This window comes from Gordonia terrae (assembly GCF_051789125.1).
Lineage (GTDB): Bacteria > Actinomycetota > Actinomycetes > Mycobacteriales > Mycobacteriaceae > Gordonia > Gordonia terrae_A.
In genome coordinates, this window is the sequence record NZ_CP196526.1 from 5035978 (window position 1) to 5092334 (window position 56357).

Below are 56357 nucleotides of genomic sequence, written 5' to 3' on the forward strand. Positions count from 1 at the left end.
CGGGAATCGCCGAGGCCGGTCGACTCGTACGGCTCCCCGAGGGCGGTGATCAGGAGCAGGCGATGATGGACTTCCTGCGCGCGTTCCTTCCGGTCAACCGTCGGCTCCGCGAGCTGTGCACCGCATGGCAGTGCCGTCCCGACGGCTCGGCCAACGACCACTCGGACGCTCAGTACGACGCCCGGATCCGGGACCAGCTCGAGGACATCCACACCGAGGTCTCCAAGCTCCTGCGCCGTTCGGGCAAGATCGCTCCTGAACTGCTCGATCACCGCGACCGTCTCCGCGTCGCGCTCGAACGCTTCGACGACGGAGACACCTCGTCGCTCACCTCACCGCTGACCGACGGCTATCACACGGTCTGGATGTGGCTGCACCAGCACGTGCTGATGTTGCTCGGTCTCACCCGCGCACAGGACGAGGCGCTCGAAGAGGAGCTCGTCGCGGGCGCAGCCGGATGACCCTCTCCGACAGCGCGGTACACACGCTCACCCGGATCGCGGTACCGCACGGTCAGGGTCGGGCACGTGGTCTCGGCGCGGCGGACCTCGGCGTCCACGGCGTCGAGATGGACAACCTGGTCGGTCTCGGTCTGCCGGTCGTGCCCGGCCTGACGATCCCGGTCGGGGCGGGCGAAGAGCTCGCCAACCGCGAGACAGCCGGGGTTGCCATCGATCTGCTGGAGAAGCTGGCGGTTCGCGGAATCTGGCCTGCCGTACGCACCGAGCGGCGCCCGATGCTGATGCACCTGCGGTGCAGTGCGGCGGTACCGGTGTCGGCACTTCCGCCGGCCATCTCGGTGATCGGCCTGTCCCCGCGCAATGTCGACGCCCTGGTCGACGTGATCGGCCGCGACCGCGACATCTACGACTCATGGGCCGAGACGCTTCGCTTCATCGCGGAGAACGCCCTCGGTGTCGACCCCGACGACCTCGACGACGTGGTCGACGACCACTCCGACAGCCGCGCACGCGTTCCGGCACTGCTCGATCTCATCGTGGATGCGACCGGGGCTGCCTTCCCGACCGATCCGGCCGAACAACTCGGGCTCGCTGCCAGGGCGATGCTCGCCCGGTGGGCGTCGCCGCGTGGGCAACGGGCACGCAAGGCGTTGTCGCTGCCCGCCGACCTCGGCATCGCCTTGCATCTTCGCGCACTGCGTCTCGGTTCGTGGAACGAGTCGGGGTACGGGTCGGCGGTGAGCCGCGACCTCGAGACCGGCGGGTACGCCCCGAGCGGGGTCTTCCACCTCGGCGTGCGCCGCACCGACCCCGACCCCGGCCCCGGTGAGCCGCTGGGCGCGATGCCCGGCGGCACGGCCATCCTCGACCAGATCTTCGCCACGCTCGAACCCCAACTGCGGGGCGTCGCGCAAGTCGAGTTCGAGGTTCGCGACCGCCAGCTCGCACTGCTCAGCGCCGGCGCGGTCGAACACCCCGGACCACGGGCGGTCACCACTCTCGCCGTCGACCTCGTCAACGATCACGCCATCGGCCGTCGCGAGGCCGTCGCCATGCTCGACCCGGATCTGATGCAGGACCTCCTCCATCCGCAGATCAAACTGACCGGTGGCGAACAGCTCGTGGCGCGGGGGCTGCCCGCCTCGCCGGGCGCGGCGACCGGTGAGATCGCGCTCAGCGCCGACACCGCGCTGCAGTGGGCGGCGCAGGGCCGCAACGTGATCCTGGTGGCGTCCGAGACCAGCCCGGCCGACGTTCCCGCGCTCCTCGCGGCCACCGCGGTCCTGACCTCGAACGGCGGACTGGCGTCGCATGCTGCCGTCGTCGCGCGAGGCGCCGGGCGTCCGGCGGTCTGCGGCGCCACCGAACTGCGGATCGATCGCGCCGCCGGGACGGTGACGAACGGTGACCTGACACTGTCCGAGGGTGAGGTGGTGTCGGTCAACGGCCGGACCGGTCACGTCTACCGGGGTGCGGTCACGATCCGCCCGGCCGAACCCTCGGCCGAACTCGACCGCCTGCTGGGGTGGGCCGACGACATCCGCCGCCTCGGCGTGCGTGCCAACGCCGACAACGCCGAGGATGCGGCGACCGCGTTCCGCCTGGGTGCCGAGGGAATCGGATTGTGCCGCACCGAACACCAATTCCTGGGTGACCAGCTCCCACTCGTCCAACGACTCGTGCTCGCCGAGTCCGACGCCGAGGAACTCGACGCCATCGCCGCGCTGACGGCCGCGCAGCAGGCCGACTTCACCGAGCTGCTGCGCGTCGTCGGGGACCGGCCCATCACCGTCCGGTTGCTCGACGCGCCACTCCACGAGTTCCTACCCATCGACGGCCGATACCGCGACGAGGCGCAGGCGCGCCGTGCCGCCGACGCACACGAGGCGAATCCGATGCTCGGTCTCCGCGGCGTGCGGTTCGCGATGGTTCAGAAACGCCTGTACCCCGCTCAGGCCGAGGCGCTGTTCCGCGCCTGGGTCACCGTGCAGGCCGAAGGGCTCGCGCCGCAGCTGGAGGTGATGATTCCGCTCGTGTCTCTGCCCGGCGAGCTGTCGCGTGCGATCGCACAGGTCCACGAGGCGGCGGCCGCGGTGGCCGCCGATACCGGTGTGGCGGTGCCCTACAAGGTGGGCAGCATGGTCGAGACGCCGCGCGCGGCGCTTCTCGCCGGTTCGCTCGCCGAGGACGCGGACTTCCTGTCGTTCGGCACCAACGACCTCACCCAGCTCACCTACGGCTTCTCGCGCGATGATGTCGAGAAGTCCATGCTGACACACTATCTCGAGCACGGCCTGCTCTCCGACAGTCCGTTCGCGGTCCTCGATCCCGACGGGGTCGGCGCGCTCGTGTCTCGAGCGGTGTTGCTCGCCCGCAGCACCAAACCCGAGATCAAACTCGGGGTGTGCGGTGAGCATGGCGGCGACCCGTCGTCGATCGACTTCTTGAATTCGGTTGGTCTGCACTACGTGTCGTGCTCGCCTCGACGGGTCCCGGTGGCCCGTCTGGCCGCCGCCCGTGCGGTCCTGACCGCCGACTGAGAGGATCGCCATGACAACCGAACTCGACGACCTGCGCATGGCGGTCCGCGACGCCGTCGATTCCCTGGGGGGCGCGTCGGTCTGTCGCGACCTGGCGCCGGACGGCCCGGGCTGGGATGGTCGCTCGTGGTCGCTGCTCGCCGAGCAGATCGGCGTCGCGGCTCTCGGGCTGCCCGAGGAATGCGGCGGCCTCGGCGGGCTCGCCGAACTCCTGGTCGTGGCAGAGGAATTGGGTGCCGGCGTCCTTCCCGTCCCCTTTCTGTCCACGGTGCTGGCCGCACAGGTACTCATCCGCTCCGGTGGTGCCGGCGACGCACTGGCACAGGTCGCCGAAGGTGCACCGGCCGCCTTCCTCGGCCTGGATCGGCACGGTTGGTTCGATGCCGACGACATCGCGTTCGCCGTCGATGCGGGCTCCGGAACCGGCGAGGAGACGATCAGTGGTGTCGCCGCCTCGGCGCTGGGTGCTGCGGGGGCATCATGGTTCGTCCTGGCCGCACGTACCGACACGGGCGCTGGGTTGTTCCTCTGCGACGCCACTCATCCCGGCGTCTCGACCACCCCGCTGCCGACCCTCGACCTGTCCCGAGCACACGCCGCGGTGACCCTGTCCGGTGTGCCTACGCGCCGCCTCCCCGTACCCGGTCCGCCGGAATCGGTGATCCTGCCCGCTCTCGACGTCACGTGCCTCGTCCTGGCCGCCGAGCAACTCGGCGGAGCTCAGCGCACCCTCGACCGGACGGTCGACTACGTCAAGGAGCGCAGGCAGTTCGACCGCGCGATCGGCAGTTTCCAGGCCGTGAAACACACGCTCGCGGACCTGCTGGTGCTGGTCGAGTCGTCCCGGTCGGCTGTCACACGCGCCCTCGACTCCGCCGATCTCGCCGAGGCCGCATCCCTGGCCCGCGCCTGGTGTGGCGACAGCTACCGGACGGTCACCGCCGAGGCTCTACAACTGCACGGCGGCATCGGCTTCACCTGGGAACACGACTCACATCTGTACTTTCGCCGGGCGCGGGCCGACGCACAGCTGTTCGGCACCAGCGCTTTCCACCGGGAACGGATTGCCCTGACGCTGGGTTGGTGAGCCGAGACGCCTGGGTGCGACGAGCCTCCGAAGGGCCGGCGACCCACGCCTCACCCTCAGCGCTTGTCGCGAGCCGAGAACGGGCGATCCTTGTCGGCGCGGGGCTCCGGCGGCAGACCGAGGACCCGTTCGCCGATGATGTTGCGCTGGATCTGGTCGGTGCCGCCCGCGAGTCGGTACCCGGGGCTGCCGAGAAGGTGTTCGGTCCACGCGAACCGGCTCGGATCGGTCGCCACCGCGATGTCGTTGCCGAGGAGATCCCCAGCGATCTCACCGATCTTCACGAGAACATCCGACGCCATCAACTTGCCGACGGAGGCCGCAGGACCCGGCGATCTCCCTGCCGCGGCGGCACGCGCCACCCGATCGGCGGTGGCCTTCCGCAATTCGGCCCGGATGTAGACGTCAGCGAGCTGCTGACGGACGACCGGATCCTCGGCCGCCCCGACCCGCCGTGCCAGTTCGACCAGCTCGTCGACCGAACCGCCCTTCTTCCGCGTGACCGATCCCGACGCGGTCCGCTCGAAAGACAGTGTCGCACCGGCGATCTTCCAGCCATGGCCGACGTCACCGAGACGGGCGGAGTCCGGGACACGGACGTCATTCAAGAAGACCTCGTTGAACGACGCCCCGCCACTCATCTGGCGGATCGGCCGGATCTCGACACCCGGGGCATCCAGCGGGATCAGGAATGCGGTGATGCCCTTGTGTTTCGGCAGGTCGGGGTCCGTCCGGGCGAGCAGCATGCCCAGATCTGCGAAGCGGGCTCCCGACGACCAGACCTTCTGCCCGTCGATGCGCCAACCGTCGTCCTCGCGGACGGCACGGCAGGACAGGGAGGCCAGGTCGGAGCCGGCGCCCGGCTCGCTGAACAGCTGACACGCGAGGAGGTCGGTGCGCAGCAGTGGTCGCGCGTACGCCTCGCGCTGCTCGGCGGTGCCGAACATCGCGACGGCGGGGCCGACCAGTCCGGTCGTGACACTGATCAGTTCGGTGGACGGAGGCACATCGAACTCGAGTTCGGCGCGGGCGACCTCTGACGCATACGACGCGGGCAGGCCCCTCCCGCCATGCTCGACGGCGAGTGTCAGTGCGCCGTAACCGGCGTCGAAACGTTTGCGGCGGTATTTCCTCGCTGCGTCGAGGAGTTGACGTTCCTCGTCGTCGGACAGGTTGCGGAACACCGCGAGATCGACGGGCCCCGACGGGGCCGCCGACTTGGGTGCCGCAACGCCGGAGAGCCATTCGCGAACCTCGGCGCGGAACGTCGCGAGATCCGGCCCGCTCGGGTCCGTGGTCGACAGTGCGGGTGCCGACATCGGCAGCCTCCTCAAACAGTCAGAACCGTGCACGCCGACAGTCCCGGCGCGCCATAGACATGTGTGAAACCGACCCGTGGTGCACCTGGCACCTGCTTGCCCTCGGCACGACCCTGGAGTTGGCGGACGACCTCGTGCACCTGACGCAGGCCGGAAGCGCCGATCGGTTCTCCGTTGGCGAGACAACCGCCATCAGTGTTCACCGGTGTGGTTCCATCGACATCGGTTGCCCCGGAGCGGATCATCTCGGCCTGTTCGCCGTGGCCGCACAACCCGGTCTCGGCGAGGTGGATGATCTCCGATCCGCTGTCGGTGTCCTGCACCTGGGCGACGTCGACGTCGGAAGGGGTCACCCCCGCCTTCGCGAATGCGGCCGCTGCTGCGTCGATGCTGGGGCTGTGCACCGGGTCGGAGGTCAGCCATGGCGAGAACACCTCGAACGAGCCTAAGCGTCGGGTCCGTACTTCCGCGGCTGCGAGTCGGACCGGTGTGTCAGACAGGTCGGCCGCGCGGTCGCCCGAGGCGAGGATCAAGGCGACGCCACCCTCCCCGGGCGAGCAGAACATGTACTGGGTCAGCGGGCTGTTCACCGGCGTCGCCGCGAGAATCTCGCGCTCGGTCAACGGTTTCCGACGCCACGCCATCGGGTGCGCGGCGCCGTTGGAGAATGCCCGCTCGGCAACCGCGCCGAGCAACGACTCGTCGAGCCCATGGACGTGGAAATACCTGCGCGTCTTCATCGCGAAGTACTGGGTGGTGACCATCATGCCGGACCTGGCATACCAGGGTCCGAGACCGTACGCCGCCGGGTCGGAACCGAAGGCGCCCCGTTCGTGCTTGTCGAATCCGACCACGGCCACGACATCGGCGCGTCCGGACGTGATCATGTCGGCTGCTGTTGCGAGCGCGACACCACCTGTGGCGCAGCCGTTCTTGACGGTGACGAAAGGGATGCCCGTGAGTCCGAGGCGCGCGACGAGCGAGTCCGGCTTTCCCGAGACATTGCTACCGCCGACGGCCGCGTCGACCGACGACCAGTCGAGGCCGGCGTCGGCGAGGGCCGCCCGTAACGCGAGCTCACCCATGTCCATCCCGGTGACCTCACCGTGTCGGCCGAATGCATGCATCCCGGCACCGACGATGTGGACGTCTGCACTCCTCATGCCGCGACCTTCTCGAATGCGAAGGTGGTGCAGTCACCGAGGTCGAGCAGTCGTAGTCCGACCTCGTCGCCGATCTGGACCGGTGACGTGACCCGGGCCTCCACCACGACAGGTCCCAGGTCGACATACGCCACGACGAAGGGCTCGAAGCCCGAGTCGGGAACGCGGAACGGAGGCTTGGGCGCGAACGACTGCTCGGTCCAGGTCCACACCGTTCCACGCCGCGGTAGGGACACCCGCGACACCGCCGTGCCGGCACAGCCCGGACACCGTGACACGGCCGGGAACGCGACGACCGCACAGCTCGCACAGTCCGACCCGGCGAGTACCGGCGGATCGAGCTGCGCGAACAGCGTGTCGTCGACCACGGTGGACGTCACCGTCACGCCCCCGCGAGGAGGGTGAGCGGACGGCCGAGGATCTCACCGACCGTGCGCAGGTACTCCGCGGCGGGAGCACCGTCGACGGCCCGGTGATCGAAGGTGAGACTCAGCGTGAGCACCTGGGTGCGCACCGGAGTGTCTCCGTCCCAACGGAAGCCGTCCTTCACGCGGCCCACGCCGAGTATCGCGACGTTGCCCGGGTTGATGACCGGGGTGAAGAAGTCCACTCCGTAGGCGCCGAGGGTGCTGACGGAGAAGGTGGCGCCTTCGAGGTCGTCGAGCCCGAGTCTGCCGTTGCGAGCGGCGTCGGCCAGTTCGGCGGTGCTGCCTGCGATCTCACCGACCGACAGCTGATCGGCGTCGCGGACGACCGGCACCACGAGGCCCCCGTCGACCGCGACGGCGACGCCGACGTCGACTCGTTCGGCCAGGACGATCTGGTCGTCGACGATCCCGGCGTTGAGCATCGGGTGCTGCCGGAGTGCGAGGGCGGCGGCGCGGATGATGAAGTCGTTGAGACTCGGCGCTCGACGGTCCGCCGCAGCCGATTCCTGCTTGAGTGCGGCGCGCACCGCGACGAGGTCGGTGACATCGACTTCGTAACCGTGCGTGAGCTGCGCCATGGACTGGAGGCTGTCCATCATGTTCCGGGCGATGGCACCCCGCATGCCGCGCAGCGGGATCACATCGCCGGGTCGCGGGCCGACCGGCGCCGGAGCCGCAGCAGGCGCGGATGTGGTTGCGGCGGAGCGGGACCCACCCGCGGCGGCAAGTTCCACGTCGGCGCGCGTCACCCGACCCCCGATCCCGCTGCCGCTCAGGGTCGCGAGATCCACCCCGAGCTCGGCTGCGAGCTTGCGGACGACCGGACCCACGAATGCCGCAGCACTGCCCGGCGCCCCGCCCTCCGGTGTCACGGACGAGGACGCTGCCGGAGAATCGGCCGGACCGGAGTGTTCGGCCCGCGGGCGCGCGAGGAAGTCCTCGACATCCTCGGACACGATCCGACCACCGGGCCCTGTTCCGGCGAGGCGGCGCAGATCGACCCCTGCCTCGGCCGCGACGCGGCGGGCGTTCGGCGAGGCCTTGAGCCGGGCACCGTTCGTGCCTGCGACCTCGACCACCGTGGCGGCCGCCGCCGGCGAGGTGTTTCCCGGCGTGGCCTCCGCCGAGTGAGACGGATCGGAATCGGGTCCGGCAGGTGCCGAACCACCGTCGGGAGCGGACTCACCGTCGGCGAGAAGCCAGCCGACCACGGACCCGACCGGCAGCACCGCACCGTTCTCGGCGTTGGTGGCCAGCAACCCTTCGGCCTCCGCCTCGACGTCGACGTCGACCTTGTCGGTCTCGACCCGGAACAGGGTGTCGCCCAGCGAAACCCGCTGTCCGGGTTGGGCGACCCACTCCCCGATGACACCTTCCTGCATGGTGAGCCCGAGTTTGGGCAGCACGATCTGGAAGGCCACGATCAGTTCCTTTCCAAGAGTCGATGGGCACCGGCGACGATGCGGTCCGCGTCGGGCACGTAGGCCTTCTCGAGCGGCGTGCTGAACGGGACGGGCGTGAACGGCGCACCGATCCGCAGCACGGGGGCATCGAGGTGGTCGAACGCCTCCTCCTGGATCTGCGCCGCGACCTCGGCGCCGATGCCGCCGAACGTGACCGCCTCGTGGACGACGAGGATGCGGTTGGTCTTGCGTGCCGATTCGACGATCGTCGCGGTGTCGAGCGGCTGCACCGACCGCGGGTCGATGACCTCGGCGGAGATGCCTTTCTCGGCCAGCGCGTCGGCCGCCTTGAGCGCCTCGGCGACCATCCGGCCGAACGCGACGATCGTCACGTCGTCACCGGTACGCGCGATGGCCGCCTCCCCGATCGGGATCTCGTAGACCTCCTCGGGCACCTCGCCGCGCGAGCCGAGCAGCACCTTGTTCAGCATGAAGACCACAGGGTTGTCGTCGCGCACCGCGGAGACGATGAGCCCCTTCGCGTCTCGTGCGTTCGAGGGCATGACGACCTTGAGTCCAGGAGTGTGGGCCAGCCAGCTCTCCAGGCTCTGGGAGTGCTGCGCCCCCGCGCTCACCCCGGCGCCGTAGGCGACGGCGATGACCATCGGCACCTTGACCTCGCCGCCGTACATGAACTTCATCTTCGCTGCCTGGTTCACGACCTGGTCGAGGGCGACGGCGAGGAAGTCCATGAACATGATGTCGACGATCGGGCGCAGGCCACGAGCCGCCGCGCCGACACCGAGACCGATCAGACCCATCTCGGCGATGGGGGTGTCGACCATTCGGCGCTTGCCGAACTCGGCGAGCAGCCCGTCGTACATGTGGAAGACGCCGCCGTAGGCGGCCACGTCCTCACCGATCACGAAGACGTCGTCGTCTTCGCGCATCACCTGCGCGACGCCTTCGTTGAAGGCCTTCACATAGGTGGTCGACCGCACGGCCGGCGCCGCGCTGTCGGTGATGTTCTCTGTTGCAGTGGACATGTTCTCGGCTTCTCCGGGTCAGACGCTGTAGACGTTGAGCGCGATGTCGGCGGTGTCGGGGTACGGGCTGTTCTCGGCGAAGGCGACGGATTCGGCGATGTCGGCGTCGATCTCGGCCCAGATCTGGGCGAACTCGGCCTCGGTGGCGACACCTTCGGCGACAGCTCGGGCCTCGAGCAGCTTGATCGCGTCGCGCTCCTTCCAGGCCTCGACCTCTTCCTGTGTCCGGTAGGTCTTGCGTAGGCCCTTGACGCCCTGGTGGTCGTAGTAGCGGTAGGTCTTCGCCTCGACCAGGGAGGGCCCGCCGCCGGCGCGGGCACGTTCGACGGCCCGCCCGACCGCGGCGCGCACCTCGATGGCGTCCATCCCGTCGCAGATCTCACTGGGCATCCCGTAGGCGGCGGCGCGGTCGGCCACGTTCTCCAGTTTCATGTGGTCGCGCAGTGCGGTGAACTCGGCGTAACCGTTGTTCTCACAGACGAACACGACGGGAAGTTCGAGGATCCCGGCCATGTTGGCCGCCTCGTGGAAGGCGCCGATGTTGCTCGCTCCGTCACCGAAGAACGGGATGGCCACCGAGTCCTCGCCGCGGTACTTCGCCGCGAACGCCGCTCCCACAGCGATGGGGATGCCGCCGCCGACGATCCCGTTGGCGCCGAGCATGCCGATCGAGAGATCGTTGATGTGCATCGAGCCGCCGCGCCCCTTGCAGTAGCCGTCGACGCGGCCGAACAGCTCGGCGAACATCTGCCGGAACTGGGCGCCCTTCGCGACGGCGTGGCCGTGGCCGCGGTGTGTCGAGGAGATCTGGTCGTCGTCGCGCAGGTTGCTCATCGCGCCGGCCGCGACCGCCTCCTGTCCCACGTAGAGGTGCAGGAAGCCGGGCAGCCGGCCGCCCTCCATCAACCGGCCCGCCTCGGTCTCGAACTGGCGGATGCGCACCATCCGCCTGTGCAGGTCGAGAACGACCTCGCGGTCCGGCAGCGGTTCTGCGGTCGGGGTCGCCTGTCCGGCGGGAGCAACCGGCTCGACGCCGGTCTCTGTGGTGGTCACCATGACACCTCTCTGGGATGACTGTGCAGGTGGCGGCGCTCGGAACCCCGCCGAAACCGCAGAGTTAGTTGATCTCTTCTGCAGTATGTGTCACCACTGTAGACGATTGTAAGTAGAATCACTATCAAGTTAGTGACCGAAAGTTCGCCGGTTCGGATGGTTACTTGACTTGCTCTCCAGTTAACCTGACGATGGGTGCGCAGACAACCCGCGCGAAGGAGTGGTGCCCGATGCTCGACCGAATCCGTGATCGAGCAGAGGCCGATCCCGAAAGCCTGGCGCTCGTCGACGATTCTGTCTCCCTCACTTGGCAATACGCTGCCGAAGTGCTCGAACGGCTCGGCGCCGCGCTACGCCGGATCGCCCCCGGTCCCGACGATCGGATCGCGGTCATCGGTGAGAATCGTGTCGAGACGCTCCTCACGCACGTGGCCGCCATAGGTGCTGGGATCGGTACCGTCGCGGTGTCCCGGCAACTGACGGCGGGTGAGATGGCCGACCAGTTTGTCGACGCCGGATGTGTCGCCGTCGTGACGGGTCCCGCAGGGTGCGACGCCGCAGCGGCGGCGGCCGGCACTGCGTCGGTGCGGGCGCTCATCACCCACGATCGTGTGCGAACACCCCCGCTCGAGGGCCGTGTGGAGCATCTGACGTGGGACAGCCTGCTCGCGGTCGAGCCGAGCCCGCCGAACGACCTCTCCGAGCGGCCGTCGCGACCGCCGCTCGTCTACACCTCCGGTACCACCGGACGAGCCCGGGGGACCGAGGTCCGCTGGCTCCCCGGCCCCGCGCAGGATGCCGCCGCATTCCAGGCGGCGGTGGCGGCGCGGAGCGGTTACCCGTCCGGCGCTCACCTGGTCGTCGGTCCGCTGCAGCACAACGGCCCACTCACCTCCATCCGGCACCTCCTCTCCGGCGAGCCCGTCGTCATCCTCGGCCGCTTCGACGCCGAACGGGTCCTGCATCTCGTCGACGCCCACTCGGTCACCTCGACCCTGATGGTGCCGACCCACTTCCAGCGACTGCTCGCGTTGCCGTCACAGACCCGAGCTCGCTACGACGTGTCCGGTCTCCGATATGTCGCCCACACCGGATCGGCCTGCCCGGCAGATGTGAAGCGGGCGATGATCGACTGGTTCGGCCCGGTTCTGGTCGAGTCGTACGGCGGCAGTGAGATCGGCACCGTGTGCAAGATCGACTCGAAAGAGTGGCTCGCCCACCCGAGCTCGGTGGGCCGCGTCGTCGAGCCGTTCGAGGTGGTGGTGATCGGATCGGACGGTGCAGTCCTCGGTCCCGGCGAGACCGGCATCCTTGGATTTCGCACTCCCCCGGGTCGCGAGGTCGTCTACCACGGCGACCCGGAGAAGACCGCCAAGGCCTATGTCCTTCCCGGCGTCGCAACACTCGGCGATGTGGGCCACGTCGACGAGGACGGATTCGTGTTCATCACCGACCGGGTGGCCGACATGGTCGTCTCCGGTGGGGTGAACCTCTACCCGGCCGAGAGCGAACGGGTGCTCCGCGGGCATCCCGACGTCGCCGAGGTCGCCGTCATCGGCGTCCCCGACGCCGACCTCGGCGAGGCGCTCCTGGCTCTGATCGTGCCGACCGCGGGCACCGAGCCGGACGTCGAGGCGATCCGCGTCTTCGCCAAGGAGTCGATGGCGTCCTACAAGTGCCCGAAAGACTATGTCGTCGTATACGAATTGGCGCGCAACGCCATGGGCAAGCTCGACAAGAAGGCACTCCGCCGCCCGTACTGGGACTCCGAGCGCACCATCGCCGGCTGACCGTTCACCGAAAGGCACACACATGATCGAGATCCTGTTCGTTCGTCACGGGCAACCGGTCTCCGGCATCCGCAACCCCGACCTCGCACCCGCCGGGATCGGCGATGCCCGGCGGTTGGCCACCTGGCTACGCGGCGAGGAGATCGTCCTCGTCGTCGCGAGCCCGTACACCCGCGCGTTGCAGACCGCTCAGGTCATCGCGGCCGAGCTGTCCCGCGACGTGGATCTCGTACTCGACGACCTGCGCGAATGGGACGACGACATCGCTGCCGAGGACTACACCGCGATCGAGGACATGGCGGCGGACGATCCACGATTGCTCGCGGTCGGTTCGGGCCGCTACGAGGAGTACGTCCCCTCCCTCGACCTCGACGGGTTCCGCAGACGAGCCCGGTCGGCGCTCGAGCAACTGTTCGCCCTCCGGCCGAGCGGACGGATCGTCGCCGTCGCACACGGCGGGATCATCAACGCAACTCTCGCCGACGTGCTGGAGATGCCGAAGACGTTCTGGCACAACCCCGCCTACACGAGTGTCGCCCGCGTGCGACGGCTCGACTCCGGGGTGATCGTCGTCGACTCGGTCAACGACACGGCCCACCTACGCGGTGTGCCGTTCGCGGCCGAGCCGGGCCACCTCGCAGATTCCGCGTTCGACGCCGAGCCCGTGCGATGAGCACGACGACCTCGGGCACGAACGCCCCACACACGGTGGTCCCGGACACGATCGCCGCGGCGAGCAAGATCATCCTCGTCCGCCACGGCCTCCCCGGCGGTCCGGCCGGTCCCGATCCCGGCCTCGGCGCCGAGGGCGTCGCGCAGGCCCGCCGACTCGGCACCTGGTTGCAGGGCCTCCCGGTCGTGCAGGTGGTGGCGAGTTCGTACACGCGCGCCTATGAAACGGCACGTCACGCAGCTGAACCGCTCGGTCTCGAGGTCTCGATCGACGAACGCCTCCGCGAGTGGGACAGCGACCGCGCGGTGTATGCCACCCCGGAGGCGATCGCCGCCACCGACCAGGGGCGCGCCTTCGCCGAGGGCCGCTACGACGACTTCGTCCCCGACTACGACCGGGACGCCACCGCCGCGCGGATGCGGGCGGCGGTCATCGACGCCGCGCGCTCGGCTCCCGGTGAGCTGTCGGTGCTCGTCTCGCACGGCGGTGCGATCAACACACTCCTCACCGACATCCTCCAGGCGCCGTCGCCGTTCTTCTTCAATCCCGCCTACACGTCGGTGAGCCGGGTCGCCGTACTCGGCTCGGGCCGTCTGGTCATCCAGTCGGTGAACGAGACCGCACACCTCGGCTGAACCAGCTTTCTTACTCCAAGGCCTGTTACTCTGCCGATCAACGGTGGTTCCGGGCTCTCGGTGATCGGTGTCAGTTCAGGGCGACCAGCATCTTGCCGACGTTCCCGCCCTCGAGCATCGACAGGAACGCTTCCACCGCGTGGTCGATCCCGGAGTGGATGGTGGACTCGGCGACGATCTTCCCCGCGGAGAGCCACCCGAGCACGCGGTCCTCGAACTCGGGACGTAGATCCTCGTGATCACGAACGATGAATCCGGTCAACGTGATCCGCTTGAGGATCGCCTGCATGAGGTGGTCGACCGACGGACCGTCGCCGCCGCCCGCGGAGATCATCCCGCACATCGCGACGCGACCGTTGATGCGCAGATCGTGCAGCGCCGCGACAAGATGCTCCCCGCCGACATTGTCGAAGTACAGATCGATGCCGTCGGAGACGCGGCGCAACCCGTCGGACACGGACTCGGCGCGATAATCGATCGCCGCGTCGAAACCCAGACGCTCGGTCAGCAGCGCTGACTTCGCCGGTCCACCCGCGCTGCCGATGACGCGCCCGGCGCCGAGGAGTTTCGCGAACTGACCGGCGGCGCTGCCGACCGCACCCGCCGCAGCGGACACGAAGACGTCGTCGCCGGCCCGGAGGCCACCGGCACGCAGCAGACCGCAGTAGGCCGTGAACCCGGGTTGGCCGAGCACGCCGAGCCAGTGATGCAGATCGACGCCGCGCGGGTCGATGACGGTGGCCGCGTCGGCGTCGACGACGGCGAGTTCACGCCACCCGAGTCGGTGCCGGACGCACGCACCGTCGGGGATGCGGGAGTTGCCGCAGACGACGATGCCGATCGCCGAGCCGTCGAGGGGCGCATCCTCCTGGAAACTCGTGGTGTAGTGCATCTCCGAAGTACTCAACCGCCCGCGCATCGAGGGGTCGACGCTCATGTAGCGGTTCTCCACGACGATCTGGTCGTCGCGGACGGACCCCAGCGCGGCTTCCCGGACCTCGAAGTTCTCCGCGCGCGGAATCCCGTCGGCGGGCCGCCGCTTCAAGAACACCGCACGCGTGGTCGCCTCCACCCCGCTGTTCATGGCAGCTCCAGGATGGTGACCGTGCCCTTGGATCCGTCGACCTCGACCAGCGTGCCGTCGGGGATTCGGCGGGTGGCGGCGGGAACGCCCGCCGCACAGGGAATCCCGAGCTCGCGGCTGACGATCATCGCGTGCGATCCCATGGCGCCGACGTCGGTGATGGCAGCCGAGGACACCATGAACAGCGGCGTCCACGAGGGATCGGTCTGCGGCGCCACGAGGACCTCGTCCACCTGGAAGCTGTCGAGGTCGTCCATCGACGTGATGGTGCGGGTGCGTCCGCGGACCACCCCCGGAGATGCCCCGGACCCGTCCAGGACTTCACCCGCGGTCACCTCGTCCACCTCGACCTGGTCCTTGCGTCGTAGTCCCGACAGTGGCGGCAGCGGCTCACGGGTGTCGAGGAAGGTCGGCAGGTCCAGGCCGAACAGGCCTTTCCACGCACGGTGCCGTTCGGCGAGGGTGTCGGTGAGTGCGGCCGGATCGCTGGCCAGGAGGTCCAGCTCGTCGTCGACCGCCATGAAGACGTGGTCGGCGGAGGCGAGATGCCCCTGCTCGTGCAGCCGCCGTCCGAGCTCGGCCAGCGGTACACGCGCCTCGTGCAAGACCTTGATGCAGTTGGTCTTCGCCCGTTCGCGCCAGGCGGCGAAGCGTCGTGCCGAGGCGAGCGCCGCGTCGAGGGTCGCCTGCCCTTCCGCGTCATCGCCGACGATCGCACGTGCACGCTCCAGGGCCGCGTCGGTGTCCCCCGCGTGCTCGGCGAGGCGTGCGGTCGGCGATGCAGAATCCTCCTGCAGGCGCAGCCGGTCGATGAGGCCGAGCACCAACTCGGGTTTGGTCTCCCACGACGTCGACCCGAGGTCCCATTCGTTCGGGCCCCGGTAGCCGAACTCGGCGATGAAATCGGCGAAGGAGGCATCGAACTTGGGATCGATCCCGCACACCCGGGCAGCGATACCGTCGATTCCCTGATCGAACGCCTCGGTCAGACGCTCGTCGGCGCGAACCATCCGGCCCAGCTCCCAGAGCGCGAACGACGGAAGCGCCGAGTCGACATCGCCCGCCGAGCCCACCAGGGTCACGATGAGGTCTTGGTTGTCCGGGCCGAGAAGCTGGCCGAGCACCGACGGGCCGACCGCCGCCCCGTTCGTCGCGGCCACCTCACCCCGCCACGCGGCCCGCTCGAGGGGCATCACCGACCGTGCGCGGGCGACGAGTGCTACGGGGGTCAGAATCGACAGGTCGGGACGCTCGGTACGCAACCGGTCGGCCAGCACGCGATCCTCGTCGAGTTCGGGGAAGGTCTCGGTGGACAGAATCCAGGCGTTGCGAGCGGCCAATCGCGCACTCGCGTCGGCGTTCTCGTCGTCGGGATGCCCGACGTACTCGGGGATGTCCGGATCGCCACCGTAGAACAGCTGGTCGACGAGCTCGACCGACAGGCCGCCGCGGATACCCACGAGCCGCGACATCGACAGATTGATGTACAGATGCCCGTAGAAGATCCCCGACGATGCGGCGACATCCGGCTTCTCCACGAGCGAGTAGCTCCCGTGGAACGCATAGCCGGCGTTCCACCCCGGCAGGATGTTCTGAATCCACCCGAGGTCGGCGCCCAGCGGCGTGATGGGATCGGACAGCACATCGCTGGCGTTGAGGCGCGTGTAGATCGGTAGGCGTGCACTCGGTTCGGTGTCGACCAACCAGCGCTGTTCGGACATGTCGCTCTCGTCTCTGCTGGGACCGCATGGGATGAGCGGTCATAGTTTCTTGACAGGGTATACACGTGGCCTGTGATGTGTGACACTCTACCTGCAAGACTGTAGGCGTTGGCAAGTAAGTCGCCTCGGTCTCTCGTATCGGAATCAAGGAGACGTTCGATGAAGTTGCAGGACAGAGTTGTTGCCGTCACCGGCGGGACCCAGGGAATCGGCCGCGGGATCGCCGAGGCGGCTCTCGCGGAGGGTGCGAAGGTCGCTCTGAACGGCCGGTCGAAGGAGAAGGGGGATAAAGCTCTGGCCGATCTCGGCGCGGGCGATCGCGCAGCCTTCTTCGCCGGCGACGTCACCCTGCAGGCCGACGTCGAGGACTTCATCGAGCAGACCGTGAGCACCTTCGGACGCATCGACGTCCTGGTGAACAACGCGGGCGGCGCGAACGACCTCCAACCCACGGCACAACTGTCGGACGAGGAGTGGAATCTGGTCCTGAACTGGAACCTGAACTCCAACTTCTGGGCCACCCGGCGCGCGCTCCAACACATGATCCCGCAATCCCACGGGCGCATCATCAACATCTCCTCGGTCGAGGGCAAGCAGGGCAAACCGGTCTTCACTGCCTACGTCGCGGCGAAGCACGCGATCAACGGGATGACCAAATCCATTGCGCGCGAGGTCGGTACCCAGGGGATCACGGTCAACGCCATCTGCCCCGGACTCGTCATCACCGACATCATCAAGAACAACGGACCCCAGACCGCGGCGGCGATGGGCATGAGCTTCGAGGAGATGGTGGACCTCTTCGCCCAGGAGTCCGCCATCAAGCGACCCAACACCGTCGAAGAGGTCTCCGCGATGGCGATGCTCCTGGCCTCGGACGCGGGCGCAGGCATCACCGGCGCCATTCTCAGCGTCGACGGCGGCACCGCCTCCTACTGACTCACCTCGCTCCCTGCAGTCCCAGCACTTCCGCTCACTGATTCCGTTCCCGCTCACCATATTTCGGTGAGCGGGAACGGATACGGTGAGCGGGAACGGATCGGCGTGCGCGTACCTGCGTCGGGGGCACCGTGAGGTTCGTCAGAAGGTCCCGCGCACCGCCCACTCGACGCAACGTTCCAGGATCGTGCGGAATTGCGGCACATCCCAGCTCCCGCGGTCGACGCGGCCGAGGTCGTCGATACCGAGGTCCTGCACATCGAACCTGCCCCGGCAGTGCCCGAGCGTGAAGTAGCAGACGGTCCCGGGATCGTGGTGTTTGAGATAGAGCACCGGGCGGGGCTCGTCGATCGACGTGTGCCCCTCGTCGAAACCGGTTGACTCGCCGACGAAATGGGTGTGTGCGAGTACCTCGATCGGTTCGAAGAGCTCGCTCACGTAGAGCTCGTCGACGGCGTCGAAATCATCGACACCCGCCACCAACGGGTGGTCCGGGTCGGCGATCTCGACGCGGTAGGGCGCGATCGGCGGATGACCGAGGAACTGACTGCCGACCAGCGCGGGCAGCACCCCCATGGATCGGGGGGTCACGTAGCGGCTGGCCGACCCGGGCGGGGTGGGTTCGATGGCCGAGTTGGTCGCGTGCAGGGCCAGCCAGCGACCGCCCCGTGCCAGGAACCGTGTCAACGCATCTTGAGCCCCGACATCGGGAATCCGGTTGCAGGTGTAAGTGATCAGCAGGTCCGCGGCGTCGAGGGCGGATACGCATCCGTAGTCCTCGAACACTCGGGTGCGCACCGTCTCGTGCTCGCCGAGTAGTCCGAGGATCTCCAACCTGGCGTGATCGAAGTCGTGCCATTGCCCACCACAGATGACGACCGCGTCCAGTCGGCCGGCAGGTCCGGACATACCGCTCCTCGAGGATCTCAGGCGTGCGCGTGCAGAGGTTTACCGGCCAGCGCCAGATGTGCTTCGCCGAGTGCCTCGGCCTGGGTCGGGTGCGCGTGCACCAGGTTCGCGACATCGTCCGCGTTCGCTTCCCAGTTGTAGATGAGCTGCGCCTCGCCGATCAGTTCACCGACACGATCACCGACGAGGTGGATTCCCACCACCGGACCGTCAGTGCCCGCCCGGATCAGCTTGACCCCACCCGCGGTCTGCAGGATGCGACTCTTTCCGTTGCCACCGAGATCGTGTACGGCGGTGGTTATCTCGCCGTGCCGTTCCTTCGCCTCGACCTCGGTGAGGCCGACGGAGGCCACCTCCGGATGCGAGTAGGTCACCCGCGGGATTCCGGTGTCGGCCACGGGCGCGCTGTCCAGGCCCGCCAGCTGTTCGGCGACGAAGATGCCGTTGCCGAACCCGCGGTGGGCGAGTTGAGGTCCCGGCACGATGTCGCCGATCGCGTAGACGCCGGGCACTGCGGTCTGCAACCACTCGTCGACCACGACGAAGCCGCGGTCCAGCCCGATGCCGGCCTCTTCGAGACCCAATCCGGCAGTGCGCGGTCCCCGTCCCACAGCCACCAGCAGGACGTCCGCGTGGAGCGGTGCCGACTCCCCGGCGAGCTCGACGACCACTCCGGATTCGGCGGCGTGCGCCGTCGAGAGCATGGCGCCGGTACGAATGGTGATGCCCCGCTTGCGGAACGCCCGGGTCAGTTGCTTCGACGACCACTCGTCCTCGGTGGGCAACAACCGGGGTGCGGCCTCGACGACGGTGACCGCGACGCCGAGCGACGCCCACAGACTGGCGAACTCGCACCCGATGACACCGCCGCCGAGCACGATCGCGGTCGTGGGGATCGAGTCGAGTTCCAGGGCACGGTCGCTCGTCATGATCGGGCCACCGATCTCCACGCCCGGCAGAGTCCGCGACTGCGATCCGGTCGCGATGACCAGGGCCTCACCGCGAACGCGGGTGGCGCCGCCCTCGATCAGATCGACGTCGACGGTCCGCTCATCCGAGATCCGACCGTACCCGCGGACCACCCGGATCCGGCGCGAGGCGATGAGACCCTCGAGCCCTCGGTACAGACCGTCGACGACCTTCTGCTTGTAGGCGTGGACCGCGGTGATGTCGATGCCGTCCAGCGAAGCCTTGATCCCGAAATCTCCGGCATGTCGTACGGATTCGGCGATGCCGGCAGCATGGAGCAACGCCTTGGTCGGGATGCACCCGTTGTGCAGACAGGTTCCGCCGAGCTTGTCGGACTCCACGAGGACGACCGACATGCCGAGTTGCGCTGCGCGCAGGGCACACGAGTAACCGCCCGACCCGCCACCCAGGACGACGACGTCCGCGGTCTCGGTCGAGCCGGTCTCATTGGAGTCCGCACTCATGTCAGAAGTCGAATCGGTTGGTGAAGCCGCCGTCGATCACGAGGTTGGTACCCGTGATGTGTCCGGCAGCCGGCGACGCGAGGAAGGTCACTGCGTTGGCGACGTCCTCGGCTGCCGCGAACTTGCCGAGCGCGGCCGACGACAGCGCCGCGTCGTACAGCTGCGGTCGCTGTTCCTTGATGGTGTCCCAGGGGCCGCCCTCGAAGTACACCGGGCCGGGCGAGACAGCGTTGACCCGAATGCCTTTGGGCCCCAGAGCGCGGGCCTGCGCCGACGAGTGCTGCAGCACTGCGGCTTTCAGGGCACCGTAGCTGTTGGCGGTGGTGATGGGGCCGGCCTCGATGGCCGAGGTCGTGCTGATCGTGACGATGGAAGCGGCCGAACTCTTCTCCAGATGAGGCGCCGCGGCCTCGATGAAGTTCACCAGGCTCATGAGGTCGACGTTGAAGCTGTTCTCCCAGGCCTGGCGCCCCTTACCGGTCATTGCGGAAGCGTTGACGATGACGATGTCGACTCCGCCGAGTGCGTCGGCGGCGTCGGCGACGAACGAGCTCACCGCTTCGGATTCACCGACGTCGACGGCCTTCCAGAACACCGTGCCGGTTTCCGACAGCTCGTCGGCGACCGTTTTGAGCTGGTCTTCGCCGCGGGCACAGATGCCCACCGAGGCACCCTCGGCGAGAAGCGTCCTGGCGATGGCCAGGCCGATGCCCTTGCTCGCACCGCTGATGAGGGCGCGCTTTCCGTTGAGATCGAGATCCATGTCGGGTCCTTCTTGTCGTGTCGATGTTCAGGTCGGTGGATGGCGGTCGTGGGGCTAGAGATTCATCGCCCCGACGGAGGTCTGGAATTCGAGGACGTGGCCGAAGTCGTTGATCGACTGGACTGCACGTCGGGTGTCTGCGCCGCGAAGCACGCTGACAGAGGTGTGATGGACGCGGACGGGCATGTCGAAACCGCTGGCGAGCGCATCGGCGAGGACTGCGTTGATGACGCCGCTGTGGCAGGTGATGACCACCCGTTCGCCGAGGTGGGCGTCGACGATCAGCCCGACCTCACTGAGCACCCGCGCGCGGAAGGCCACCGGGTCCTCGGCGTAGGGGAACGCCTCGTACTTGCGAGTTCGGATGTGCTCGCGGAAGATTCGCGAGATCTCCTCGTGGGGCAGCGTCTCGAAGGGCGACTGATCTGCGGGGAAGCTCTGCCACGGTTCGTATTCGGTGAGGCCGTCACGGACCACGGGTTCGAGGCCGTGATGCTCGGCGATCGCGCGCCCGGTGTCGAGTGCCCGGCGCAGCGGAGAGCTGTAGATCGCGTCGACGGCACGGGTCGACAACCGCGCAGCGACCGCCCGGACCTGACGTTGTCCGAGCTCGGAGAGCGGCGGGTCCACGGTCTCGGCTGCGCTCAGCTCCTTGCTCAGGGCCTGCTCGCCGTGACGGATGAGCACCAACTCGCACAAACCGTCCAGCGGGGCGAACGGGTTGTCGAGATCGATGGAGCGCGCACGGGTCTGATGGGGCACGCCCTCAGTGAACCACAAACTGAGGCCGCTATAAAGATACTGCGCTGATCTCCCAGCTCATCGGTCGCGAAGTGTTGTGGAGCTATAGATGGTGGTCTGCGGGGTCACACACTCGCGATGTCGGTCGCCAGTTCGCGCACCTCGTCGGAGAAGCGGCGCCGTCCAAGATTCGCGAGCACGATGTCCTCGGTGAGCCACGACGACGCGGATACCTCGAGCAGGCTGGACAGCGCTGTCGCGGCGGCGGCCTGCTTGGCCTTCGACGTGATGCGGTCACGCACCCGCAGCTCTGCGGAGAAGATCGCCAGCATCTCCAGCCGGACCTCCCGACGTAGCGCCTCGATCGACAGACTCCACCCGGGCGACCGCACGAAGTAGACCAGCGAGGCGGCGCGGTGAGCGTCGGTCCACTCGAGCACGGACACGATGACGTCCCCGAGGGTGGCGTCCGGGTCGCTGTCGATCTCGGTCCTGAGCTGCGTCAACATCTGCTCGGCGAACAGGCGCAGGCCCCCGAGGAGAACTTCTTCCTTGGACGGGTAGTGGTAGTAGACCGCCGCCGAGGTCATCTGCGCCTCGGCCGCGATGTCGGCGACGGTCACGTCCTCGATCGAGCGCATCGAGTAGAGGTGCATGGCCGCTTCCACCACGACGTCGCGCCGGGAGGGGCGATGAGCGGCCCGTTTGGCGCCGGATCCCGTCCCGCTCGCGGCCGTCGTCCGCGCGGCGCCGCGGCGATCAGAAGGAGTCCGCCCAGAAGGGGTCCGGCCTGAAGAATTCTTGCCCGCCATGCAATAGATCATGACAGCATCGGGACCTGCGACCCGCTGTGCCATCCTGTTGGCACCCCGTGGTCGACGAGCAGAGGTCGTACCGTGGGCGGACGACGACCGGGAAACGGTGAGGAGGACGCGTGGCGAGATCGAAGCGAACTGATCGGGCGACGGACCGCGCGGCGGCCCCCGGAACACAAGACCCCGGCGCACAGGACCCCGGCGTAACCGGCCCGGACGCGGACTGGCTCGGCTGGGACTCGTCGCCGGCCGCCGACGATGTGGGCTTCGACGAGGGCCCCGACCCCGACGCCGCCCGAGAGGTGCCGGACGGCGAGTCGGTGACCCCGGCGGAAGCCTCACCCGAAACCACACCCACCGGCAACGGCACGACCGCACATCGCCCGTCGCGACGGCATCTGATCGTCAAGGCCGCCGTGCGGGTGTTCTCCCGGAAAGGCTTCGCCGAAGCCTCGATCCAGGAGATCGCCACCGAGGCGGGAATGGTCCCGACCGCGGTCTACTACCACTTCGCGAGCAAAGAAGAGCTGTTCGAGAGCGCGTTGGGCTATGCCATGGACGCGAGTTCGGCCGCGGCGCAGTCAGCTCGACCCGATGACGTGTCGGCGAGCCCGGACACGTTCAAGGATGTCGTCTCCGCGGTGTGGGACTGGACTGCAGAGCACCCGAATTCGGCCCGCATGCTGTTCCTGCAGATGGCCGGCGGCGCGACACCCGGCACTCGACTGCTGGCCAAGGAGTACGAGGAGCGCCACATCCGGCGAGCGTTCGACTACTTCCCCGCGGGGGAGGATCCTCCCAACCGGCGCGCCGCGACCGCCCAGCACGCCGCCCGCACGCTACGGGTCCGGACCATGATCGCGATGACCATCGCCATCCAGCCGCTGCGCATCGAAGGCGGCCCGTTGTCGGACATACCCGTCACCAGTTTGCGCACCGCGACCACCGACGTCTGCACGAAGATGATCGAAGGACGCTGACCACCGACATCGGACTGCAGTAACTTGATCGAAGACACAGTTACTTCGATGCTGGTTGGAGTCCCTCATGCGCATCCTCGCGGTCACCGGCGGTCATTCTTTCGACCGGACGGCCTTCGCCGACTTCGTGGAGTCCCTGCCGGGTGAGGCCACCTGGCGCGAACACCCCGACGCCGAGGTCGGCCCGGACGAACTCGCCGAGTTCGATGCGTCCCTGCACTACGACATGCCCGGGACGCTGCCCGAGCCGTCCGGTCCACCGGAAGCGTTGCGCACGTGCCTGCGGGACGCGCCCGCAACCGGCCACGGATATGTGATCCTGCACCACGCCATCGCCAGCTGGGCGAACTGGGACGAGTGGGCAGAGTTCGTCGGCGGACGCTACCTCTACTCACCCGGGACCGTCCGCGGTCAAGAACGCCCCGATTCGGGATACCGGCACGCTGTGGCACAGCGCATCTCCGTCGAGGACGTCGAGCATCCGGTGGCCGCGGGCCTGCCGGCACATCTCGACCTCGTCGACGAGACCTACCTGTGCGAGGTGTTCGAGGACTCGGTGACACCGCTGTTGCGGACGGATGCACCGATGACCGAAGACGTGCACTTCTCCACCGCACTCGCCATGTCCGGCCGGCGCGACGAGCGTGAGGGTTGGCACCATGAGCCCGGCTCGTCGCTGGTCGGATGGACTCGCACCAACGGACGGTCGCGATTGGTCTACCTGCAACCGGGCGACACCGCGGCAACTCTCGGCGACCCGCACTACCGCAGGCTGGTCGCCAACGCATTGACCTGGGTCGCCCGTCGGCGCTGATGCTTTTTTGACAGTCGATACAGTTCGATGTGTCGCTGCTCACTCCCGGTGCTACAGTTAGTGCATACGTTGCCAAGTAAGAGGCGGCAGTCCACCGAGGAGATCCCGATGCGTCAGATCCGGCATCCGATGAGTCGAGCCATCTACGAATTCGACGAGGACTACAACGTGCTCGTCACCACCAAGGACGGGAAGACCGGCACCTTCGACCCGGAGGGCCGCTACCTGCACGGCGAGGTGAAGTCCGTCGATCCGGAGATGGCGCGGTGGGTCGGCCTCGGGCCACGCGAGCCCGTCCCCATCACCCAGAACCGCCGTTTCATGGGCGCAGCCAAGCTTCTCGAGAAAATGCAGGCGGACAAGCTCGCCGAAGAAGCCCGTGCCACGCGCCTGGCCGAAGGAGGCAAACTGTGACCGAGATCGACACTCGTAGCGCCGATCAGACGGCTTCGCGGGATGAACAGTCCGACTATGCCGAGAGCTACCAGCGGCTGCTCGACACCGATACGCACCCCGTCCCCCAGGTGCTGCGCGAGGAGACCCACGACCTCTACGAGGACCAGAACTTCATCCCGGTCTCTCGCTACATCAGCCGGAAGTATCACGAACTCGAGCGAGATCGTATGTGGTACAAGGTCTGGCAGATGGCCTGTCGCGAAGAGGAGATCCCCGAGCCCGGCGACACGCACGTCTACGAGATCTGCGAGAAGTCGATCCTGGTCGTACGCGGACAAGACATGTCGATCCGCGCCTTCTACAACTCATGCCTGCATCGCGGTCGCACGCTCCGCGAGGAGAGCGGCCCCGCCGGACATGACCTTCGGTGTCCGTTCCACGGCTTCTGCTGGAATCTCGACGGGTCGCTGAAATCCATGACGTGCGAATGGGATTTCCCACACGTCGACAAAAGCACCATGGACCTTCCCCAGGTCAAGGTCGACACCTGGGGCGGTTTCGTCTTCATCAACATGGACCCGGCGTCGGAGTCCCTGGCCAGCTTCCTCGGTGACCTGGGCAAGCACTTCGAGGCGTGGCCCCTGGAGGACCGCTACATCCAGGCGCACGTGGCGAAGGTGATCGACGCGAACTGGAAGATCGCCCAGGAGGCGTTCTCCGAGGCGTTCCACGTCGTGACCACCCACCCGCAACGCGTTGTGGGAACCGGTGATTCGAACAGCCAGTACGACGCCTGGGGCAACTTCAACCGCGGTATCACCGCCAACGGTGTCCCGAGCCCGCACATCAGGTTCGTCCCGACCGAGCAGGAAATGTTCGACTCGATGGTCGATGCCCGCATCGACGAGGACCCCATGGTCACGCTGCCCGACGGCGTCACCGCTCGTGAGATGTCAGGGCTCCTCGCCCGCGAGGGTCTCCGAGACACCATCGGTGATGTCAAGGCGGACAACATGTCCGACGCCGAGTCACTCGACAGCATCTACTACACGGTGTTCCCGAACTTCCACCCGTGGGGCGCCTACCAGCGGATCGTCTACCGGTTCCGTCCCAACGGCGACGACCACGACACCTCCATCATGGACGTCTACCTGCTCGCACCGTTCACCGGCGAACGGCCGCCTGCGGCCAAGGTGCAGTGGCTGACTCCGGAACAGACCTGGATCGACGCGACCGTGCTCGGCAGCTCGGCCCGCGTCTTCGACCAGGACGCCTACAACATGCCGAAGGTGCACCGCGGGCTGAAGACGACGACGCAGAAGTACCTGCCGCTCGCGGGTTACCAGGAACTCAAGATCCGCCACATGCACCATCTGCTCGCGAAGTGGGTGGGAGAGGACGTCGACTGATCCCCCCGTCGTCGACGATCCCGATTCGGCGCTGCGACTTCGGATGACGTCGCAGCGCCGACTTCGTGCCCGCCCCGTTGACTGTGCGGCCCAATCCGTCGACCGTGCGCCCTAATCCGTTGACCGTGCGTCCCAATCCGTCGACTGTGCGTCCGTACGCGTTGACCGTGCGTCCCTACCGGTTGACTGTGCGCCTCCGCTGGTTGAGCCTGTCGAAACCGCGCCTCCGCCGGTTCACGATTGATGCGCCGGCCGCGGCCTTCCCGAGATCGACGCCGCAGTAGATGAGTTCGTCGGCATGATGGGTGGTGTGTTGATGTTGACGCTGGTGATCCTCGTCGGGGCCGCGGCTGCGGCATGTGCGATGACCGCCGCCTACGTCTATCTGCGGCCCGGCCGGGACCACGTGGAGGCCGAGCGTCTGGCGCGCCGCTGGCTGGTGGCCACCGGCCTCCTCGGGTTCACTGCCCTCGCACTACGGTTCGGGTGGTTGTTGCTGAGCTGAGGCCGTTCCAGAGCGCGGATGAACGAACTACCCCCGCGCCATGTCCACGAACCGGGACAGGTGCAGCTGGTGTGCGACGGTGATCGTGGCGGTCGGGCCGTTACGGTGCTTGCCGACGATGATGTCGGCCTCGCCGGCTCGCGGGTCGTCGCGCTCGATGGAGTCGGGACGGTGCAGCAGGATGACCATGTCGGCGTCCTGCTCCAGCGAGCCCGACTCACGCAGGTCCGAGACCTGCGGCTTCTTGTCCGTGCGCTGCTCGGGACCACGGTTGAGCTGGCTGATCGCGATCACCGGCACCTCGAGTTCCTTTGCCAGCAGCTTCAGCTGGCGGGAGAACTCCGAGACCTCCTGCTGACGGGACTCGACCTTCTTACCCGAGGTCATCAGCTGCATGTAGTCCACCGCAACGACTTTCAGGTCGTGGCGCTGCTTGAGACGGCGCGCCTTGGCGCGAATCTCCATCATCGTGAGGTTGGGCGAGTCGTCGATGAAGAACGGCGCCTCCGAGATCTCGCCCATCCGGCGGGCGAGACGGGTCCAGTCGTCGTCGCTCATGGTGCCGGCGCGCATGTCGGCCAACTTGATCTTGGCCTCCGCCGAGAGCAGTCGCATGACGATCTCGGTCTTGCTCATCTCCAGAGAGAACATGGCAGCGGTGAGGCCATGCCCGATGGCCGCGGAGCGCAGGAAGTCCATGGCGAGGGTCGAGTTGTGGGTCGGGACCATCGCCTCACCGGCGAGGTAGAGATGCTCATCGTTGTCGACCTCGACGCATCGCACGGGCACCGGGTCGACCGGACGCACCGCGACGACCCGTCGAACACCGGCCTTGCGGCGGAGTTCCTTGTGCCGGATGGCCTTGTGGTGAACGGTGAACACGTCGTCGTCGGCATCCACCCGAAGCCAACCGGTCGCCGAGCGCTTGTAGTTGAACCCGAGTCCGGCCACGAGGTCGGCGACGACGGCGGTCATGTGCCGCGTGGCCGCGGGCACCGTGATCCATCCGTCGTCGTCGACCGTGGCGCGGGCGTCGAGCAACCCCGCGAGCAATGCCCGACGCTGCGCAATCGAACCCCGCAGGTACTCATACGGGATTCGTCCACCGAGGTCGGCCATCAGCGTCATCACATCGACGGGCCCCTCGGCGTCGATCCGCATGGCGATCTCCGGGTCGTCGAAAGCCATTCCGGCCAGCGCTGCGACCGTGTACGGGCCGTAGGCGAACCGTTTGCGCGGCAGTTCGAGCGGCGCCGTGTTCCGCACGACGGCGCATCCCACGTGTGCGCGGAGCCCGGCGGTGGTGACCACCTGGCGCTCGCCGTCGATCTCGGCCGCCCACTGGTGCTGCTCGTCGGCGACGATCATCGCGCCGTCGTTGAATTCGACCTCGTAGCAGGGACGTTCGGTCATCACCTCGGTGGCGGCGATGACGCGTGTCGGACGGCCATGCGCGTCGAGCAGATGATCGCCCACGGCGACCTTGCCCATGGTCGTCCACCCGGCAGGGGTCGGCAGCGGGGTGTCGAGCGCGAGCGCCTTGCCCACACCGGGACGCGCCGCGACGATGATCATCTGGCCGGGGTGCAGCCCGTTGGTGAGCTTGTCGAAGTCGGCGAACCCGGTCGGGACACCCAGCGAGATCCCGCCCCGCGACGCGATGGAGTCGATCTCGTCCATCGTCGGCTGCAGCAGATCCTCGAGCGGGACGTAGTCCTCGGCGGTGCGCTTCTCGGTGACTTCGTAGACCTCGGCCTGGGCACGGTCGACCACCTCGGCCACGTCCTGACCGTCAGCGCCCGCATAGCCGTATTGGACGATGCGGGTGCCCGCCTCCACCAGACGGCGCAGGAGCGCCTTCTCGGCCACGATCTCGGCGTAGTAGCCGGCGTTGGCGGCCGTCGGGACCGTGGAGATGAGGGTGTGCAGATAGGGCGCGCCGCCGATGCGCTTGAGCTCCCCCGCACGCTCGAGTTCAGCAGCAACCGTCACGGCGTCGGCCGGCTCGCCCTTGGAGTACAGGGTCAGAATCGCCTCGAAGACCGCCTGGTGAGCCGGACGGTAGAAATCCGCCGTACGGATCTTCTCGACGACGTCGGCGACCGCGTCCTTGGACAGCAGCATGCCGCCGAGCACGGACTGCTCGGCCGCCAGATCCTGCGGGGGCTGCCGTCCGAAGTCCTCGGCGGGGATCTCGTCGTCTCCCCGGCCTCGGCCTCCGGCAACGGGGCCGCGCCCGCGGTCATCCACAACAGCCACGCGTGTCAAACCTCTCGCAACGCTCGATCCCACCCGACTTCGATGAGTACGACTTTGAAGTGTGGTGTCGGCCCCGGTAGGCCACGTCGCGAGTCCCCGGTGTCGACGTCGTGTTCGGTCAGTCTCGGCCGATAGTCGCACCGACATAAGACATTGCCGGAGCGCCGAAACGGTCGGAGACGCTGGAGCGTGACATTAGGACGTCTGCGACGGCGACTCAAACCGAACTGTTAGTGAATCTGGGGAGCACTTGTGGACGGAGTGTGAGTCGCACGGGGACGCGTTGTGCACCCTTTGTGGACAACCTGAGGAATTAGGGTGTGAGCAAGCCTGTCTTCGCAGGTCAGAGCGGTGGCTAATTTCCACAATCAACTAATTGGAAATCGCTCGGATTTCCTCGGCGAGTCGCCTTGCGGGCGTGTTGCGGCGCGGTGTGCAACATCGCGTGGCGAATATTCGGGTGAACATCCGGTGTGGTCCGCGTTACACCTCGTCACGACGGTGATCCACCTGATCAGTCGTCCGACTTACAGCTGATCGGCGACAACCCGGCTCCCGGTGTGATGCAATGTCGAGCGTGTCGAGGTTGGGGTTGGGTTCCGGGGTCATCCGACGGGTCGCGCGCCGGCGGGTGACCGTCGTACTGGCGGCCCTGACAGTGGCGGCTGGCATCGCCTCGGCGCCACCCGCCATTGCCGCACCCGGGCCGTCCATGCCGGTCGAGTTCGACCTCACGCGGTATCAACCCGTCGACCCGACGATGTTCCGTTCACTCGCCTACGCCGACAACGGACGCTCCTTCTTCACGACCGGCCGCTGGATGTGCCAGGTCGGTCCCGGTTACCGCTACGTGGGCTGCCAGGGCCGCCCGGCGACTGCTCCCCCGGACGCCCTGGGCGCCGCCATCGCCGACGATCAGCAAGGGCCGTGGTGGGCGCGGAACACCCAGACCTACCGGTTCGGATCGAACGCCGGCTTCCGCCCGCCCGTCCTGGGCGTGGGCAAACGGGTCACCATCGCCGGCGTCACCTGCACGGTGCCCAGGAGAGACACCGTGGCATGCCGCACCGGTCAGCGCGCGCTGATCTTCACCCCGGCCTGGCACAAGTTCTTCTTCCCGTCCTGGGACACCCTGGGGCCCGGCAACAACGCGGTCGACCACAGCGCCAACCCCGCACCGCGGTACCTTCCGCCGCGACTGCAGTACTGGAATCAGCTGCCGGCGACTCCACCGGCGCCGAAGTAGGGCTTCGACCCTTCGTGACGCTCCCTCCGCAAGCTCCGGGCGCTCCTCAGGGAGCGAAGTAGGGGCTTCGAAGGGTGTAGCAACCTGGCTCACCAGGCCCTTCGTGGCTCGTCGCTATTGCTCCTCGCACCTCAGGGAGCAGTGGTTACGTCGTCGGCAGGCACGACAAAGGCCGGGTGGAGGATCTCCACCCGGCCTTGTGTGTTGAACGCCTGTGTCAGCTCGCGGCGACGACGGCGAGCTGGACGGTCGCCGAGACCTGCGGATGCAGGTTGACGGTGACCGGGTAGCTACCGGTTGCCTTGATGTGCCCCTTGGGCAGTTCGACGTTGCGCTTGTCGACGGTCGGGCCGCCCGCGGTCTTGATGGCACCGGCGACGTCTGCCGCGGTGACCGAACCGAAGAGCTTGCCCGAGTCGTGGGTCTTCACATCCAGCGAGACGTCGGCGAGGCCTTCGAGGGCCTGCTTCAGCTCGTTGGCGTGCTCGAGACCGCGGACCTCGCGGGCTTCCTGCGAACGCCGGATGCCCTCGACCTGCTTCTCGGCTCCACGGGTGGCCTTGATGGCCAGGCCGCGGGGCAGCAGGTAGTTGCGGCCGTAGCCGTCCTTGACCACGACGATGTCGCCGGCTTCGCCGAGGTTCTCCACAGCGGCGGTGAGGATGAGCTTCATGTCAACTGATCCTTTCCGCTTATCGGCTGGTCGAGGTGAAGGGCAGCAGGGCCACCTCACGCGAGTTCTTCACTGCCACAGCGACGTCGCGCTGATGCTGCACGCAGTTACCGGTCACGCGACGCGACCGGATCTTGCCACGGTCGGACAGGAAACGGCGCAGCAGCGCGGTGTCCTTGTAGTCGATGACGGCCTTCTTGTCCTTGCAGAAGCTGCACGCCTTGGTCTTGGTGACCTTCTCGACGCGAGGCTTCCGGCTCGGCTTTGCCTTTGCCATGTGTGTATTGCTCCAGTCAATGCTTCGGGACGGTCGGTGCCGATCCCGGGCTGTTCGGGGCGGACATCATGCCCCGAGCGATATCAGAAAGGTGGTTCGTCGTCCCCGCCGCCGAACGATCCCCCGCTGTTGCTGGCAGGCGCGCTGCCCCAGGGATCATCGGCAACCTGCTGGTTCGATCCGCCGCTGCGGCTACCGCCGCCGCCACCGGAACCGAATCCGCCGCCGCCACCGCCGCCGCCGCGCGAGGCCCGATTGACCTTGGCGGTGGCATAACGCAGCGAGGGGCCGATCTCGTCGACCTCGAGTTCCACGACCGTGCGTCGTTCGCCTTCTTTGGTTTCGTAGGACCGCTGCTTGAGCCGTCCCTGCACGATCACCCGGGAACCCTTGGTCAGGCTTTCGGTCACGTTCTCCGCGGCGTCGCGCCAGATGTTGCAGCGGAGGAACAGCGCTTCGCCGTCCTTCCACTCATTGGTCTGACGGTCGAACGTGCGCGGAGTGGAAGCCACCGTGAAGTTGGCAACCGCTGCACCGGACGGCGTGAACCGCAATTCCGGGTCGGCGGTGAGATTGCCGATGACGGTGATGACCGTGTCGCCTGCCATGTGTGTTCCCCTTGGGTCGTTGGTGGGCACTCGCTGATCGACATGCACCGGGTGTTCTGGGTCCAACCCTAGAACCCGGTACCGACGTGTTCAGACGATCAAGAAACCCTGTGGACTACTTCCGCAGGACCTTGGTGCGCAGAACCGACTCGTTCAGCTTGAGCTGACGATCGAGCTCGGAGACCGTGGCGGGCTCGGCATTGAGATCGATCACGGCGTAGATGCCCTCGTTGTGCTTGAGGATCTCGTAGGCAAGACGACGCTTGCCCCAGATGTCGACGCCGTCCACCGAACCGCCATCCTTGCGGACAACATTGAGGAAAGTATCGAGTGAGGGTGCGACGGTGCGCTCGTCCAGATTCGGATCGAGGATGACCATCAATTCGTAGTGACGCATAAGACCACATCACCTCCTATGGGCTAGGTCGGCCACGGACTGTCCGTGGCAGGAGGGTCGCCTGCGTCGGCAACCGGTCCAAGATACATGACCTGGCCGTTCGCAGAGAAATCCGCGGTCACGGGCCGCTTCGGCGGCGGGGTGCCGGACCACCTAGTCTGTTGGCCATGTCGGAGCCGCGGACGATCTCTCGCCGGAGGTCCCCGCAGCTGTCCGGGCGCGGCGAGACGGCGGTCATCGTGCTGGTGTCGTTGCTGGCCACCACCGTGACGATGTTCTGGAGCTTCCAGGCCAAGCTCCGATGCGGCGGTGCGCCTTTCGACGCACTCGGCCGCAGCGAGAACTGGCCCACCGGCGATCCGGGGGCACTGATCCCCTGCTACTCGGACTTGATGTACCTCTGGCTCGGGCGCGACATCAACAACCACGTCTTTCCGTACATCCACGGCGGAATCGGCTCGGACGGAACACTGTTCGGCGGCGTCGTCGAATATCCGGTGCTGTCGGGGCTGCTGATGTTCTTCGGTGCCACCGGCGCCGACAACGACACCGAGTTCTTCGTACGGTCGGCACTGCTGCTGGCGCCGTTCGGCCTCGCGATCACCATTCTGCTGGCGGTGATGGTGCGATGGTGGGCACTGCTGTGGGCGGCGACCCCGCCGCTGGTGCTCTACTCGTTCCACAACTGGGAGCTGCCGGTCGTGGCCACCGCGGTCGGCGCGATCGCCGTGATGACCTGGGGTGCGTCACCGGACCCGGGTACGGGCCGGCACCGACTCCCCCTGCGGACCGCCGGCGTCGCGGCGGCGGTCCTGCTCGCCATCGGGTTCTGCCTCAAGCTCTATCCCGGGATCTTCGTGCTGCCGCTGGCCGCCTATGTGCTCACCGGCGGCGTCGGTGGCGCGCGGAGCGTCGCGCGCCGGGGTCTCGACTGGGCGGGGGCCGCATGGGTCGCGGGCGCGGCGATCGTCACGGTCGTCGCAGTCCAGCTGCCCTTCATGATCCTCGGGTTCGACGGGTGGAAGGCGGCGCTGTCCTTCCAGAGTCGGCGCCGCGCCGACGTCGACACCAACTCGATCTGGTACTGGGGGCTGCGGTACGTCACCGGGACGACCGACAGCTATCACTCCATCGTCGGCATCGCCTCCCCACTGCTCATCCTCGCCGCGTTCGCGACCGCCATGTACCTCGGGTGGCGCCGCTATGAGCAGATCGGGTTCTTCCCGTGGATCGGTGTCAGCGCCGCGATGCTCGCCGGGTTCATGTTGTTCCACAAGGTGCATTCCCCGCAGTACACGCTGTGGATTCTGCCGTTCTTCGTCCTGATGAAGGTGCGGTGGCCGGTGATCGTGGCGTACCTGCTCGCCGATGTCGCTCTGGACCTGACCATCTTCCGGCTGTTCCCCATCCGCGACGCAGGCGACCCGCTGCCATGGTGGATTCTCACCGGGGTCGCCGGTTCGGTGTGGGTACACGCGGCGCTGCTGGCCTACCTGATCTTCTCGTTCGTCGGCACCCCGCTGCGCGAACCGCTCGCCTCGATCGGGAAACCCGCGCACATGCCCGCCCCTCGAAAGACCGCCGACCCCGCACCGCTCGGGCCTCGTCCAGGCGGCCACCGGCCGGGTGACACGGTGCCGGCCGCCGGTGGACGACGGCCGGGTGAGCCGACGTGAGCGCCTGGCTGGGCACGGGCCCACTGGTCGGCGGACGGGTCACGTTGCGGCCCCTCACCGTCGGCGACATCGACGACCTTGCCCGGGTCGTCGGGGACCCGGGCAGATTCCACTGGGTGCCCGGCATACCCATCGACACGGACAGCGCTCGACGCTTCGTCGACGCGGCGCTCGCCGACCTCGAGTCGCGAGTCGCGTTCGCCGTCATCGACAACACCGACGGCACCCTCATCGGGTCGACGAGCTTCTACGAGATCGACGAGACGAACCGCTCCGCGTGCATCGGATACACCTTCTACAGCGAACGGGCGCAGGGGACAGCGGTGAACCCGACCGCCAAGTACCTGCTGATGCGTCACGCCTTCGAGGAGTGCGGCGCCGTGCGCCTCGCGTGGCACACACACGAGCGGAACGAGCAGTCGCGCGCAGCGATCACCAAACTCGGCGCGAGTTTCGAGGGGTTGTTGCGCAAGCATCGCCGTTTCGGCGACGGCTGGCGCACCACCGCCCTGTACGCGATGACCGACGACGACTGGCCGTCGGCGAAAGAAACTCTGCTACAGCGCCTTTCGAGCTAGGCGTCAGCTTCGGGCTTCTTGGTGTGCTCGACGTGCCCGTGTGTGCGGCGATCTTCTTTCATCCGCGCCTCGTGCACGTGCCGCTGCCCGTCGGTCAGGTCGGCCCGGACCCGGGTGACGTACTCGCGCAGGGGTCCCCAGTAGGTGTCGTCGAACTCCTCGACGACCTGGAAGGTCCACCGACCGTCGAGGACGTTGCGCCCGACCAGGTCGGTGGACAGTTCGTCGGCGAACTCGGCATGACCGGCCTCGCGCAGCTCGTCGACCGCTTCGCCGAGCAGGAGGTCGCCGCGACCGATGAGTTGGTGGAAGGTGTAGAGGTGGCCGCGGGCGCGCTCGATGTACTCCAGCGCCTCCCCTACTTTTCCGACGGCATCGACAGTGTTGTCCGGGATCTGTGGTGCGGTATCCGACATGACCCGACAGTACCCACGAAAAGTCGGGTCCAATCCTCAGCAGGACCATCGAAGCAGGACCCGGAGTGACGGTCGTCGTCGGAGTCGGCGGCGGTGATCCCGCCGACGGATCCGCGCCAGCGCCATGTTGGTCTGTGCGCCCCGATTCGCGGAAGTCCGACTGCGCCGAAGCCGATCTCGGCGTCAGCGGGACGGTAACCGCGGACTCAGCCGACCTCGACCGGGACGGGTCGGTCTGCGTGGTGCCGGCGTGGCCGCCGGGTGATCCGGTCCGGCGCGCCGTCGAGAACCCCACCGGCCGGATCGTCGTATCGTCGGCCGTCGTTGCCCTGTCGGACCAGGTCGTCGCGCGGATGCCAGATCTGCCACACGACGACCGCGCACAGGACCACGACCATGAGACCCCGCAACACGACGCCTGCGGTGAACCACTCCTCCGGTAGCCAGCGGCGTTCGGCGTCGAGGAACAGGCTCATCCGCGGTATCCAGATGAGCGCGTCGACCGTCATCCAGGCCAGCAACAGGCGCGTGTGCGGAATCGCAAGCACGGCAAGCGGAACCAACCACAGCGAGTACTGCGGGCTCCACACCTTGTTGACCAGCAGGAAGCCTGCCACCGCCAGGAACGCCAGCTGGGCCACCCGCGGGCGGCGCGGCGCCCAGACACCGATGGCCGCCACCGCGACGATCACCACGACCGTCAACCCGACGGACAACGCGTTCAAGAGGTCGATGTTCCATGTGAAACCGGCGGCGTCGGCGACGATTCGGTAGATCGTGTCGGGATCTGCCGACCGATCGGCGTTGAAGCGGAAGAACTCCGACCAACCTGTCGGGTACGGGATCAGGATCGGCAGGTTGACCACCAGCCAAGAACCCACTGCCGCACCGGCGACGTAGCCGAATTCCCGGACCTTGCCGCTCCGCAGACAGAGTGCACCCAGAACCACAAGCAGCAGAGCCGGATACAGCTTCGCCGCGGCACCCAGTCCGATACACACCCCGGTGAGCCACGGCCGGTCCCGCGACCAGGCCAGCAGTGCCACCGCAACCGCAGCGGTCGCGATGGCGTCGAAGTTGGTGAAGGCGTGCACGAACACCAGCGGAGAGAGCGCCACGAGCCAGACCGACCACATGCGGGTGCGGGCGGTGAGCGCAGTCGCCCAGATGGTGACCAGCCAGAACGCCGTCAACCCGAGGGCCACGATGGTGAAGAACAGGACGACGTCGAGTGCTCCGGGCACACCCCAGTTGTCCTCGGCCCAGGACCACCCTCGACTCATCTGCGCGGCGCCGTACATGAACATGCCGGTCAGCACGGGGTACTCCATGTACCGCTTGATGGTCTGGCCCTCGGAGTCCTCCTGGAACCAGAAGTCGCGATAGGGCAGCGCGCCCTGATTCAGCCGCTCGGCGCCGAACAGGCTGATCACGTCGGAGTAGCAGAGATTGGTGAACTGACGTTGGTCGTCCCAGTCGAGCCGCATCTCGGCACCCGGCCGACCGGCCGTGCCGTCGTCGGGAGGCGCCTGCTGGAGACAACCGGCCTTGCCGAACCAGCCCAGCGCCAGACCGCAGAGCGCCAGCGCGAACAACACACGCAGCGGCGTCAGATGACGACTTCGACCGATGACCGCATGCGCACCGACGGGTCCGCCGACGAGCGAACTCGCCTCGCGCACGATCGTGTCCGTGCGCGTCGGCAGCATCCGGGCGTCGTCGACGCGGGTGTCGCTCGCCAAGGGTGCGGGGCTGTCCCAGGCTGGTCCGGAGCCGCTCGGCGGAGCCGATTCGGCTGCGGGGCCATGGTCAGCCGATGGGCGGTTCAGGGACTCCTCCGCCGTCCTCACCGTCGCCACCGCCGGGTGCGCCGCCACCGGAATCGCCACCGTCCCCGCCGCCGGGTGCCAGCCCGCCGCCCGGACTGTTCCCGCCACCGCCACCGCCACCGCCACCGCCGCCGTTGCGTGGGGCGCCCGGGATCGGGATCGTCACACCCGGGGCGAGGGTCAGATTGCCGTCGCCGCCCTGATCGGGGATGTCGAACGTCGGCACCGAGGGTCCACGCGAGGACCTCGTCGGCGCTTCGGTGGTCACCGGCGCCTCGTAGGGCACGCCGGCGACCCCGCCGATCTCCTCCGGCTCGGGGAACTGCTTGATCTCCTTGCCCTCGAGCGCGGCGTCCATTGCCGACTTCCAGATCGACGACGGGAGACCACTGCCGTAGATCGACGCACCGTTGTAGTTGGTCAGCGCGGTGCCGTCGCTGGTGCCGACCCAGACCGCCGTGGACAGCTGCGGGGTGTACCCGACCATCCAGGCGTCCTTGTTCTGTCCGGTGTCAGCGAGCTGGACGGTGCCGGTCTTCGCCGCGGAGGGCCGCGATCCGAGCGTCGAGTCGTACAGCGAGTTGCCGTTCGAGTAACCCGCGATCGGCTCGAGTGCCGCAGTCACGTTGTCGGCGACCTTCGCAGGGAAGACGCGCTTGCCCTCGGTCTTGCGCTCGTAGAGAACCTGTCCCTCCGAATCGACGACCTTCTGGACGAAGTAGGGCTCGTGATAAACGCCCGACGCGGCGAGGGTGGCGTACGCCGAGGCCATGTCGATGACCCGCGACTGGTACTGACCCAGGACCACGCCGCCCTCGGGCTGCCCGTTCGCCTCTTCCAACGTCTTCTCGATGTTGCCGAAGGACTCCGCGACACCGGCCTTGTGCGCGGCGTCGGCGACCGCCCGCGCACCGCCGTTGAGGTCCATCATCAACCGGTAGTACACGGTGTTCAGCGACATCTTCATGGCGGTCGCCAGATTGCAGGTGCCACAGCTCTCGCCGTCGGAGTTCTCGACGGTCAGGCCGCCGCTGGCCTGGAACGGTGCCGAGCTGTAGGTCTTCGACAGCGGGATGTCCTGCTCGAGGGCCGCGACGAGCGCGAACACCTTGAACGACGAACCGGTCTGCAGTCCGGCCTGAGCCAGGTCCCAACCACCCGGGTTGTCGCCGCCGTAGTAGCCGCGCACACCGCCGGTCTGCGGGTCGATGGACACCGCCGAGGCGAGGAGGTCCTTGGGCTCACCGTTCAGCTCACCCTCGGGGCAGTTGTAGATCCGGTTCTTGCGGCACGCGGCCTGCACGACGCCGTTCTGGACCTGCGGGTCGATCGTGGTGCTGATCTTCAGGCCGCCGGTACGCAGCTGCTTGTCGGTGATGCCGATGCGGTTGAGCTCGGCGAGGACCTGCCGCTTGATGAGTCCGTTGGGGCCCGGGGTCTCGTCGGAGTCGCTGACGCGGGCCTTGATCGTCTTCGGGAAGACGGCCGAATCGGCCTGCTGACGGGTGATCGCGCCGGTGGCGACCATGCCGTCGAGGACGTAGCGCCAGCGTGCCTCGGTGACCTCGCGGTTGGTGTCGGGGTCGTAGTACGACGGCGCGCGGATGACCGCCGACAGCAGCGCCGCCTCCTCGAAGGTCAGCGGATTGCGTTCGGCACGACGTTTGTCGGTGATCGACTTGTTGAAGAACTTCTGCGCCGCCACGGCGATCCCGTAGGCGCCGCGCCCGAAGTAGATGGTGTTCAGGTAGGCCTCGAGGACCTTCTCCTTGGACCAGCCGTGCCGGTCGTTCATCTTGGCGGCGATGGCGAGCTCTTTGAACTTGCGGTCGAAGCTGCGTTCGTCGCCGACGATCGCGTTCTTGACGTACTGCTGGGTGATGGTGGAGCCGCCACCGGCTGTCTGGTTGCCGGTGATCTGGCCGATGGCCGCACGGGACAGGCCGCGGGGCGAGAAGCCGTTGTTGGTCCAGAACTCGCGGTCCTCGGCGGCCACGATGGCCTGCTTCATCGTCTCCGGGATCTCGTCGAAGGGGACCACGGTGCGGTTGCCGTCGGGCGAGGTGACGTCGGCGAGGGTGCGGCCCGACGTGTCGACGATGGTCGCCTTCTGGCTCACATCGGGTTCAGGGATCTCGGCGGTGAAATAGGTGAACGCGAACGCCATGATCAGGACGAGCACGATCGCCGGGACGATCGCCCCGACGATGCCCAGCGCCCAGGCGAAACGCCGGTGCTTGGTCGCTGTCCTGTTTGCGTTGCTCTGTCCGCCACCGCCCGTACCGGGACGGATTCCGGTACCTCGCGGCGTGGGCGAAGAACCACGTGCCTCGCTCATCGTCCACCTTCCTACCGGGCCGCACGGACATCATCGCCGGGCGGCCGCGGGTCACTTCATCTGGCCTCGTGCCGCTTCACTGCGGCAGCAGACTCCACTGACAGCAGACTCCACTGTGACAGCAAACGACAGGCCCGGGCAAAAAACCGCAGGCCCACGCACTATTTGGCCACGCGTCGAGAACGACGCGTCGACCGCGGCGGCAGCCCGGCAACGTACGACTGCACCAAATGGTTCCAGCTGCAGGTCCGGCACACCTCCACCACGTGCACCGAGAACTCCTCGGCAGTCGTCGCGAGCCGGGCGATCTCCTCGGTGCTGCGGGCCGAGCCGCTCACCTGACCCAGGCGGTCGCCGAACACCCACGACACGAGCGTGACCTGCTCTTTGCGGCAGATCGGGCACATGGTCTCGCTGGTCCGGCCATGGAACTTCGCCGCGCGCAGAAGGTACGGACTCGCATCGCAGACCTCGGCCACGGCGGTCCGGCCCGCGTGGACCGAGGACAGCCGAGCGCGCCGCTGCAGGGCGTAGTCGACGATCTGGCGTTGCACGTTTCTCAGAGTACGTGGTCGTCGACCGCAGGTCGGCGCGACGGGTCCGGCGCCCGGCGAGTGCCGGATGGTCGCGGGTCGGCCCGAGACGGAGTCCTCGTTTCGTCTGACCACTCGTGGACACGTTTATATCGGTGCGATACATTGGCGAATACATCGGAGTGAGGTGTCGGCGCGTCAGAGTACGTCCGCATATCGATCTCCGAGATGGAAGTGACAGATCATCGGGACCGTGAAGGGGGTGGCGCAGTGCTCGAGCTGGCCATTCTCGGTTTGCTTCTCGAATCCCCCATGCACGGCTACGAGCTGCGCAAGCGGCTCACCGGCCTGCTCGGCGCATTCCGTGCGTTCTCGTACGGATCGCTCTACCCGACGCTGCGTCGCATGCAGGCCGACGGCCTCATCGACGAACCCGAAACGCCCCTGGGTGTGAAGGTGCGGCGTGGCCGGCGCGTCTATCAGCTCACCGACGCCGGCCGGGAACGGTTTGCCGAGCTGGTCGCCGACACGGGGCCCCAGAACTACACCGACGACGGATTCGGTGTGCATCTGGCGTTCTTCAGCCGGACCCCCGCGGTTGCGCGCATGCGCATCCTCGAGGGGCGCCGCCGGCAGGTCGAGGAACGGCGAGAGGGATTGCGGGAGATCGTCGGCCGGTCCAACCGGACCGTCGACCGCTACACCCGGCAGCTGCATCAACTGAGTCTGGAGTCCAGCGAACGCGAAGTCCGCTGGCTCAACGAGTTGATCGCGGCCGAGAGCTCGCAGCAGGACGGGGGATCAGACCCGTTCGGCGGGCAGTTCGACGACGACGTCGCCGAAACCGCACGGTCACTGGTCGATCCGGGATCGAAGACCGATCCCGGACGATCCGATGACGATTATCAAGACCCGGACTCGACGCAGAGCCGGGACGCAGAGCTCGAAGAACCCGAGCAACGGAAAACACCGGTTGCGCAGCGAACGACTGCGATGCCGCGAGAAGAAGGAGAACCCGACCATGGGTGAGCCCAATAAGGTGCGCGTTGCCATTGTGGGCGTAGGAAACTGCGCTTCATCCCTGGTGCAGGGCGTGCAGTACTACAAGGACGCCGACGAGAACGCCACCGTTCCCGGCCTCATGCACGTGAAGTTCGGCCCGTACCACGTCCGCGACGTCGAGTTCGTCGCCGCGTTCGACGTCGACGCCAAGAAGGTCGGCTTCGACCTGTCCGACGCGATCTTCGCCAGCGAGAACAACACCATCAAGATCGCCGACGTCCCGCCGACCGGTGTCACCGTCCAGCGCGGACACACCCTCGACGGTCTCGGCAAGTACTACCTCGAGACCATCACCGAGGCAGACGGTTCCGGTGTCGACATCGTCCAGGCACTCAAGGACAACGAGGTCGACGTCCTCGTCAGCTACCTCCCCGTCGGCTCGGAGCAGGCCGACAAGTTCTACGCCCAGTGCTGCATCGACGCTGGCGTCGCCTTCGTCAACGCACTCCCGGTGTTCATCGCCTCGGACCCCGAGTGGGCCCAGAAGTTCACCGACGCCGGTGTCCCGATCGTCGGCGACGACATCAAGAGCCAGGTCGGCGCCACCATCACCCACCGCGTGATGGCGAAGCTGTTCGAGGATCGCGGCGTCACCCTCGACCGCACCTACCAGCTCAACGTCGGCGGCAACATGGACTTCAAGAACATGCTCGAGCGCGAGCGCCTGGAGTCCAAGAAGGTCTCCAAGACCCAGGCCGTGACCTCCAACCTGACCGGCTCGCTCGCCGGCAAGGTCGAGGACAAGAACGTCCACATCGGACCGTCGGACCACGTTGCGTGGCTCGACGACCGCAAGTGGGCCTACGTCCGCCTCGAAGGCCGCGCCTTCGGCGACGTGCCGCTGAACCTCGAATACAAGCTCGAGGTCTGGGACTCCCCCAACTCGGCCGGCATCATCATCGACGCCGTGCGTGCCGCCAAGATCGCCAAGGACCGCGGCATCGGCGGACCCGTCATCCCGGCCTCGGCCTACCTGATGAAGTCCCCTCCGAAGCAGCTCGCCGACGACGTCGCGCGCACCCAGCTCGAAGAGTTCATCATCGAGGCCTGAGTCTCGTAGAGTACAGCACAGCGGCGCTTCCTGATCTGATGAGGAAGCGCCGCTGTGCTGTAGCCGGGACAGGACCTGTGCCGAAACCCCAGGTCATCCAGTCAACTCAATGACCCCCGCGCAGCCTTCACATAGAGTGTTGTCGGTTGCTCCGAATGCCCGATTTCTCGGTCGCCCGATTCATCGGTCGCTTCGGACATCACCAGACTCCGTACCAACAGAAAGGCGCAAACCATGGGCGTGAGCCTGAGCAAGGGCGGGAACGTTTCCCTCAGCAAGGAGGCTCCGGGTCTGACTGCGGTCTCCGTCGGCCTCGGCTGGGACATCCGGACCACCACCGGAACCGACTTCGACCTGGACGCCAGCGCCATCGCGCTCGGTACCGACAAGAAGGTCGTCTCCGATCAGCACTTCATCTTCTTCAACAACCTGCGCTCGCCCGACGGCTCGATCGAGCACACCGGCGACAACCTGACCGGTGAGGGCGAAGGCGACGACGAGGTCATCAAGGTCGACCTCGCCGGTGTTCCGCCGAACATCGACTCCATCGTCTTCCCCGTGTCGATCTACGACGCGGACGCGCGCTCGCAGTCCTTCGGTCAGGTCCGCAACGCGTTCATCCGCGTCGTGAACCAGGCCGGCGGTGCCGAGATCGCCCGCTACGACCTCAGTGAGGACGCCTCCACCGAGACCGCGATGGTCTTCGGTGAGCTGTACCGTAACGGGGCGGAGTGGAAGTTCCGTGCGGTCGGCCAGGGGTACGCCTCGGGTCTCGCGGGTATCGCCCGCGACTTCGGTGTCAACGTCTGAGTCGTCGCCGACTCCGGCCGTTCGCTGAACGTCCTCGTGCATGCCGCACCTGCTTTCGAGCGGGTGCGGCATCCGCGTGTCACCACTCCTCTCCGACAATGCGGTCGGCTGGTTTCCAAGCACCCTAGAAAGGCCACAACCCAGTGGTAGTACGAATTTTCGGCCTCTCGGTCGTCGTGACGATCGTGTCGCTGATCATCGCGTTCCTCTATGGCGGTGTCGAAGCGCTGATCCTGACCGCCATCCTCGGCGTCTTCGAGATCTCGCTGTCCTTCGACAACGCGGTCATCAACGCCACGATCCTCCGCCGGATGAGCGAGTTCTGGCAGAAGATCTTCCTCACCATCGGCATCCTGATCGCCGTCTTCGGTATGCGCCTGGTGTTCCCGCTGGTCATCGTGTGGCTCGCCTCGGGGCTCAACCCCGTCGACGCACTCGACCTCGCGCTCAACCCGCCGCCCGACGACGCGGCGTACTTCGCCAACGGTGATCCCAGCTACGAGACGATCATCACCGACGCCCACCCGCAGATCGCGGCGTTCGGCGGCATGTTCCTGCTGATGCTCTTCCTGGGCTTCGTGTTCGAGCAGAAGGAACTGACCTGGCTGACCTGGATCGAGCGCCCGCTCGAGAAGATCGGCAAGCTGGAGATGCTCGAGGTCGTCATCGCGCTCATCCTGCTGATTCTCACGGCCACCTACATCGCGCCGGCCGACGAGCGGTCGACGGTCATGATCGCCGGCGCGCTCGGCATGCTCACCTACATCCTGGTCAACGGCCTCGGCGAGTACTTCAACGTCGAAACCGAGGACGACGACGATGCGGCCGAGCCCGGCACCGATGCCGCAGAGAAGTCGGCGGTCGAGAAGGCGGCAGGCGAGAAGTCCAACGGCAAGTCGGGACCGTCGGACCTGGCCAAGGCCACCGGCAAGGCGGGCTTCTTCCTGTTCCTCTACCTCGAGGTGCTCGACGCGTCGTTCTCGTTCGACGGCGTCATCGGCGCGTTCGCCATCACCGCCGACCCGATCATCATCGCCCTCGGCCTCGGCCTCATCGGCGCGATGTTCGTCCGTTCGCTCACCGTCTACCTGGTGCGCAAGGGCACGCTCTCGGAGTACGTGTACCTCGAGCACGGCGCCCACTGGGCCATCGGCGCGCTGGCGTTCATCCTGCTGTACTCGATCGGCACCCACGTGCCGGAGATCATCACCGGCCTCATCGGCGTCGCGCTGATCATCGCCGCGCTGGTCTCCAGCATCGTCCGGCGCAACCGACTCGCCGCAGCGGGTGAGGAGGAGCGGGTCAACATCTGACCCTTCGAGACGCTCGCAAGCTCGCTCCTCAGGGAGCAGAAAGTGACGCTCGCAAGCTCGCTCCTCACACGGGAGCCCAGCCCAAACAACTGCGCCGCAGATCCTCGTCGGATCTGCGGCGCAGTTGTTTTCGGTGGGAGGATCAGCCCTGCTGCTGACCCAGCTGTTGGGTGATCTGCTGGTTGATCTGGTGCAGGCTCGGCACCGACATGCCCGGGAGGTGGCCTTGGATGGTACGCAGGACGGAGGTGTCGTCGCGGACCTTCTCGCTGGACTGCACCAGAACGGTTCCGGCTCCGGTGAAGTCGAACTGACGCTCCTCACCGGAGTTGAGACCCATCCGGCGTCCGGCTGCCGCGATGAAACCGTTGACCCACGCTTCGTCGTAGTGATGACTCGGCGACGGGCAATCCGACCACCCGACAAGCGCTTCCGGGTCCACACGCACCGGCGGTTCGACGAACATGACCGGACCGTTGGACGACGCGAGGAACTTGCCGGTGCCGATGAGTGTGAGGAAGCCGGGGACGATCGACTGGTTCAACGACAGATTGGGCTGGAAGGCAAGCAGATTGGCGGCACGGATGGTGAGGTTGCCGTCCTCCAGGTCGTAGGCGTTGATGTCGTAGCCGCGGTCGCCGATGATCAGCTTGCCCTGGCCCTCGGCCACCACGTAGTCACCGAGGTAGAGCGGTGCGGAGAACTGCTGGGCGACCATCTGCAGCATGTTGCCCTGCAGGCCCTGCGTGAGAGCGGTGAACTGCATCTGCCCGTAGTAGGCGATCATGGCGCCCTTGGACATGAACCACGGCTGGTTCAGATCGATGCAGAACGAGTAGTTGTTGTCCGGCACATTGTCATCCGACGGCAGGGTCATCGGATTCCACACCGTGTTGAGTTGGCTCACAGCTTCTCCTCCGATGCCTGCACGTACACGACACCCTGTCCGGTGCATTCCAATTGCATTGCCTCGCCGCCACTCCGACCGACATTGCGCCAACTCATCGCCGAACGCAGCGACGTGGCGACCTGTCCTGCCGAGCCGACGAAGGCCTGTGGGTCGACGGTGACCGGCGGCTTGCCCGGCGACACCTCGAGTTCGAAGACGCCACCGTGTCCGAGCAGCACCGCCGACCCGGGGCCGGAGAGTTGCGTCGTGAACATGCCCTGACCCGTGACGGCTCCGGCGGCCGCGGAACGCAGGGCCCCGAAGACGCCACCGCCGCCACCACCGCCCCCGCCGCCCTGGGAGGCGACCGAGACGACAGACGCCTGCAGGTTGGCCCCGTAGGCCAGCAGACGCGACGCCTCGACGCGGATCATCCCGCCGACCGCTCCGAGATGCACGACATGCGCCTCGATGCCGAGGAAACCGTAGTGGACCTCGCCCTGGCCCTGCGCGATCATCGTGGACTCGTGTTCGCCTGCGAGCATGCGGCCGGCCATGCCGCCCATACCCCCCAGACCCGGCATGCCGCCGCCCATGCCGCCCGCACCGGCGATCTGGTGGGGCTGGAAGTGGACATTGCCCTTGTAGAAGAGCATCGCCCCGCGCCGGGCGACGACGGGACCGGTACGGCCGATGTCGACGGAGACGACCTTGCTGTTGACCTTGGTGAACATTCGCGTTACCTCGCCCTCACCGCTCGGCCGGCTGAATCGACACGACACCGCTGCCATCCCACCGCAGCGAGAAGGCCTCCCCGCCGCCCTGCCCCAGCGCCGCACGCCAGGACACGTCGGTGACGAAGGACTGACTCAACTGCCCACGGGCACAGACGAACGCGTCCGGGTCGACGACGAGCGGATACTGCGGTGACACCTCGAGATGGATCAGCGGTCCACCGTTGGACAGCAACGCGATCTGGCCGTGGCCGCTGACCGTCGTCGTGAACAACCCCTGGCCGGACGACGCCCCGCGTAGACCCGCGAACGCGACGTTGGTCTGCAGGTTGCCGTTGAGCACCATCAGCTGCTGTGACTCGACCTGCAGCATCTCGTTGTTCAGCTCGATGATCGTCGTCTCGGCAGCGTTGTGCGCGAAGTAGACGACGCCGTTGCCCGATGCCTCCATGAGCGACAGCGCTTCGCCGGTCGCGCGCTGCTTGAGCCCGGCGAGCACGCCGTCGCCACCGCCGAAGCCCGCGGACTTGAAGTTCACCTGACCCTCGTAGGCGACCATCGATCCGCTGATCGCGCGGACCGCGGTGTTGTTGAGCCTGGCTTCCACCACGCGTTTGGACCGTTGTACCAACTGCATTCGACGTGCCTCTCTCGCGCCGCGGGGAGGCCGCCGATCGACCGTCCCTCGTTCGTCACCCGACGCCATCCCCGCACCACGGCGCCGTCGACACCCCGGCATCCACCCCACCGTGGGCCGGGAATCCGGCCCCATACGGAGATGAAATTAGCCGATAGCATCGAGTGGTGCCCGGAAACTTCGTACGTCGTTGGTTCGGGAACGATTCACGCACGAATTCCGCATCGCCCGCATCATCGGAACAAATGACAGCGGCGTTCCTGGAGTCCGAATCCGTCCTGGCCGAGATCGATCCGGCCGTCGGCGCGAGCTCCGCGCTCGACCCCCGGTCCGGGCTCCGCGGCTCCTGGCAGGCCATCCGCGAACAACATGCTGAGGCCACCGCCGACTACCTCCGCCTCCTGTCGCCGCCGGAGGGTCAGCGTGTCCGGCCTCAGGATCTCGACCGGTCCACCGAGGCGTTACGCGCGATCACCGCGTCGATGCGTGCCTTCGCGCAGGCCAACGCCGCCACCCTGGACCGGGCGCGGGCCTCGATGCGTGCCGCCACCGCACAGGACCAGGAAGCACGGGTGGCCGCGCATCGGGCGTTGACCGCGCTGGAGGGCTCCACGCCCAGTGTCAATCGGCTGCGATCGGTGTCCCAGGCCACCGACGACCTCGACCGCACTCTGACGGCGTTCGAACACAGCACCGGGCTGCGTGACCGTCAGGCGACGGCCGCGGCCGTCGTCGCGTCGGCCCGGCGGCTCGAACAACTGCTCGCCGACGCCCCGTCGTTCGGCGAGCGGGCGCGCCAGGTCATCCGATCGGTGGAAACCCGGCGCAGCGCCATCTCGACCCGCGGTGCGCAGGTCCCCGACACGCTCTCCGCGCTCCGGCGCGAGTTCAGCGCCGACTGCTCGGTCGACCTGCAGCGCAACGGCGGCATCGTCGACGAACGGCTCGCGCACGCCGACGCTGAGCTCGATGCCGCACGGGCCCTGCTCGACGAGGCCCCCGACCAGGCGATCGACCGCGCCGACGCCGCCCGCGACGACCTCGCCGTGGCCGAGCGCGCCGTCGACGACGTGTTGTCTCGCCTCCGGGTCCTCCGCGAGGTCCGGGCGGACCCCCGCGGTGCCGAACAGCGTGTGCGGTTCCGGCTCCGCGACGCACAGGTGTTCGCCGTCAATCACGCTCTGGTTGACGAATGGGGCTCGGTCCTCGATGCTCAGGCCGACCGGATCGAACGCGCGAAGGAACACCTCGATCGCATCCACCCCGACTACTGGGGATATCTGACCCAGCTGGGCGCGGTGGACGACCGGATCACGGAGATCGTTTCCCGCATGAGAGGACAGGTGGCCGCAGGATGACCACCAGCACGACGACAACGGCGTCACAGTGAGCACGGCTTCACGATGACCACATCGGCACGACCCGACGACACCGGTCTCGAGCCCGGGACGATCAAGCACTTCGAGCATCTGACGCACGAGACGCTCGACGAACTGTTCGTCCGTCGACCGGAGCCCATCGACCCGACTTGGCCCGCTCAGAGGTTGGCGGTCGCGTTGGGCGCAACGCTGTACGTCCCGGCGACCCGGCCCGACCTCGCGCAAGTGATCCGTCGACGACGCGCTCAGGGTGTCATCTCGATGGTCATCGACCTCGAGGACGCGGTGGCCGATCACGAGGAGGCCGAGGCGATCGAGCACGCCGTGGCCGCCCTGAACGACTTCGCCGCCGATCCGGGCCCGGCGATGCTGCTGTTCGTCCGGCCGCGGTCGGCGGACCAGATCATGCCGATCGCCACCGCGCTCGACGCCCCCAGCGCGCTCACCGGGTTCGTCATCCCGAAGTTCAGCTCGGACAACGCCCAGGCGGCGCTGGACGCCGTAACCCGCGCCCGCGAGGTCCTCGGCAAGCACCTGTGGGTGATGCCGGTGCTGGAGTCGGCCTCGGTCGTCCATCGCGAGACCCGCGACGATGAGCTGGCCGCACTCGCATCGCTGCTCGGCGCACACCGTGATCAGATCCTCGCCGTGCGGATCGGCGCCACCGACATCTGCGGCCACTTCGGCATCCGACGCGACCGCGACCTCACGATCTACGACGTGCGGGTCGCCGCCGACGTGATCGCCGGCATCGTGAACCACCTGGGACGCAGCGACGACACCGGTTTCGTCGTGACCGGGCCGGTGTGGGAGTACTTCGCCGACCACGAGCGGATGTTCCAGCCGTTATTGCGGCACACCCCTTTCCGCGAGAACGACGCCGTCTACTTCCGCCAGCAACTGGTGAGCCGCGACATGGACGGGTTGCTGCGGGAGATCACGCTCGACCGGGCGAACGGGTTGCACGGCAAGACCGTGATCCATCCGGCACACGTCGCCGCGGTGCACGCATTGTCCGCGGTGACCCATGAGGAGTACCACGATGCGCTCGACATCCTCGCCGGAGAGTCCGGCGGCGTCCGGGCGTCGTCGTATCGCAACAAGATGAACGAGCTCAAGCCACACCGCAATTGGGCGCTGCGGGTGATGGACCGCGCGGCCGCCTTCGGCGTCACCCGTCAGGGCATCTCCTTCGTCGATCTCCTCACGGCACTCGCGACGCCGGGTGCGGCTGCCTCGTGACCGATCACCTCACCTCTGACATCGACTGGGTGACCGCGCGATTCGGCGTGACGGTGACTCCTGCGGACGGTGGCCACCCCGCCCACACCGTCCGCGATCTGGTGCGGTTGGGCCTGCGGCACAATCGGCGACGTGCCCACCTGCTGGTGTCGACGGTCCTGGGCAAACACATCCCCACACGCCCCTCGGTCGTACGCGGTGCCGCCGACGACCTCGGTGACGCGGTCGCCGCCGCGATCGGCGCCGACGCGGCCGCCCACGCACTCGTATTCGGGTTCGCCGAGACCGCAACCGGACTCGGACACTGTGTCGCCGAACGCATATCGGCATCTCGTTACCTGCACTCGACCCGACGCAGCCTGCCCGGCGTGGAGGTATCGGGCACCTTCGAGGAAGGGCATTCCCACGCGACCACCCATCTGCTGCAACCCAGTGCAGACACCTTCCTGGACCCCACCACCCCCGACGAGACACTGATCCTCGTCGACGACGAGATCTCCACCGGGAGGACCGCACTCGGCGCGATCGAGTCGATCATCACGGCCCGACCGCGCACCCGGTTCGTGGTGGCATCCCTGGTGGACATGCGGACCGCCGGTCAGCGGGCCGAATGCGTCGAGGCGGCAGCAGGTCTCGGCGTCGAGGTCACCTATGTGTCACTCGCATGCGGCGCCATCACCCTCCCGCCGACACTTCTCGACGACGTATGGGCCCTGGAGTCCGACGAGCTCAATCCGGTCACCGCGCAGCGCGGAGCGGTCACCACGACGACCCTCGAGTGGCCGGCGGAAACACCCGACGGTGGACGACACGGTGTCCTCCGCGAGGATTCCGCGGACTTCCATCGCGCCGCGGACGGTGCCGCGAACACCATTGCCGACCTTCTCGATCCCCGGCGTCCAGCCGTCGTCATCGGCCACGAGGAACTGATGTACGCACCTTTGTGCATTGCCGAGCACCTCGAACGTCGAGGTTTCTCGGTGGGTTACCAGACCACCACGCGGTCGCCCGCCCAGGTCCACGACGCACCTGGATACCCCCTTCGTCGCGGATTCCGGTTCGCCGCACCCGAAGCCGACCCGGGCACCCCGCGGTTCGTGTACAACGTGTCCTCCTCGGACTTCCCGGACCCACACGTCGTGCTCGTCGTCGACTCCCCCGCCGACACCTCCGAACTGCGGGCGCCCGGTGGCGCCGTCGATGTCCTCACCGCAGCAGGCCATCCGGTGACGATCGCGGTGCTGCCGGCAACCGACCAGCATGCGCTGGCACGAGTACGAAGCGAGATGCGATGAAGGGCACCGTCACCTCGACGCCGCCGCTGTACGGTCCGTCCTTCGGGTCGTATGGCCCCGACGAGGTCACCTGGTTGCTCAAGGACCTGTCCGATATCGCCCTGGAGGGCGATCTCCACGAACGGGAACGTCGCATCCAGTCCGGTCAGGCCCACTACGCCGAATCTCTTCCGATCGAATACCAACCGGGCCGCGAATACCAGGAACTGTTCCATTCGACGCTGCGGTCGTCGGCGCAACGACTCGCCGAGGCCGTCGGAGTCGTATCCGAACTCCTCCTCGCCGAGCGACACTCGACACCCACGCTGGTCTCGCTCGCCCGCGCAGGAACGCCCGTGGGCATCCTCATCCGACGCTGGATGACGGCGATGCACGGTGTCGACCCCCGGCACTACACCATCTCGATCGTGCGTGGCCGCGGCATCGACACCGTCGCGCTGGACCACATCGTCGAGCGCCATCCCGCCGAGTCGATCGTCTTCGTCGACGGATGGACCGGCAAGGGCGCCATCCAACGCGAACTCACGGCCGCCCTCGCCGAGTACGCCCGGGTCGGCGGCCGGCCCCGGTTGCACGACGAGTTGGCGGTTCTCGCCGACCCCGGTTCGTGCACAACACTGTTCGGGACCCGCGACGACTTCCTGATCGCCTCGGCCTGCCTCAACTCGACCGTCTCCGGGCTCGTCTCCCGGACCGTTCTGAATGCCGACCACATCGGCCCCGGCGAGTTCCACGGCGCGAAGTTCTACCGTCATCTACGCGACTTCGACGTGTCGGGCGTCCTGCTGGACACCGTCAGCGCCGAGTTCGGCCCGGTCGCCGAGCGGGTCGCGTCGACCCTCGCGACGCTGACACCAGAGGCGCGGCGGCCCACCTGGTCAGGGTGGCAGTCCGTCGAACACATCCAGAACCAGTACGGGTTGTCCTCGATCAACCTGGTCAAGCCCGGCGTCGGTGAGACCACCCGTGTGCTCCTGCGCCGTGTGCCCTGGCGCATCCTCGTCCGTGCCGACGACCTGCCCGAGCACCGTCACATCCGGTTGCTGGCTGCCGAACGCGATGTACCGGTGGAGGTTTCACCCGCGCTCGCATACTCCTGCGTCGGGCTCATCAAGGAGGACGCGTGACCGCGCTGATCGCGACGGACCTCGATCGCACGATGATCTACTCGCGAGCCGCGATGGGCGACGCCCAGTTCACGACTCTCGACACCGTCTGCGTCGAGATGTACCAGGACGCGCCGTTGTCGTATATGGCCGGTGCAGCCGTCGACCTGCTGCGCCGGCTGGCGCGCGCCGCGGTGGTGGTCCCGACGACCACGCGCACCCCCGCTCAGTATGAGCGAATCGATCTGCCGGGCAGCCCGTTTCGGTACGCGGTGGTCAGCAACGGCGGCCGAATTCTCGTCGACGGATCCGACGACCCCGGGTGGCGCCGCCACGTGGAGAGCGAGGTCGCCGGTGCCGGAGCGACTCTCGACGAGGTCCTGGCCGAACTCCGTACACGCATCGACGATTCGTGGGTGACGGCACTGCGCACCGCCGACGACCTGTTCTGCTATCTGGTCGTCGACACATCCGCTCAGCCCGCGGATTTCCTGACGCAGTGGCACGACTGGTGCGGGGCGCGTGGGTGGACCGTGTCACAGCAGGGGCGCAAGATCTACGCGACGCCACAACCGGTGACCAAGTCGGCGGCGATCGCCGAGGTGCGCCGCAGGCTGGTGGCGGACGGGACGCTCGACGCCGCGGCCCCGCTGTACGCGGCGGGGGACGGTTGGCTGGACACCGACCTGTTGCTCGCGGCGGACCACGCGATCAGACCGCGGCACGGTGAGTTGGAGTCGCTCGGCTGGTCCGCGCCGGGGCTCACCCGCACGGCAGAGGCCGGCGCGCTCGCCGGGATCGAGATCCTTCGATGGTTCGGCGACCGTTGCGGTCTGGGCGACGACGAGCCCGCCGAGGCCCGCGCGACCTGATCAGCGGGGCGCCGGCCCGAGAACGTCCTGGTGCCCGTTGCGACGGCACCAACTCGTGAGATAGCGGGCATGCAGGCCGCACCACCGGTAGACGGCTGCCTGGGTCATCGGCAACCCTTCGGCGTGCTCGCCGAGTTCGGTGATGATCGGGCCGAGGTAGTGGTTGGTCGCCTTGTTCGCCGTGCTCGGCGAAACTTTCGCGGCACGGGCGAGCGAGGCGTTGTCCGACGCGTTTCCGGACGCGATCGCCCCGGCCAGTCGGCCGGCGGTGGCGCCGCGCTGTCCGGAGAACAGTCCGTACAGCGTCGACCGTCCGGAGTTGTACCGCCTGTCCGGTAGTCCTTGTCCGAGGGCCACCGCCGTCACCGTGCTCGTCAGCACATCGAAACCGTCGGACTTCGCGATGATCCCGGCGACCTCCTCGCGCTCACCCGCCTCGTCGAGGTGATCGCGTTCCAGCCCGGAACCGTGGGTGGCGAGGATGACCGGCGCCCGGCGGTCGTGGACTGCGAGGGCGTCGATGACGTCGAGACCGTCGAACTCCCACTCCAGATCGCGACGGTTCCACAGGAGGTCGGTCACCACGACGTCGAAGCGCACGTTGTGCGCGACGCTGCGGATGAACTCGTCCTGCGTGGTGGCCACGCTCACCGTCGCGCGGTCGAGCGCATGGGTGAGGTGCGCAGCCACGACGTGACCGAGCGGAGTCGCAACCAGCACGCGCAAACCGTTCGGCACACTCATGATGTTGCCCGATTTCTCCCGTTCGCGCGTGATCACGCATCTATTCGGGCTCGTTGAGCGCAGTACGACCCGAACGGGGTGATTTCTGGCCGTGGAGAGGCTGACATGCAGCTCGATGTTCGCCAGGGTGGAGAAAAGGGTATCGACAGGCCAGGGTTTCGCGACCCCCCTGACCGACAACCATCCAGCACGACGCCGGGGACCGACAGCCACTGTTCCCGCGCACGCATCGACGCAGGAGAACAGGAACCGTGTCCACATCGCTGAACGAATCCCGCCCGCCGCCCCGGCCTGGTGGTGGGAAGCCTCACGGAGCCGACGTCGCGGACGGAACCACGAGCACTTCGCCCCCGACGGCGTCGTCCGGGACACGGGTCGCCGCCGTGGTCGCGGAGGGCGACATCTTCGACGCCGCGCTTCTCGCGCTGGTCGAGTCGGCGGGCCATCACGCGATCCTCGTCGAGCCCGCACAACTCGCGGCACTCCGGAATCCGGGGGCGCTCCTGGTGCGCTCTGGCGCCATGCTCGGTTTCGTGCGACGAATCCCCACGTTGCGCACGGTGCGGGTGATCTTCCTCGGCGACGGCGTGGCCGGCCACGAACACATCCGCATCTCTCCCCGCGCCCCTCATGCCGAGGCCGCGCTCGAACGCGCACTGTCGTCGACCGTCGGTCCGCCGACGCCGTCGACTCCGCCCATCCCCGTCAACCGGGTCCGCGTCACCGATCGCGAGCGGGAGATCCTGCAGACCTACACGCTCGGGGCCACCCTTCGTCAGACGTCGCGTGAGCATCAGATCGCGGAAAGCACCGTTCGCGAACACTATCGACGCGTTGCACGGCGCTACGAAGAAGCCGGACGCCCCATCGGCAACAAAGCGCAGCTGCTTCTCGAGTTCATGGCCGACGGGTGGGTCCGCCCCTGAGGTCGAGGCCGCCGCTCGAGTGCAGCCCGACCCGCGGCCGGTGGACGTCGCCGAGCCATCGCCGTACAGTGTACGGAGTAAGCTCGACGAAGGGACCCGTCATGCCCACTTCTCCGCACTCCGCGACGCCGCCGCGTTGGCTCAAGCCGATGAACAAGGTGTTCCTCCTGATCAAGCGCTTCGGCGGCATGAAGGAGCTGCCGGTCCTGATCGTTCCCGGACGGCGCAGCGGCAAACCGCGACGGACACCGCTCACGATCGTCGACTTCGACGGCGGCCGGTATCTGCTCGAGGGATTCCCCGGTGCGGACTGGGCCCGCAACGTCCGCGCGGCCGACGGGCTCGCGCAACTGTCCGTCCGCGGTCGGGTGAGCGATGTCCGTCTCAACGAACTACCGGCCGACCAGGCGGTTCCGGTGTTGCGCGCGTGGCCGGAGCTGGCCGGCACCGACGGTCCGAAGATGATGAGGGATGCGGGCGTCGTCGACGATGTCACGCCTGACGCATTCGCCGCGGCTGCCGGGCGGTGCGGGGTCTTTCGTATCGATCCGCGCTGATCCGGGTCCGAGACCCGAGATGTGGTGTCGACGTCAGGTGACGGTCGCGACGAGGAGCCGCAGCAGCCGGCGGAAGGTCGCTGCCTGACCGTCTGACATCGCGCCGCGCAGGAGTTCGTCCTCCACCGTCCTGATCTGCGATCGCACCCGATCGTGCAGTTCGCGGCCGTGCTCGGTGACAGAGACGCTCCATTGTCGATGGTTGCCCGACCGCTCCCGCGTGACGATGTCGCGCCCCTGGAGTTCGTCGAGGTGGCGCCCGAGTCGCGTGGGGTCGCGGCCGGTGCGCTGCGACAACTCCCGTTGCGACAGCGCCGTGGTCGCGGCCACCTCGCTCACGATGGCGTACTCCCACATCGAGAGGCCGGCCGCCTGCAGTATCGGCGCTTCGAGCGCGACCAGCCGCGGCACGAGTCGCCCGACGAGCGCGCCGAGATCCGGCTCCGTGACTGCGTCGTCGTCGTTCGCCATCGACACACCTCCTCTGATCGTCTACCGTGGTAGACGATCGCTGCGGGCAGGGCTCTTTCTCCTCTGCTGCCGGAGCATCTTCTCATCCCGACCACCTACCAGGGCGAATCGGCGATCGACACCATGAAGGGACGTCCCATGGACACTGCGGCACTACGGGAGATGACCGACGACGTGAGTGCTCACCTGTCGGAGATGACCATCGGCGACATGTCCGTAGGGGCGGTCGGAAGAGCCGGCGATCTCGGCCACCTGTACGTCTCGTCGATCAACCGGAACCGGCGCGTCGCCGCGATTCTGACCGGCGATCGCGCGCAGGTTGCCGACGATATGCGCGGGAGCCTGCTCCGATCATCGGCGAACCAGTACGGAGGCGGTTTCGAGCATCCTTACCGACGCAGCGCGACTGAGGTGGTGACCGCGTTCGACGCCGTCCTCGACGGCGAGCGGCTCGTCGACGTCGACGGCACGGCGGTCACTGCTGACGAACTCTACGAGCGCGCGGTTCGCGACGCCTTCCTGTTCGCCTGGAATCTCGCGTCCGTGCTGGACATCCGGTTTCACCCGCGTGCCGGCGTCATCCGCCAGGTCATCCGATCGATGCTATCGAGCATGGAAGATGCCGACCTGGAGGCGACGGTCGACGTCCTCGTTCGGACGTCGATGCCCCGCACCGCGGCCACCGGCGGGTGACTGGCGCTCACGCTCAGAACAATCCCACCGCTCGTCCGACGAGACCCACGGCCACCACCAGGAACAGGATCGCGGCGAGCGCGATGGCGATGAGCGGGCCGAGTTTCCGACGCTGCGGCGGCTCGTGATTGGGTCCACCCACAGCGGTCTCGGCGGGTGGGGTGTCTCCCGGCCGGACGCCACCCCCGGATTCGAGTCCCGCAGTGTTCGACGGGTCGGGATTCTGCGGATCGAACGTGGAGTCACGCGTTTCTCTGTCAGCCATGGCAGATGCGTACCCGAAACGGCCCCGGCTCACGCGTGATCGCGCGCACGCCGCGTCACCTCGACGATGCGGCAGGTCGACGGCGCAGCAGCCGCATCGTGGCACAGTGAGAACTGTGCTGCTGCCCACCCTGACCCCCACCGCTCCGGACGACCCCGCCGTGATCCGCGTCGGCGACGACCAGTTGTCGCGGGAGGACCTCGTCGGCGCGGCCACCGCGGTCGCGGAACGGATCGCCGGTGCACGGACTGTCGCGGTCCTGGCGACCCCGACCGTGGAGACGGTGCTGGCAGTGGTCGGCGGGCTGATCGCCGGTGTGCCTGTGGTCCCCGTGCCGCCCGATTCCGGTCCGCGCGAGCTCGACCACATCTTGACCGATTCGGGTGCACAAGCCTGGCTCGGCGCGGCCCCGGCGGATGCGACTCTGCCCGTCGTACCAGTGCGCCGTTATGCGAAGTCGTGGCACCGTCACCCCGAGCCCCACGCCGATTCGATCGCGCTGATCCTTTACACGTCGGGCACCACGGGTCTGCCCAAGGGCGTGCCGATCAGCCGTCAGGCGATCGCCGAGGGGCTCGACGCGCTCGCCGACGCCTGGCTCTGGACTGCCGACGACACTCTCGCGCACGGCCTTCCGCTGTTCCACGTGCACGGCCTGATCCTCGGCGTCCTGGGCCCGTTGCGCCGCGGCGGCCGCCTCGTCCACACCGGGAAACCGACCGCTGAGGGTTACGCAGCAGCAGCGGCGACCGGCGCGAGCATGTTCTTCGGCGTACCGACGGTGTGGAATCGCGTCGCCGCCGAACCCGCCCACGCGCAACAGCTCTCGGGTGCCAGGATCTTGATCTCGGGCAGCGCGCCCTTGCCGGTGCCTCTGTTCGAGCGCATACACGAGCTGACAGGACACCAGATCGTCGAACGCTATGGCATGACCGAGACACTCATCACCGTCAGCACCCGCGCCGATGGTGAGCGACGACCGGGGTGGGTCGGCCTTCCCCTCGCCCATGTGGAGACCCGCCTCGTCGAGGGCGCCGAGAGCGTGCCCCACGACGGTCAGAGCGTCGGTGACCTCCACGTGCGCGGCCCGATGATGGCGTCGGGATACCTGAATCGTCCCGACGCGACCGCCGAATCATGGCTGTCCGACGGCTTTTTCGCGACCGGCGACGTCGCCGTCATCGATCCCGACGGCATGCACCGCATCGTCGGACGCCGCGCCACCGACCTCATCAAGTCCGGCGGCTTCCGCATCGGCGCCGGCGAGATCGAGACCGTGTTGCTCGCGCATCCGGCCGTCCACGAGGTCGCGGTGATCGGTGTACCCGACGACCATCTCGGTCAACGCATCGTCGCCTACGTGGTGGGCGACGATGC

The 56357-nt window shown here is 67.5% G+C and carries 56 protein-coding genes (2 of these 56 only partly in view); 28 read left to right on the forward strand and 28 right to left on the reverse strand.

Annotation, left to right across the window (positions count from 1 at the left end; all coding sequences use genetic code 11):
• The 3 genes in view from ACSUZC_RS22935 to ACSUZC_RS22945 are tightly spaced (at most 10 nt apart) and all read left to right on the forward strand, a layout consistent with a single transcriptional unit that may run on beyond the window.
• On the forward strand, positions 1-461 hold the 3' portion of the coding sequence (locus ACSUZC_RS22935) for a hypothetical protein (protein WP_439030737.1). Its footprint begins 166 nt before the window's first position; 461 of the gene's 627 nt are visible here — the last part of the coding sequence; its start codon lies off the left edge, out of view; it ends in the stop codon at positions 459-461.
• Positions 458-3001: a putative PEP-binding protein gene (locus ACSUZC_RS22940; RefSeq protein ID WP_439030738.1), complete on the forward strand. Its 2544-nt coding sequence runs from the start codon at positions 458-460 to the stop codon at positions 2999-3001. The genes ACSUZC_RS22935 and ACSUZC_RS22940 overlap by 4 nt, the downstream gene beginning before the upstream one ends.
• Before the next feature lie 10 nt (positions 3002-3011).
• Positions 3012-4088 (forward strand): acyl-CoA dehydrogenase family protein, encoded by a 1077-nt coding sequence (locus ACSUZC_RS22945; RefSeq protein WP_439030739.1) that lies wholly within the window; start codon positions 3012-3014, stop codon positions 4086-4088.
• Positions 4089-4144: 56 nt separating this feature from the next.
• Here the strand turns inward: ACSUZC_RS22945 and ACSUZC_RS22950 are convergent, their stop codons facing one another.
• The 6 genes from ACSUZC_RS22950 to ACSUZC_RS22975 are packed head-to-tail and all read right to left on the reverse strand — an operon-like array spanning position 4145 to position 10503.
• Positions 4145-5407, reverse strand: coding sequence for an acyl-CoA dehydrogenase family protein (locus ACSUZC_RS22950; RefSeq protein WP_439030740.1), 1263 nt, complete (start codon positions 5405-5407; stop codon positions 4145-4147).
• Between the two features lie 11 nt (positions 5408-5418).
• Positions 5419-6570: a thiolase family protein gene (locus ACSUZC_RS22955; RefSeq protein ID WP_439030741.1), complete on the reverse strand. Its 1152-nt coding sequence runs from the start codon at positions 6568-6570 to the stop codon at positions 5419-5421.
• Positions 6567-6950, reverse strand: coding sequence for a Zn-ribbon domain-containing OB-fold protein (locus tag ACSUZC_RS22960; protein WP_439030742.1), 384 nt, complete (start codon positions 6948-6950; stop codon positions 6567-6569). Before ACSUZC_RS22960 ends, ACSUZC_RS22955 begins: the two co-directional genes overlap by 4 nt.
• Positions 6951-6952: 2 nt before the next feature.
• Entirely contained in the window at positions 6953-8419 is a 1467-nt protein-coding gene (locus ACSUZC_RS22965; RefSeq protein WP_439030743.1) for a 2-oxo acid dehydrogenase subunit E2, read from the reverse strand.
• Positions 8420-8421: 2 nt separating this feature from the next.
• The gene (locus ACSUZC_RS22970; RefSeq protein WP_439030744.1) at positions 8422-9447 is read right to left on the reverse strand and encodes an alpha-ketoacid dehydrogenase subunit beta; all 1026 of its coding nucleotides are present in this window, start codon (positions 9445-9447) and stop codon (positions 8422-8424) included.
• 18 nt (positions 9448-9465) lie between these two features.
• Complete coding sequence (locus ACSUZC_RS22975; RefSeq protein ID WP_439030745.1) at positions 9466-10503, reverse strand: thiamine pyrophosphate-dependent dehydrogenase E1 component subunit alpha; 1038 nt, start codon at positions 10501-10503, stop codon at positions 9466-9468.
• A gap of 227 nt (positions 10504-10730) precedes the next feature.
• Between ACSUZC_RS22975 and ACSUZC_RS22980 the strand changes: the two genes are divergently transcribed.
• The 3 genes from ACSUZC_RS22980 to ACSUZC_RS22990 are packed head-to-tail and all read left to right on the forward strand — an operon-like array spanning position 10731 to position 13598.
• Positions 10731-12290, forward strand: a complete 1560-nt coding sequence (locus ACSUZC_RS22980) for an AMP-binding protein (protein ID WP_439030746.1) — start codon at positions 10731-10733, stop codon at positions 12288-12290.
• 22 nt (positions 12291-12312) lie between these two features.
• Positions 12313-12963, forward strand: coding sequence for a histidine phosphatase family protein (locus tag ACSUZC_RS22985; RefSeq protein WP_439030747.1), 651 nt, complete (start codon positions 12313-12315; stop codon positions 12961-12963).
• Positions 12960-13598, forward strand: a complete 639-nt coding sequence (locus ACSUZC_RS22990; RefSeq protein ID WP_439030748.1) for a histidine phosphatase family protein — start codon at positions 12960-12962, stop codon at positions 13596-13598. The genes ACSUZC_RS22985 and ACSUZC_RS22990 overlap by 4 nt, the downstream gene beginning before the upstream one ends.
• Positions 13599-13668: 70 nt before the next feature.
• Here ACSUZC_RS22990 and ACSUZC_RS22995 read toward each other — a convergent pair whose 3' ends face one another.
• Both ACSUZC_RS22995 and ACSUZC_RS23000 read right to left on the reverse strand, forming a co-directional pair.
• Entirely contained in the window at positions 13669-14682 is a 1014-nt protein-coding gene (locus tag ACSUZC_RS22995) for a zinc-binding dehydrogenase (protein WP_439030749.1), read from the reverse strand.
• Positions 14679-16403: a PEP-utilizing enzyme gene (locus ACSUZC_RS23000; RefSeq protein ID WP_439030750.1), complete on the reverse strand. Its 1725-nt coding sequence runs from the start codon at positions 16401-16403 to the stop codon at positions 14679-14681. Before ACSUZC_RS23000 ends, ACSUZC_RS22995 begins: the two co-directional genes overlap by 4 nt.
• A 159-nt stretch (positions 16404-16562) precedes the next feature.
• Here ACSUZC_RS23000 and ACSUZC_RS23005 point away from each other — a divergent pair, with 159 nt between their 5' ends.
• A complete protein-coding gene (locus ACSUZC_RS23005) occupies positions 16563-17339 on the forward strand; it encodes an SDR family NAD(P)-dependent oxidoreductase (RefSeq protein WP_439030751.1) in 777 nt (258 codons plus the stop codon).
• 141 nt (positions 17340-17480) lie between these two features.
• Here ACSUZC_RS23005 and ACSUZC_RS23010 read toward each other — a convergent pair whose 3' ends face one another.
• The 5 genes from ACSUZC_RS23010 to ACSUZC_RS23030 form a co-directional block, all read right to left on the reverse strand.
• Complete coding sequence (locus tag ACSUZC_RS23010) at positions 17481-18248, reverse strand: ThuA domain-containing protein (protein WP_439030752.1); 768 nt, start codon at positions 18246-18248, stop codon at positions 17481-17483.
• A gap of 17 nt (positions 18249-18265) precedes the next feature.
• Positions 18266-19681, reverse strand: a complete 1416-nt coding sequence (gene lpdA / locus ACSUZC_RS23015) for a dihydrolipoyl dehydrogenase (RefSeq protein WP_439030753.1) — start codon at positions 19679-19681, stop codon at positions 18266-18268.
• Between the two features lies 1 nt (position 19682).
• Complete coding sequence (locus ACSUZC_RS23020) at positions 19683-20444, reverse strand: SDR family NAD(P)-dependent oxidoreductase (RefSeq protein WP_439030754.1); 762 nt, start codon at positions 20442-20444, stop codon at positions 19683-19685.
• Positions 20445-20498: 54 nt separating this feature from the next.
• Complete coding sequence (locus ACSUZC_RS23025; RefSeq protein WP_439030755.1) at positions 20499-21206, reverse strand: histidine phosphatase family protein; 708 nt, start codon at positions 21204-21206, stop codon at positions 20499-20501.
• A gap of 104 nt (positions 21207-21310) precedes the next feature.
• The gene (locus ACSUZC_RS23030; RefSeq protein ID WP_439030756.1) at positions 21311-22042 is read right to left on the reverse strand and encodes a TetR/AcrR family transcriptional regulator; all 732 of its coding nucleotides are present in this window, start codon (positions 22040-22042) and stop codon (positions 21311-21313) included.
• A gap of 77 nt (positions 22043-22119) precedes the next feature.
• Between ACSUZC_RS23030 and ACSUZC_RS23035 the strand changes: the two genes are divergently transcribed.
• The 5 genes from ACSUZC_RS23035 to ACSUZC_RS23055 all read left to right on the forward strand — a co-directional run bounded on the left by ACSUZC_RS23035 (position 22120) and on the right by ACSUZC_RS23055 (position 26104).
• On the forward strand, positions 22120-22980 hold the full coding sequence (locus tag ACSUZC_RS23035) for a TetR/AcrR family transcriptional regulator (RefSeq protein ID WP_439030757.1): 861 nt from the start codon (positions 22120-22122) through the stop codon (positions 22978-22980).
• A gap of 67 nt (positions 22981-23047) precedes the next feature.
• Positions 23048-23794: a ThuA domain-containing protein gene (locus ACSUZC_RS23040; RefSeq protein ID WP_439030758.1), complete on the forward strand. Its 747-nt coding sequence runs from the start codon at positions 23048-23050 to the stop codon at positions 23792-23794.
• Positions 23795-23902: 108 nt separating this feature from the next.
• A complete protein-coding gene (locus tag ACSUZC_RS23045; RefSeq protein WP_004020683.1) occupies positions 23903-24208 on the forward strand; it encodes a hypothetical protein in 306 nt (101 codons plus the stop codon).
• Positions 24205-25599 carry an aromatic ring-hydroxylating oxygenase subunit alpha gene (locus ACSUZC_RS23050; protein WP_439030759.1) on the forward strand — a complete coding sequence of 465 codons (1395 nt, stop codon included), beginning with the start codon at positions 24205-24207 and terminating at the stop codon, positions 25597-25599. The genes ACSUZC_RS23045 and ACSUZC_RS23050 overlap by 4 nt, the downstream gene beginning before the upstream one ends.
• 316 nt (positions 25600-25915) lie before the next feature.
• Complete coding sequence (locus tag ACSUZC_RS23055) at positions 25916-26104, forward strand: hypothetical protein (RefSeq protein WP_439030760.1); 189 nt, start codon at positions 25916-25918, stop codon at positions 26102-26104.
• Between the two features lie 27 nt (positions 26105-26131).
• Here ACSUZC_RS23055 and dnaB read toward each other — a convergent pair whose 3' ends face one another.
• Positions 26132-28363, reverse strand: a complete 2232-nt coding sequence (gene dnaB, locus ACSUZC_RS23060) for a replicative DNA helicase (protein ID WP_439030761.1) — start codon at positions 28361-28363, stop codon at positions 26132-26134.
• 568 nt (positions 28364-28931) lie between these two features.
• Here dnaB and ACSUZC_RS23065 point away from each other — a divergent pair.
• Positions 28932-29609: a hypothetical protein gene (locus tag ACSUZC_RS23065; RefSeq protein WP_439030762.1), complete on the forward strand. Its 678-nt coding sequence runs from the start codon at positions 28932-28934 to the stop codon at positions 29607-29609.
• A 217-nt stretch (positions 29610-29826) separates the two neighbouring features.
• Here the strand turns inward: ACSUZC_RS23065 and rplI are convergent, their stop codons facing one another.
• The 4 genes from rplI to rpsF all read right to left on the reverse strand — a co-directional run bounded on the left by rplI (position 29827) and on the right by rpsF (position 31564).
• Positions 29827-30282: a 50S ribosomal protein L9 gene (gene rplI, locus ACSUZC_RS23070; protein ID WP_439030763.1), complete on the reverse strand. Its 456-nt coding sequence runs from the start codon at positions 30280-30282 to the stop codon at positions 29827-29829.
• Positions 30283-30301: 19 nt separating this feature from the next.
• Complete coding sequence (gene rpsR, locus ACSUZC_RS23075; protein ID WP_004020662.1) at positions 30302-30559, reverse strand: 30S ribosomal protein S18; 258 nt, start codon at positions 30557-30559, stop codon at positions 30302-30304.
• Positions 30560-30642: 83 nt separating this feature from the next.
• Positions 30643-31167, reverse strand: a complete 525-nt coding sequence (locus ACSUZC_RS23080) for a single-stranded DNA-binding protein (protein WP_439030764.1) — start codon at positions 31165-31167, stop codon at positions 30643-30645.
• 115 nt (positions 31168-31282) lie between these two features.
• On the reverse strand, positions 31283-31564 hold the full coding sequence (gene rpsF, locus ACSUZC_RS23085; RefSeq protein WP_058252882.1) for a 30S ribosomal protein S6: 282 nt from the start codon (positions 31562-31564) through the stop codon (positions 31283-31285).
• Positions 31565-31731: 167 nt separating this feature from the next.
• On the opposite strand from rpsF, the gene ACSUZC_RS23090 reads away from it, so the two are divergent.
• Together ACSUZC_RS23090 and ACSUZC_RS23095 are read left to right on the forward strand one after the other, a co-directional pair.
• Positions 31732-33240, forward strand: a complete 1509-nt coding sequence (locus tag ACSUZC_RS23090; RefSeq protein WP_439030765.1) for a hypothetical protein — start codon at positions 31732-31734, stop codon at positions 33238-33240.
• Entirely contained in the window at positions 33237-33818 is a 582-nt protein-coding gene (locus ACSUZC_RS23095) for a GNAT family N-acetyltransferase (protein WP_439030766.1), read from the forward strand. The genes ACSUZC_RS23090 and ACSUZC_RS23095 overlap by 4 nt, the downstream gene beginning before the upstream one ends.
• Here ACSUZC_RS23095 and ACSUZC_RS23100 read toward each other — a convergent pair.
• The 4 genes from ACSUZC_RS23100 to ACSUZC_RS23115 all read right to left on the reverse strand — a co-directional run bounded on the left by ACSUZC_RS23100 (position 33815) and on the right by ACSUZC_RS23115 (position 38955).
• A complete protein-coding gene (locus ACSUZC_RS23100) occupies positions 33815-34234 on the reverse strand; it encodes a hypothetical protein (protein ID WP_439030767.1) in 420 nt (139 codons plus the stop codon). The genes ACSUZC_RS23095 and ACSUZC_RS23100 overlap by 4 nt on opposite strands.
• 206 nt (positions 34235-34440) lie before the next feature.
• Positions 34441-35976, reverse strand: a complete 1536-nt coding sequence (locus tag ACSUZC_RS23105) for a glycosyltransferase family 87 protein (RefSeq protein ID WP_439030768.1) — start codon at positions 35974-35976, stop codon at positions 34441-34443.
• A gap of 67 nt (positions 35977-36043) precedes the next feature.
• The gene (locus tag ACSUZC_RS23110) at positions 36044-38401 is read right to left on the reverse strand and encodes a transglycosylase domain-containing protein (RefSeq protein WP_439030769.1); all 2358 of its coding nucleotides are present in this window, start codon (positions 38399-38401) and stop codon (positions 36044-36046) included.
• Positions 38402-38562: 161 nt separating this feature from the next.
• Complete coding sequence (locus ACSUZC_RS23115) at positions 38563-38955, reverse strand: DUF5318 family protein (RefSeq protein ID WP_439030770.1); 393 nt, start codon at positions 38953-38955, stop codon at positions 38563-38565.
• A gap of 249 nt (positions 38956-39204) precedes the next feature.
• Here ACSUZC_RS23115 and ACSUZC_RS23120 point away from each other — a divergent pair, with 249 nt between their 5' ends.
• The 4 genes from ACSUZC_RS23120 (at position 39205) to ACSUZC_RS23135 (ending at position 43170) form a co-directional block, all read left to right on the forward strand.
• On the forward strand, positions 39205-39963 hold the full coding sequence (locus ACSUZC_RS23120; protein ID WP_439030771.1) for a PadR family transcriptional regulator: 759 nt from the start codon (positions 39205-39207) through the stop codon (positions 39961-39963).
• Positions 39956-41047 carry an inositol-3-phosphate synthase gene (locus ACSUZC_RS23125; RefSeq protein ID WP_439030772.1) on the forward strand — a complete coding sequence of 364 codons (1092 nt, stop codon included), beginning with the start codon at positions 39956-39958 and terminating at the stop codon, positions 41045-41047. The genes ACSUZC_RS23120 and ACSUZC_RS23125 overlap by 8 nt, the downstream gene beginning before the upstream one ends.
• Before the next feature lie 234 nt (positions 41048-41281).
• Positions 41282-41857, forward strand: a complete 576-nt coding sequence (locus ACSUZC_RS23130) for a TerD family protein (protein ID WP_439030773.1) — start codon at positions 41282-41284, stop codon at positions 41855-41857.
• A gap of 143 nt (positions 41858-42000) precedes the next feature.
• Entirely contained in the window at positions 42001-43170 is a 1170-nt protein-coding gene (locus ACSUZC_RS23135; protein ID WP_439030774.1) for a DUF475 domain-containing protein, read from the forward strand.
• 142 nt (positions 43171-43312) lie between these two features.
• Here ACSUZC_RS23135 and ACSUZC_RS23140 read toward each other — a convergent pair whose 3' ends face one another.
• From ACSUZC_RS23140 to ACSUZC_RS23150, 3 genes are read right to left on the reverse strand one after another with little or no spacing between them, the layout of a single operon-like run.
• Entirely contained in the window at positions 43313-44077 is a 765-nt protein-coding gene (locus tag ACSUZC_RS23140) for an AIM24 family protein (protein ID WP_238420240.1), read from the reverse strand.
• Positions 44074-44793, reverse strand: a complete 720-nt coding sequence (locus tag ACSUZC_RS23145) for an AIM24 family protein (protein ID WP_439030775.1) — start codon at positions 44791-44793, stop codon at positions 44074-44076. The genes ACSUZC_RS23140 and ACSUZC_RS23145 overlap by 4 nt, the downstream gene beginning before the upstream one ends.
• Positions 44794-44809: 16 nt before the next feature.
• On the reverse strand, positions 44810-45430 hold the full coding sequence (locus ACSUZC_RS23150; RefSeq protein WP_439030776.1) for an AIM24 family protein: 621 nt from the start codon (positions 45428-45430) through the stop codon (positions 44810-44812).
• Between the two features lie 245 nt (positions 45431-45675).
• On the opposite strand from ACSUZC_RS23150, the gene ACSUZC_RS23155 reads away from it, so the two are divergent.
• Genes ACSUZC_RS23155 through ACSUZC_RS23175 form a run of 5 tightly spaced genes read left to right on the forward strand, consistent with a single transcriptional unit; the run spans position 45676 to position 51324 of the window.
• On the forward strand, positions 45676-46788 hold the full coding sequence (locus tag ACSUZC_RS23155; protein ID WP_439030777.1) for a hypothetical protein: 1113 nt from the start codon (positions 45676-45678) through the stop codon (positions 46786-46788).
• 45 nt (positions 46789-46833) lie between these two features.
• Entirely contained in the window at positions 46834-48051 is a 1218-nt protein-coding gene (locus ACSUZC_RS23160; protein WP_439030778.1) for an HpcH/HpaI aldolase/citrate lyase family protein, read from the forward strand.
• Positions 48048-49346: a phosphoribosyltransferase family protein gene (locus tag ACSUZC_RS23165; protein WP_439030779.1), complete on the forward strand. Its 1299-nt coding sequence runs from the start codon at positions 48048-48050 to the stop codon at positions 49344-49346. The genes ACSUZC_RS23160 and ACSUZC_RS23165 overlap by 4 nt, the downstream gene beginning before the upstream one ends.
• Positions 49343-50473 carry a cysteine protease StiP family protein gene (locus ACSUZC_RS23170; protein WP_439030780.1) on the forward strand — a complete coding sequence of 377 codons (1131 nt, stop codon included), beginning with the start codon at positions 49343-49345 and terminating at the stop codon, positions 50471-50473. The genes ACSUZC_RS23165 and ACSUZC_RS23170 overlap by 4 nt, the downstream gene beginning before the upstream one ends.
• Complete coding sequence (locus ACSUZC_RS23175; RefSeq protein WP_439030781.1) at positions 50470-51324, forward strand: HAD family hydrolase; 855 nt, start codon at positions 50470-50472, stop codon at positions 51322-51324. The genes ACSUZC_RS23170 and ACSUZC_RS23175 overlap by 4 nt, the downstream gene beginning before the upstream one ends.
• On the opposite strand, the gene ACSUZC_RS23180 is transcribed toward ACSUZC_RS23175, so the two are convergent.
• Entirely contained in the window at positions 51325-52068 is a 744-nt protein-coding gene (locus ACSUZC_RS23180; RefSeq protein ID WP_439033210.1) for a response regulator, read from the reverse strand.
• A 251-nt stretch (positions 52069-52319) separates the two neighbouring features.
• Here ACSUZC_RS23180 and ACSUZC_RS23185 point away from each other — a divergent pair, with 251 nt between their 5' ends.
• Together ACSUZC_RS23185 and ACSUZC_RS23190 are read left to right on the forward strand one after the other, a co-directional pair.
• Positions 52320-52994, forward strand: a complete 675-nt coding sequence (locus ACSUZC_RS23185; RefSeq protein WP_439030782.1) for a helix-turn-helix transcriptional regulator — start codon at positions 52320-52322, stop codon at positions 52992-52994.
• 101 nt (positions 52995-53095) lie between these two features.
• Complete coding sequence (locus tag ACSUZC_RS23190) at positions 53096-53551, forward strand: nitroreductase/quinone reductase family protein (RefSeq protein ID WP_439030783.1); 456 nt, start codon at positions 53096-53098, stop codon at positions 53549-53551.
• Positions 53552-53584: 33 nt separating this feature from the next.
• On the opposite strand, the gene ACSUZC_RS23195 is transcribed toward ACSUZC_RS23190, so the two are convergent.
• The gene (locus ACSUZC_RS23195; protein WP_439030784.1) at positions 53585-54022 is read right to left on the reverse strand and encodes a MarR family winged helix-turn-helix transcriptional regulator; all 438 of its coding nucleotides are present in this window, start codon (positions 54020-54022) and stop codon (positions 53585-53587) included.
• 138 nt (positions 54023-54160) lie between these two features.
• Between ACSUZC_RS23195 and ACSUZC_RS23200 the strand changes: the two genes are divergently transcribed.
• Positions 54161-54715 (forward strand): hypothetical protein, encoded by a 555-nt coding sequence (locus ACSUZC_RS23200; RefSeq protein WP_439030785.1) that lies wholly within the window; start codon positions 54161-54163, stop codon positions 54713-54715.
• Between the two features lie 13 nt (positions 54716-54728).
• Here the strand turns inward: ACSUZC_RS23200 and ACSUZC_RS23205 are convergent, their stop codons facing one another.
• Entirely contained in the window at positions 54729-54980 is a 252-nt protein-coding gene (locus tag ACSUZC_RS23205; protein WP_439030786.1) for a DUF6480 family protein, read from the reverse strand.
• Between the two features lie 115 nt (positions 54981-55095).
• On the opposite strand from ACSUZC_RS23205, the gene ACSUZC_RS23210 reads away from it, so the two are divergent.
• Positions 55096-56357, forward strand: the 5' portion of a protein-coding gene (locus tag ACSUZC_RS23210; protein WP_439033211.1) for an acyl-CoA synthetase. The gene runs 133 nt beyond the window's last position; only the first 1262 of its 1395 coding nucleotides appear in the window; the start codon lies at positions 55096-55098; its stop codon lies beyond the right edge, outside the window.

Coding starts and splice junctions, on each gene's coding strand:
- ACSUZC_RS22940 (WP_439030738.1), top strand. CDS start 458: ATGACCCTCTCCGACAGCGCGGTACACACGCTCACCCGGATCGCGGTA.
- ACSUZC_RS22945 (WP_439030739.1), top strand. CDS start 3,012: ATGACAACCGAACTCGACGACCTGCGCATGGCGGTCCGCGACGCCGTC.
- ACSUZC_RS22950 (WP_439030740.1), bottom strand. CDS start 5,407: ATGTCGGCACCCGCACTGTCGACCACGGACCCGAGCGGGCCGGATCTC.
- ACSUZC_RS22955 (WP_439030741.1), bottom strand. CDS start 6,570: ATGAGGAGTGCAGACGTCCACATCGTCGGTGCCGGGATGCATGCATTC.
- ACSUZC_RS22970 (WP_439030744.1), bottom strand. CDS start 9,447: ATGTCCACTGCAACAGAGAACATCACCGACAGCGCGGCGCCGGCCGTG.
- ACSUZC_RS22975 (WP_439030745.1), bottom strand. CDS start 10,503: ATGGTGACCACCACAGAGACCGGCGTCGAGCCGGTTGCTCCCGCCGGA.
- ACSUZC_RS22980 (WP_439030746.1), top strand. CDS start 10,731: ATGCTCGACCGAATCCGTGATCGAGCAGAGGCCGATCCCGAAAGCCTG.
- ACSUZC_RS22985 (WP_439030747.1), top strand. CDS start 12,313: ATGATCGAGATCCTGTTCGTTCGTCACGGGCAACCGGTCTCCGGCATC.
- ACSUZC_RS22990 (WP_439030748.1), top strand. CDS start 12,960: ATGAGCACGACGACCTCGGGCACGAACGCCCCACACACGGTGGTCCCG.
- ACSUZC_RS22995 (WP_439030749.1), bottom strand. CDS start 14,682: ATGAACAGCGGGGTGGAGGCGACCACGCGTGCGGTGTTCTTGAAGCGG.
- ACSUZC_RS23000 (WP_439030750.1), bottom strand. CDS start 16,403: ATGTCCGAACAGCGCTGGTTGGTCGACACCGAACCGAGTGCACGCCTA.
- ACSUZC_RS23005 (WP_439030751.1), top strand. CDS start 16,563: ATGAAGTTGCAGGACAGAGTTGTTGCCGTCACCGGCGGGACCCAGGGA.
- ACSUZC_RS23010 (WP_439030752.1), bottom strand. CDS start 18,248: ATGTCCGGACCTGCCGGCCGACTGGACGCGGTCGTCATCTGTGGTGGG.
- lpdA (WP_439030753.1), bottom strand. CDS start 19,681: ATGAGTGCGGACTCCAATGAGACCGGCTCGACCGAGACCGCGGACGTC.
- ACSUZC_RS23020 (WP_439030754.1), bottom strand. CDS start 20,444: ATGGATCTCGATCTCAACGGAAAGCGCGCCCTCATCAGCGGTGCGAGC.
- ACSUZC_RS23030 (WP_439030756.1), bottom strand. CDS start 22,042: ATGGCACAGCGGGTCGCAGGTCCCGATGCTGTCATGATCTATTGCATG.
- ACSUZC_RS23040 (WP_439030758.1), top strand. CDS start 23,048: ATGCGCATCCTCGCGGTCACCGGCGGTCATTCTTTCGACCGGACGGCC.
- ACSUZC_RS23045 (WP_004020683.1), top strand. CDS start 23,903: ATGCGTCAGATCCGGCATCCGATGAGTCGAGCCATCTACGAATTCGAC.
- ACSUZC_RS23055 (WP_439030760.1), top strand. CDS start 25,916: ATGTTGACGCTGGTGATCCTCGTCGGGGCCGCGGCTGCGGCATGTGCG.
- ACSUZC_RS23065 (WP_439030762.1), top strand. CDS start 28,932: ATGTCGAGCGTGTCGAGGTTGGGGTTGGGTTCCGGGGTCATCCGACGG.
- rplI (WP_439030763.1), bottom strand. CDS start 30,282: ATGAAGCTCATCCTCACCGCCGCTGTGGAGAACCTCGGCGAAGCCGGC.
- rpsR (WP_004020662.1), bottom strand. CDS start 30,559: ATGGCAAAGGCAAAGCCGAGCCGGAAGCCTCGCGTCGAGAAGGTCACC.
- ACSUZC_RS23080 (WP_439030764.1), bottom strand. CDS start 31,167: ATGGCAGGCGACACGGTCATCACCGTCATCGGCAATCTCACCGCCGAC.
- rpsF (WP_058252882.1), bottom strand. CDS start 31,564: ATGCGTCACTACGAATTGATGGTCATCCTCGATCCGAATCTGGACGAG.
- ACSUZC_RS23090 (WP_439030765.1), top strand. CDS start 31,732: ATGTCGGAGCCGCGGACGATCTCTCGCCGGAGGTCCCCGCAGCTGTCC.
- ACSUZC_RS23100 (WP_439030767.1), bottom strand. CDS start 34,234: ATGTCGGATACCGCACCACAGATCCCGGACAACACTGTCGATGCCGTC.
- ACSUZC_RS23110 (WP_439030769.1), bottom strand. CDS start 38,401: ATGAGCGAGGCACGTGGTTCTTCGCCCACGCCGCGAGGTACCGGAATC.
- ACSUZC_RS23125 (WP_439030772.1), top strand. CDS start 39,956: ATGGGTGAGCCCAATAAGGTGCGCGTTGCCATTGTGGGCGTAGGAAAC.
- ACSUZC_RS23130 (WP_439030773.1), top strand. CDS start 41,282: ATGGGCGTGAGCCTGAGCAAGGGCGGGAACGTTTCCCTCAGCAAGGAG.
- ACSUZC_RS23145 (WP_439030775.1), bottom strand. CDS start 44,793: ATGTTCACCAAGGTCAACAGCAAGGTCGTCTCCGTCGACATCGGCCGT.
- ACSUZC_RS23150 (WP_439030776.1), bottom strand. CDS start 45,430: ATGCAGTTGGTACAACGGTCCAAACGCGTGGTGGAAGCCAGGCTCAAC.
- ACSUZC_RS23155 (WP_439030777.1), top strand. CDS start 45,676: ATGACAGCGGCGTTCCTGGAGTCCGAATCCGTCCTGGCCGAGATCGAT.
- ACSUZC_RS23160 (WP_439030778.1), top strand. CDS start 46,834: ATGACCACATCGGCACGACCCGACGACACCGGTCTCGAGCCCGGGACG.
- ACSUZC_RS23170 (WP_439030780.1), top strand. CDS start 49,343: ATGAAGGGCACCGTCACCTCGACGCCGCCGCTGTACGGTCCGTCCTTC.
- ACSUZC_RS23180 (WP_439033210.1), bottom strand. CDS start 52,068: ATGAGTGTGCCGAACGGTTTGCGCGTGCTGGTTGCGACTCCGCTCGGT.
- ACSUZC_RS23190 (WP_439030783.1), top strand. CDS start 53,096: ATGCCCACTTCTCCGCACTCCGCGACGCCGCCGCGTTGGCTCAAGCCG.
- ACSUZC_RS23195 (WP_439030784.1), bottom strand. CDS start 54,022: ATGGCGAACGACGACGACGCAGTCACGGAGCCGGATCTCGGCGCGCTC.
- ACSUZC_RS23200 (WP_439030785.1), top strand. CDS start 54,161: ATGGACACTGCGGCACTACGGGAGATGACCGACGACGTGAGTGCTCAC.
- ACSUZC_RS23205 (WP_439030786.1), bottom strand. CDS start 54,980: ATGGCTGACAGAGAAACGCGTGACTCCACGTTCGATCCGCAGAATCCC.